Source organism: Massilia endophytica (genome assembly GCF_021165955.1).
Classification (GTDB): Bacteria; Pseudomonadota; Gammaproteobacteria; order Burkholderiales; family Burkholderiaceae_D; genus Rugamonas; species Rugamonas endophytica.
In genome coordinates, this window is sequence record NZ_CP088952.1 from 1,179,255 (window position 1) to 1,233,870 (window position 54,616).

Sequence of the window (54,616 nt, forward strand, 5' to 3'; positions counted from 1 at the left end):
GAATGCGCCACCGTGAAAGCGCTGACGATCTTGAGCACGTCCAGCGCCGCGCTGCGGAAGCCGGGCCGCAGCACCGCCGGCAGCAGCAGGGAGACGAGAAACAGAATGTGGTCGAAGCCGATCCAGATATGCCAGACGCCGTGCCTTGTGTAGTCGGCGAAGCTCGCCAGCAGGCCCGGTCCGGCCAGCGCCACTTCCTGCTCAGGTTTGTCCACGCCGAGGATGGCGGTGCTGGTCCGGCTGCCGTGCTCGATGCGCACCAGTCCCTTGTGCTGCGGGTCCGTCTCCGCAAACAGGCGGTAGGCGATGCGCAGCGTGGCGGCTGCCGGGCAGGCGGCGCGGAAGCGCAGCACGGAGTAGGCCCCGTCGGTATGCCGGTCGATCAGCTGTTCGCCGCCTTCGATCGTGCAGGACGCGGCTCCCGAAGCCAGTTGCAGGCGTTCGAGCGCATACCGTTCGATGGCGGCGTGGCGGCTGCGCACTTCGTCCCACGTGAGCTTTCCGTCGCCATCGCCATCGAGGCCGATGGCATAGTCCAGGTCGCGCAGTGCGATATCCCATTGGCCCTCGATATGGTCCCCTGCGGTGCGAAGGGCGAGGTAGCTGTCGCTGGGTTTGTGGGCGGAAGCGGCGCCACAGGCGAACAGCAGAAGAAGCAGCAAGCGTTTCATGACAGTGCTCCCAGCTGCCGGCGCAGGGAGGCCAGCGTGACATCCTCCACGCCATGCCGGTCGAGCCACTGGAGCACCGGTGCGGCAGCGGCGCGGTTGCGTGCATGAAGGGCGGCTTCGAGCAGGATGCGCATGTCCGCCACCTCCTTCTGCACCTGCCAGTTGCTTTGAGCCAGGGCCAGTGCCTTGCGGCCATCCTGCATCAGTTCCAGCTCGAAGCGCGCGTGCTCGCGTTCGTGGACGCTGTCGCCGCGCTGCACGGCGGCGTCGAAACGCGCGCGCAGCTCGCCTATGCTGGTCCGCAGTCCGGCGGGATCGCTGTTCATGCGTTTCAGCGCAATGGCGTAGCGCAGCAGCAGTGCATCGATGCGGCGGTGCGGCGCAAGCAGGTCCGCTGCTTCCTGCGGCCGCTTCCGGTCCAGCAGGAAGTCTGCATAGGCGCCGAGCAGGTAGCTGTCGCGGGGGCTTGCCGCCAGCGCGCTGCGGAAGCGGGCCTCGGCGGCCGTGGTGTCGCCGCGCCGCACTGCCATTTCCGCCAGCAGGGTGAGAGACCACGGTTTCAGCTCCGCGCTGCTGTCTCCGTTGCGCTCCAGCGTTGTGGCGAGCAGCCGTTCGCTGGTGGCCAGCCTCCCGCTGATGCTCGCGGTATTGGCAAGGCAGGTGACGGCAGCCAGCGTTTCGGCGATGGTGGAAAGCCGTGCGCAGCTGGCAGTGGCTCCCGCGTAGTCGCCGGTCACCGTTTGCACGGTGGCGCGCGTGAGCCAGGCCTGCGCGTTTCGCGGTTCGCTGGCGACAATGGCGTCCAGGTCCTGCAGGGCGGCGCCGAAGCGGTGGGTCGATTGCAGCAGGGTGGCGCGCAGCAGGCGCACCTCCGTTGGCGGCGCCGCGCTGCGCCACCACGGCGACAGGGCCGCCTGGGCGTAGCCGAAGTAGCGCGGGTCCGTTTCGGCGCGCCCGAGGGCGATGTAGCGCTGCGCCAGGCTGGATGCCAGCTCCGCATCGCTGGGGCGCCCGTCGAGCTGGCGGCGCAGGGCCACGAGTTCCAGTTGTCTTGCGTTTGCGCGGGCGGGCAGGGTTTCAAGCACTTCATTGCCTGAGCGCGGAATATAGGGCGCTGCATGAATGCAGGCGGATGACAGCATGACCAGAGCGGCCAATGGAATCCGGTATTTCATCATCATCCCCTTCTTGAGTGTGGGGAAGCGGACCGGCATCGGCCGGTCCGCGTGGCAGGCTGCGCTCAGTTGAGCGCAGCTGGTTCCGTGTCCTCGGGCGAGGTGGCGGCCATCGCATCGACCGATGTGGGTTCGGTATCATCGGACTCCGAGGCGCTCGCCGAAAGAACGGCGCTGAAGAAGCTGTCGGCCATTGTCGTGGCAGACATTGTGGGCGGGCTGGCGGCGGTGCCGCCCGTGTCGCTGCCGCCGCAGGCACTCAGGATCAGAGCGCAGGTCAGGGCCAGGGCTTTCATGTCGGCCTCCTTACTGCTGCGGCGAGCCGGGGATCGGCGTCTTCAGGTAGGGGAAGGCGGCGGTGAAGGCGCTCGCATCCAGGTAGGCGCCATCCGTGAAGCGGATGGTGCCTGCCGGGGCATCGGACGGACGGCAGCCGATGTTCAGGGTGCACAGCTTGCCCATCACCACGCGCAAGGCGATATCCACCACGTCGTCGCCGGGACGGCGTCCGTTCGGGAAACCCGCGTTGTCGCCGTCGATCACGCCGAGCCGTTTCTGCGCACCCATCGGCACGGGAGCGATGGACGTATTCAGGCGCAGCATCTCGGAGGGCGTTACCGTCGCGGGCTGGTTCAGGCCCTTGACGCCGGTGAGAAAGAGCGTCACGAGATCGTTGCGCGGGAAGTTGGTCGGGGCCTTGGCGCCGGCGTTCCCGAACAGGATCTCGATCAGGGCAGGGAAGGTGGGGTTGGTGACGTAGGTGGCGAACTGGGAATCGGTGGAAGGCTTGCTGTGGTTGAAGCGGTCCTTGTCCTTCAGGCCGATCACCAGTTCGTTCACGAGCGGCATTCCAAGGCGCGAGACCTGCGTCCAGGCGCCGCCCGTCTTGGCGGGGCCAAATGGTCCGCCCGGAACGGGGTTCAGCAGGCGGACCTGGCGCAGGCTGGCAGTGGTCCAGCCTCCGATTACCGGCTCGCTGGCCGAGGCCGTGAGGCAGGGAATGGCCACCTCCAGTTCGATGGAGGTGATGTTCTTGTCGTCCAGATCGTCGCGCGCATTGCGCTCGGCGTTCGGATTGAACTCCACGGCCGGGGCCTTGTAGTTGATGAGGTCGAAAGTCTCGCCCAGATTGACCGCGAAGGGGTCCTTGCGCTGGCCGACGAACATGCGGCCCGGTGTGCCGCAGCCGGGAATGTTCACCGTGTACATATGCTTCGCGGCATAGGCGGGGTAGTCCGGAATCGACTTGTTGCCGATGTTGTCGAGCGGCTTGTCGAAGGTGCTGCCGCCGGCGGCATTCGTGACGGCGGCGCGCGAGCCGCCGCGGCGGTCGCCGCGCACCATGGTGACCGTGTAGGTCTCGCGCACGTTCGCCCCATCGGCATTCGGCCCGGCGATGGCGCCGCCGTTGATGACGAGCGGGATCGAAACCTTTTTTTCGCCCACGGTAAATTGCGTGTCCTTGTTCGTGTTGTTGAAGCGGAACTGGAAGGTGATGTCTTCCTTGGCGTCGCCGTTGTTGTCGATATGAATCTCGTACAGGGCATCGGCATCCATCTGGAAGAAGTTGGGGCCGCCGTAGGCATCCTGCAGCGGCACGTAGTTTGCGATCAGCGTCACGAAACCGGCGCGGCCCGTTTCATAGCTGCGGAACATGTAGAAGTCGGTTCCATCCACCTTCGGCGCCTTCGTGATGAAGGGCGCCTCGCGGTGGCTGGAAGCGATTGCCTGTGGCGTCAGGCCAAGCGAGAGAGTATTGCAGACCAGTGCCGCCAGCACGGACTGCTTGAGCAGATGAGACATTTCAATCCTCCAGGACAAGGTGATGTTGGGTGCTGCATCGGCTTATACGCAGGGAGGAGAAAACTGGATTCAGGCGCGAACAGACTCCTTCAAATTTTTTTGAAGGAGAATGCTGCGGAGTAAGAAGCTGGCGGCTAGCCCTTGAACGGATTGCGCTCGTTCAGCTCATCGAGATAGCTGTCGACCCCGCCGCCTTCGCGCGCGAGGAAGCGTTCGATGGCATCGGAGAGGGCCGGATGCGCGAGCCAGTGCGCGGACCAGGTCTTGGTGGGCAGGAAACCGCGCGCCATCTTGTGCTCGCCCTGCGCGCCGCCCTCGAAGGTGGCAATGCCGTTGGCGATGCAGAACTCAAGCGGCTGGTAGTAGGCCGTTTCGAAATGCAGGCAGGGCACGTGCTCGATGGCGCCCCAGTAGCGTCCGTAGAGCGTGTGGCCGTTGTGGACGACGAGCGAGGATGCGATGCGTTCGCCGTTCCGTTCCGCCGTCACCAGCAGCAGATTTTCCGGCATGGTGCGGCCGATGCGGCGGAAGAAATCAAGGTTCAGATAAGGCGAGGAGCGATGCTCGGCATAGGTATTGCTGTAGCAGCGGTGGAAGAAGCGCCAATCCTCATCGCCCGCGTCGGCGCCGCGTATCTGGCGCATCGTCACCCCGGCCTCGCGCACCTTGCGGCGTTCGGCGCGGATATTCTTGCGCTTCTTGTGTTCAAGGGTGGCGAGGAAGGTGTCGAAATCCGGATAGCCCTGGTTCAGCCAATGGAACTGGATACCGCTGCGCAGCAGGAAGCCTGCGTCCTCCAGCTGCTGCACCTGATCCTCGGGCGGGAACAGGATATGCGTGGACGACATGCCTGCCGCCTGCTGCTGCGCGCCCAGGAAGGCGATCAGCGCCGCACGGGCTTCGGCATCGCGTGCCAGCAGGCGCGGGCCGGTGACCGGCGTAAAGGGAATCGCCGACAGCAGCTTGGGGTAGTACTCGATGCCGTTACGGTGATAGGCATCCGCCCAGGCCCAGTCGAAGACGTATTCGCCGTAGGAATGCGACTTCACGTAGAGCGGCATGGCGGCGGCCAGTTCCTCGCCCTGCCAGAGCACCAGATACTGCGGCTGCCAGCCGGTATCCGCGCTGGCGCTGCCCGACTCGTGCAGCGCATGGAGGAAAGCGAAGGAGAGGAAAGGATTCGGCGCGCGATCCGGCTCCTGTTTCGCCAGCAGGGCAGTCCAAGCCGCCTCGCCGGCTTCCTCCAAGGAAGAGATCACCCCAGTGCGATAGTTCATCGCGCCATTGTACTGAGATTTCGCTTTCCCTACAGCGGGAAGCATGGCTGGGATGGCAATGTTAGAATCGTTGTCATTGACCGGGGAATCTGCTTCGTATGGCGCTATCTTTCCATAATCTGTATTCGCATGAGTTTGTACGGCTGAGCGTGGGCGTGCCACGCTGCCGGGTGGCCGATCCGCTGTTTAATGCGGAGCAGACGATCCGGCTGGCCGAGCAGGCCGCCGCCGAGGGGGCGATCCTGATCGCTTTCCCGGAGCTGGGCCTGTCCGCCTATTCGAACGACGATCTGTTCCATCAACGCGCACTGCTGGATGCCACGCTTGCCGCGCTGGGCATGGTGGTGGAGGCGTCGAACCGTATTCCGGTTACCATGATCGTGGGCGCGCCGCTGCGCGTCGATCATCGCCTGTTCAACTGCGCCGTCGTGGTGGCGGACGGGAAGATCCAGGGCGTGGTGCCCAAGATCTATCTGCCCAACTACAACGAGTTCTACGAGGTGCGCCAGTTCAGCACCGCCGACGACGCCATCTCCACCGAGATCGAGCTGCTTGGCCAGCGCGTGCCTTTCGGCGCCCATCTGCTGTTCCAGGCAGCGAACCTGCCTCTCATGAAGTTTCACGCCGAGATCTGCGAGGATGTATGGGTGCCGATTCCGCCGTCGTCCTTCGGCGCCTTGGCCGGGGCCACGGTGCTGGTGAACCTTTCGGCCTCGAACATCGTGGTCGGCAAGGCGGATTACCGCCACCAGCTGGTGGGGCAGCAGTCCGCGCGCTGCATGGCCGCTTACCTGTATTCCTCGGCGGGACGCGGCGAATCGAGCACCGATCTGGCCTGGGACGGCCAGGCGCTCATCTACGAGAACGGCGAGCTGCTGGCCGAGGCGGGCCGCTTCGAGGACGAGTCGCACCTGATCTTCGCGGATGTGGACCTGGAGCGCCTGTCGCGCGACCGCATGCGCACCAATACCTTCGGCCAGTCCATGCGCCGCCATCAGGCCGATATCGCGAAGTTCCGCACCGTGAGCTACGAAATGCGCCTGCCGCGCCAGGACGAGCTGCCGCTGCGCCGCACGGTTGCGCGCTTCCCGTACGTGCCCGCCAATCCGGCCCTGCGCGACAGGCGCTGCAACGAGGTCTATAACATCCAGGTGCAGGCATTGATCCAGCGCCTGTCGTCCACCGGCATGAAGAAGGTGGTGATCGGCATCTCTGGCGGCCTGGATTCAACGCATGCGCTGCTGGTGGCGGCGAAGGCGATGGACCGCCTCGGCCTGCCGCGCACGAACATCCTCGCCTACACCATGCCGGGCTTCGCGACGAGCGAGCGCACCTTGCAGCAGGCGAGGGCGCTGATGCAGTTCGTGGGCTGCACCGCTTCCGAGATCGACATCCGCCCGAGCTGCATCCAGATGCTGGCCGATATCGGCCATCCCTACTCGGAAGGCAAGGAAGAATACGACGTCACCTTCGAAAACGTGCAGGCGGGCGAGCGCACCAGTCATCTGTTCCGCCTCGCGAACCACCACAACGGCATCGTGATCGGCACCGGGGACCTGAGCGAGCTGGCGCTGGGCTGGTGCACCTACGGTGTGGGCGACCATATGTCGCACTACAACGTGAATGCGAGCGTGCCGAAGACGCTGATCGCCCACCTTGTGCGCTGGGTGGCCGAGAGCCGCCAGTTCGGCGAGGCCGATTCGCAGGTGCTGCTGGACGTGGTCAATACCGAGATCAGCCCCGAGCTGGTGCCGGGCAAGAAGGACGACAAGGCGCCCGCGCAAAGCACGCAGAGCATCATCGGTCCCTACGAGCTGCAGGACTTCAACCTGTACTACACGCTGCGCTTCGGCTTCGCGCCAACCAAGATCGCCTTCCTCTCGCTCCATGCGTGGAAGGACCGCAGCGCAGGCGCCTGGCCCGAAGAGGCGCACGTCGCGCGCAACCAGTACACGCTGAAAGAGATCAAGCACAATCTGGGCATCTTCCTGCACCGCTTCTTCAAGACCAGCCAGTTCAAGCGTTCCACCGTGCCGAATGCGCCCAAGGTGGGGTCCGGTGGATCGCTCTCGCCGCGCGGCGACTGGCGCGCGCCGAGCGATTCGGAATCGGTGGTGTGGATGGAAAACCTCAAGTCCGTGCCGGATGCCTGAGCCAGAATTTTCAATAAGGAGAATGCCATGAAACAGATCACCGCCATCATCAAGCCTTTCAAACTGGACGAAGTGCGCGAAGCGCTGGCCGAAGTGAACGTCACCGGCCTGACCGTGACCGAAGTGAAGGGCTTCGGCCGCCAGAAGGGCCACACGGAGCTGTACCGCGGCGCGGAGTACGTGGTCGATTTCCTGCCGAAGGTGAAAGTTGAAGTGGTGGTGGACGACAGCGTGGCCGAAGCCGTGGTGGACGCCGTCATCAAGGCCGCGCGCACGGGCAAGATCGGCGACGGCAAGATCTTCGTGCAGAACGTGGAGCAGGTGGTGCGCATCCGCACCGGCGAAACCGGCGCGGACGCCGTCTGATTACGGACGCCCCAGCCGCAGGTCGAACTTCCAGGTCAGAAGGCGCAGCAGTGTGATCACGGCTGCGCTGGACCACAGCGCCACATCGTCCGGCACGTCTGTGTACTGGAGCAGGATGTACATCCACGCGCCGAAGAAGGCGCAGATCGCGTAAGGCTTCCCGTCGCGGAAGACCATCGGCACCTCGTTGCAGACGATATCGCGCAGCACGCCGCCGAAAATCCCCGTAATCACCCCCATCATCGAGGCGATAAAGACCGGCATGTTCGCCGCCTGCGCCTGCGACACCCCCGCCACCGCGAACAGCCCCAGGCCGACGGCATCGGCCACCACGATCAGGCGTTCGGAAACGATATGGCGCAGCGTGCGGATCAGCGGCGCTGCGATCAGGGCCAGCACGAAGATCAGGATCGCGTATTCCTGGTGCTGCACCCAGAAGAGGGGACGGCGGTCCAGCAGGATATCGCGCAAGGTGCCGCCGCCGAAGGCCGTGATAAAGGCCACGGTGAAGACCCCGACGATATCCATCCGCTTGCGCCGCGCCTCAATAAACCCCGACAGCGCCCCGACCAGAATTGCGATCACCTCGATGATGGCGATCAGGGAGACTTGGGGAATATGCTTCATCGGCGCTCGCGTTAAACATTGGTAACGCTAGCACTCTAGCAAAAGTTTTGCTTAAAGGGGTCTGTCCCCATTAAGAAATATTTCTTAATTGGGGACAGACCCCTTTAAGCAACTTAGCGTTCGATGCGCAGGGCGGCGCGGAGGAGGACGATGAGGGCGCCTTCTCCACCTTCGGCGGAGTGGGCCTGGCTGAAGGCGATGACGCCGTCGGTCTGCACCAGCCAGCTGTGCACCATCGATTTCAGCACAGGCTCCTGCCCGCGCGAGCCGAAGCCGCGGCCGTGGATCACGCACACGCAGCGCTGGCCGCGCTGGTTGGCGCGCTTGAGGAAGGTGTCGAGGGCGTTGCGCGCGTCGTCGCGGCGCAGGCCGTGCAGGTCAAGCTCGTCCTGGATGGGCCAGTAGCCCTTGCGCAGACGCTTCATGACGTCGTTGCCGACGCCGGGCGCAAGGTAGTTCAGCGCCGGGTCGTATTCCATGTAGTGGTCGACCTCGAACTGGTCGGAAAGGAGCGATTCGCGCAGCACCGCCGCATCGTCCTCGGCCTGTTCGGCGGCGGTCATGGGCTTCCTGCGCTTTTCGGGCAGGGGACCGACGGGCTTGGGCGCCTGCGGCACGTAGCGGTTCGATTCGGGCAGCTTGGTGATGCCCTGCATATTGCTGCGGAAGACGTTGGCCTCCGCAGCCGCCTGCTTTTCCTTCCTGATGCGCTCCGCCTCGGCGGCGGCGCGCGCTTCGCCATCGGCCTTGAGCTGCTTGCTCAGGGCCTTCAGGTCGGCGAAGTCCTTCAGTACGGGCATGGCTTATTCCTGTGCTTCCAGGTAGCGCTGCGCGTCCAGGGCTGCCATGCAGCCCGTGCCGGCGCTGGTGATGGCCTGGCGGTAGATGTGGTCCTGCACGTCGCCTGCCGCGAACACGCCGGGAATCGAGGTGGCGGTGGCCATGCCTTCGGTGCCGGAGCGCGTTTTCAGGTAGCCGTTGTGCATCTCCAGCTGGCCTTCGAAGATGCCGGTATTGGGCTTGTGGCCGATAGCCACGAACAGGCCGTGCACCTTGATCTGGCTCTTTTCGCCCTCGTTCGAGAGCAGGGTGAGGCCGGTCACGCCGCTGTCGTCGCCCGTCACTTCGTGCAGGGTGTTGTTCAGCTTCAGCTCGATCTTGCCTTCGGCAACCTTGGCCATCAGGCGGTCCACCAGGATAGGCTCGGCGCGGAATTTGTCGCGGCGGTGGATCAGGGTAACCTTGCTGGCAATGCCCGCCAGGTACAGGGCTTCCTCGACGGCCGTATTGCCGCCGCCGATCACGGCCACTTCCTGGCCACGGTAGAAGAAGCCGTCGCAGGTGGCGCAGGCGGACACGCCGCGGCCCATGAAGGCCTGCTCGGACTCCAGGCCCAGGTACTGGGCCGAGGCGCCGGTGGCAATGATCAGGGCGTCGCAGGTGTATTCATTGGCGTCGCCGATCAGGCGGAAAGGCTTCTCGTTCAGCTTGGCAGTGTGGATGTGGTCGAATACGATGTCGGTATTGAACTTTTCCGCGTGCTGCAGCAGGCGCTGCATCAGTTCCGGACCTTGCACGCCCATCGGGTCGCCCGGCCAGTTTTCCACGTCCGTGGTGGTCATCAGCTGGCCGCCCTGTTCGACGCCGGTCACCAGCATCGGCTTCAGGTTGGCACGGGCCGCATAGACGGCGGCGCTGTAACCGGCCGGACCGGAGCCGAGAATCAGGACGCGAGCGTGTTTGGTAGTGGTCATGGCAAGCTTCTTCTAAAGTGGGTTAACACCGAAAATTGGGTCGTTGCGGTAAAGCACAAGGCATTCACCTGGGCAAAGCGAGATTATAAGCCAAGCCCCGCTTTCCCATGAATTGGGAGGCCGTTTCCCTCCTGTATGGCTTAGAATAGGCGCACAAGATAAAATTCCCTATATGCAACATCCCGCCGGCCTAGAGATCCGCAGCACATGAGCAAATCGAGCCAGCCGACGTCTTCGGCCTATACCCGTTCCACCACCGAGCGCGCGCCCCTGCCGAACCGGCTGGTGCGGCTGCTCTCCGAAGCGCGCTGGTTCGCGCTGGCGGCCCTGTGCCTGTACTTCGTCCTGATCCTGGTCAGCTACGACAAGGCGGACCCCGGCTGGTCCCACGCCAACGCCGTGCCCAAGGTGGCCAACCTGGGCGGGCGCATGGGGGCCTGGCTGTCCGACCTCATGCTGTATATCTTCGGTTTCTCGGCCTGGTGGTGGTGCATTTACCTGATCCGCTTCGTGTGGCGCGGCTACCGCCGCCTGACGAACAAGTTTGTGCTGGAAAAGGAAGAAGACCCCGAGCACAGCCATGAGGGCCTGATCCGCGTGATCGGCTTCGCCTTCCTGCTGGTGGGCAGCATGGGCCTGGAATTCCTGCGCATGTACACCCTGCATGCCGAGCTGCCGCGCGCGCCCGGCGGGGTGCTGGGCCAATTGATCGGCCACGGCCTGCACGTGGGCCTGGGCTTCACCGGCGCCACCCTCATGCTCCTGCTGCTGTTCGGCCTGGGCTTCAGCCTCTTTTTCCATGTGTCCTGGATGGCGGTGGCGGAGCGCATTGGCGAAGCCATCGAAATGGCCATCGACTGGGTGGTGCTGCGCTATGAGGACCGCGAGGACCGCCGCCAGGGCGAAGTGGCCATGGTCAAGCGCGAGGAAGTGGTGGTGAAGGAGCGCGAGAAGCACGTGGAAAAGCACCCCGTGGCCGCGCCGCCGGTGAAGATCGAGCCGCAGGTGGTCACCGTCGTGAAATCCGAGCGCGTGGAGAAGGAGAAGCAGGCGAGCCTGTTCCGCGACATGGAAAACACCGACCTGCCGCCGCTGGCCCTGCTGGACGAGCCGCCGCCCGCCCAGGAAACCGTGGCCGTGGAAACCCTGGAATTCACCAGCCGCCTGATCGAGAAGAAACTGTCCGACTTCGGCGTGGAAGCCAAGGTGGTGGCCGCCTATCCCGGCCCGGTGGTCACGCGCTACGAGATCGAGCCCGCCACGGGCGTGAAGGGCTCGCAGATCGTGAACCTGGCGCGCGACCTGGCCCGCTCCCTGTCCCTGACCTCGATCCGCGTGGTCGAAACCATTCCGGGCAAGAACTATATGGCGCTGGAGCTGCCGAATCCGAAGCGCCAGATCGTGCGCCTGTCGGAAATTGTCGGTTCCAAGGTCTATAACGACAATTCCTCGCCGCTCACAGTGGCCCTGGGCAAGGATATTGCGGGCAAGCCCGTGGTGGCCGACCTGGCCAAGATGCCCCACCTGCTGGTGGCGGGTACGACCGGCTCCGGTAAATCGGTGGGTATCAACGCCACCATCCTCTCGCTGCTGTACAAGGCCGATCCCCAGGATGTGCGCATGATCCTGATCGACCCGAAGATGCTGGAAATGTCCGTCTACGAAGGCATTCCGCACCTGCTGGCGCCGGTGGTGACCGACATGCGCCAGGCGGGCCACGCCCTGAACTGGGCCGTGAACGAGATGGAGCGGCGCTACAAGCTCATGTCCAAGCTCGGCGTGCGTAACCTGGCTGGCTACAACGCCAAGATTGCCGAGGCGGCCAAGAAGGAAGAGCACATCCCGAACCCGTTCAGCATTACGCCGGATGCGCCGGAACCGCTGGAAAAGCTGCCAACGGTCGTCATCATCATCGACGAGCTGGCCGACCTGATGATGGTGGTGGGCAAGAAAGTCGAAGAACTGATCGCCCGTATTGCCCAGAAGGCACGAGCCGCAGGCCTGCACTTGATTCTGGCGACGCAGCGCCCATCTGTAGACGTGATTACCGGCCTGATCAAGGCCAATATTCCGACCCGTATTGCTTTCCAGGTGTCCTCGAAGATCGACTCGCGGACCATTCTGGACCAGATGGGCGCGGAAACCCTGCTCGGCATGGGTGACATGCTGTACATGCCGCCGGGAACCGGCCTGCCGGTTCGCGTACACGGCGCCTTCGTGTCGGACGACGAAGTGCACCGCGTGGTGGCCCACCTGAAGGCACAGGGCGAGCCGAACTATGTTGAAGGCATTCTGGAAGGCGGCACGCTGGAAGAGGGCGGCGGCGATGTGATGGCCGGGGAGGGCGGCGCCAGCGGCGAGGCCGACCCGATGTACGACCAGGCCGTGCAGGTGGTGCTGAAGAACCGCCGCGCATCGATCTCGCTGGTGCAGCGCCACTTGCGCATCGGCTACAACCGCGCGGCCCGCCTGCTGGAACAAATGGAACAGAGCGGGGTGGTGTCGGCCATGCAGTCCAACGGCAACCGGGACATCATCGCACCCACCGCCTCCGCAGAATAGGGAACGATATGAAGCATTGGAAGACGATCGCCGCGCTTGCGGCCAGTTCGCTGTTCTTCTCCGCTGGCGCCCATGCCGCCGCGCTGGAACAGTTCAAGGCCTTTGTGGCGGGCACCAAGGCCGCCAAGGGCGAGTTCACGCAGAAACAGATCAAGATGGTGGACGGCGTGAGCAAGGTGTCGCAGCCCGCCTCCGGCACCTTCCAGTTTGCCCGTCCCGGCAAGTTCATCTGGTCCTACCTGAAGCCTTACGAGCAGGTATTGCAGGCCGACGGCGACAAGCTCTACATCTACGACAAGGACCTGAACCAGGTTACCGTGAAGAAGCTGGGCGATGCGCTCGGCTCCTCGCCTGCCGCCATCCTCTTCGGCAGCAACGACCTGGAAAAGAACTTCACCCTGTCCGAGGCGGGCAGCCGCGACGGCCTGGAGTGGCTGAAAGCGGTGCCGAAGACCAAGGACAGCAGCTTCGAGCAGATTACCATCGGCCTGCGCAATGGCCAGCCCGAGGCCATGGAGCTGAAGGACAACTTTGGCCAGACCTCCGTGCTCGCCTTCCAGAAGTTCGAGAAGAATCCTGCCCTGAATGCGGCCGCTTTTAAATTCGTCATGCCGAAGGGCGCGGACATCCTGAATAATTAAGCATGGCCGACCTCTTTTCCGCAGAGCCCCGCCAGCCGCTGGCCGAGGCGCTGCGCCCCAAGACCTTGGACGAAGTGATCGGCCAGGGCCATCTGCTGGGCGAAGGCAAGCCGCTCCGGCTCGCTTTCCAGGCAGGTAAACCGCACTCGATGATCCTCTGGGGCCCGCCCGGCGTCGGCAAGACCACGCTGGCCCGGCTCACGGCCAACGCCTTCGACGCCGCCTTTATCGCGCTCTCCGCAGTGTTCGCGGGCGTGAAGGATATCCGCGCCGCCATGGAACAGGCGCAGCAGAACCTTGACCAGTACGGCCGCCACACCATCCTGTTCGTCGACGAGATCCACCGGTTCAACAAGGCGCAGCAGGATGCGCTGCTGCCCTTTGTGGAATCCGGTCTCGTGACGTTCATCGGCGCCACCACCGAGAACCCGAGCTTCGAAGTCAACTCCGCACTGCTGTCGCGGGCGCAGGTCTACGTGCTCAAGTCCCTGAGCGACGAGGAAATGCGCCAGCTGCTGGCCAAGGCGCAGAAGGAGGCTTTGCACGACCTGGAGTTCGACGAAGTGGCTGTGGATACCCTGGTTGGCTTTGCCGACGGCGATGCACGCCGCTTTCTGAACCTGCTGGAGCAGGCCGATACGGCGGCGCGTTCGGCGCGCGTGAAGAAGATCGACGCCAAGTTCGTCGAAAACGCGATGACGCTGAACGCGCGGCGCTTCGACAAGGGCGGCGACAATTTCTACGACCAGATATCGGCCCTGCACAAATCCGTGCGCGGCTCGCATCCCGACGCCGCCCTGTACTGGTTCTGCCGCATGATCGACGGCGGCGCCGATCCACGCTACCTTGCGCGGCGCATCGTGCGCATGGCATGGGAAGACATCGGTCTGGCCGACCCGCGCGCGCTCACCATCGTGAACGACGCTGCCGAAACTTATGAGCGCCTTGGTTCTCCCGAGGGCGAGCTGGCGCTGGGCCAGGCCGTGATCTATCTAGCGATAGCCGCCAAGAGCAATGCAGGCTACAACGCCTTCAACGCCGCCATGGCTTTTGTGAAGCGCGACAAATCGCGCGAGGTGCCGGTCCACCTGCGCAATGCGCCGACGAAGCTGATGAAGGAACTGGGCTACGGCCACGAGTACCGCTACGCCCACGACGAGCCCAATGCCTACGCGGCAGGCGAAACCTATCTGCCGGAAGGGATGGCGGAACCAGGCTGGTATCAGCCGGTCCCGCGCGGCGTCGAATCCAAGATCGCCGAAAAACTCGCGTGGCTGCGCGACCTAGACCGCCAGGCGCGCGAAGAATGAGGCACAAGCTCTTTCTCTTCGACCTGGACGACACGCTGCTCGATTTCAAGGCGTCCGAACAACTGTCCTTCGACCGCACGATGTGCGAGCTCGGCCTCGACGCGCTTCCCGAAGGGCTGTTTGCCGAATACCAGTCCATCAACATGGCGCTCTGGAAGGCCTTTGAAACGGGCGGCGTAACGAAGGACTTCCTGAAGGTCGAACGGTTCCGCCGCACCTTTGCTTCCAATGGGCTCGACCTCGATCCGGAAGCGGCCAGCCACCTCTACCTCGAATCGCTGTCGAACACCGTCGTGCTGATCGACGGAGCGCAGGAACTGTGCGAGGAGCTGGCTGGCATCGGCGAAGTGGGCATCATCACAAACGGTGTGGATCACATCCAGCACCGCCGCATCGCGAGTTCGAAACTGCACGCCCACGTCTCCTTCGTGGCGACCTCCGACGCCTGCGGCCACGCCAAGCCGGACAGCCGCTTCTTCGACTTTACGGTGAAGAAGGCGCGCGCCTTCACCCATGCCGAAACCGTGATCATCGGCGACCGCCTCGACGCCGACATCCTCGGAGCCAACCGATTTGGCATTGAGAGCTGCTGGTTCAACCCCAACGGCGCGGCGAACGACACCGAAGCCAGGCCAAGCTGCGAAGTACAACACCTGCGCGACGTCATCCCCACGCTCCGCACAATCTGATACTGTCCGGCCTTTGCGATCCATCAAGGCCGCAGTTCTCGTTTCATCAAGGTAATTGCTGGCGAACTGATCGACCGTTCGAGCTCTGACAAGCAACCCTACTGACAACGCAGATGCATTTTTCGTCATCGAGTAGACCCATATCATTGGATCGGATTGCGGTGGCGCTGTTTTCCTTCGCGCTTTTGAACCAGGCATTGGCTGGACCGGTGCGCTTCGAGTGCCCGCAGGAGCTCCCCGCAGCCTTAGTAAAGGTTGACAGCCCAAGGCTGGGCTGGAAGTCATTTGTGGGCTCCCCAATGTACCTTAGCGGTGCCGCCCCAGCGGATGGTCCGCCGGAGCGTTTGGGAATACTTCGCGGAGAGGACGGACCACGAACCAAAACGTCGTGGACGCAGAAGTATTCGCTGGAGGGGCCGTACCCGGAAGGTAAGTGGTTACGGTGCGACTACGGCGCGATGGGGGAAGTATCGTTGGCAATGCGTCTCCCAGATGAGATCCAGGAATGCACTGTTAAAGGAACAAAGGGATGTAATGACCCAGTGAATTCCTGCTCAGGTGATAATACAGAAAGGACATCACGTGAGCATGGTCATGGAAGAGGAAGTAAAACGTTGGACGGCGAAGCGCAAAGCGGCGCTGGTCACTGAAATCATTCAAGGTAAGACCACCGTGGCAGAGGCCAGCCGGGCCTTTGATATGCCGCCTTCGGAGATCGAAGAGTGGGTGGATGAAGCCAAGCGGGGCATGGAGAACGCCTTGCGGGCAAAACCGCTCGACGTCCGCGAGCAGTACGAACGCCAGATCAAAGAGCTTCAGGAAGCCTACGGTGAGGCGATGCTGGAACTGCGTGCCAGAAAAAAGCTGGCGTCCCTGCTGGGCGAGGAAGAGAAGTGATCGAAACGATCCGCCAGGGACTAGCAGAAGACGGATTCAAAGTTTCGATCAATAAGCTGTGCCAGTGGTTCGACATGCCGCGCCGGACGGTGTACTACAAGTCCGTCAAGGCGGCGCCGAAGGTGCAGCCGCGCTTTGCCGAACCAATCAAGGCCATGATCAACGAGGAGCCATCGTTCGGCTATCGCACCGTGGCGGCCCTGCTGGGCTTCAACAAGAACACCGTGCAACGCATCTTCCAACTACGTGGCTGGCAAGTGAAGAAGCGGCCGATCGGCTTTCGTCCGCGTGTGCAGGCCTTGCCTTCGGTGGCGACGGCTCCGGACCAGCGCTGGGCGACCGACATGTGCCGCGTCTGGGCTGGGCGCGATGGGTGGTCAGTGCTGGCTTTGGTGATCGATTGCCATACCCGTGAACTACTGGGCTGGCATCTTTCCCGCTCCGGCAAGGCTAAAACGGCGGAGGCGGCCTTGGAACAGGCCCTTATTGCCCGCTATGGCACCCTGGGCAAAGTTACAGCGCCATTCTTGTTAAGGTCGGACAACGGCTTGGTTTTCACCAGCCGCAGCTACACCAGATTGGTGCGCAGCTATGGCCTGCGCCAGGAATTCATCACGCCTCACTGCCCCGAGCAGAATGGCATGGTGGAGCGCGTCATCAGGACGCTGAAGGAGCAGTGCGTACATCGGCACCGCTTCGAAAGTTTGCAGAACGCCAGCCGGGTCATCGCCGACTGGATTGGCTTCTACAACAACCGGCGCCCGCATCAGGCGCTGGGCATGAAAACACCCGCTGAGGCGTTTAGATTAGCGGCTTAAGTTGAGCAGGAACCGCTGGGTCATTACAGGGACGCCATGCTGGCGAGAGCATCTTTGAAATAGCGTGCAAATAGCCCGGCTAATGCCGGGCCCGCAACGATCAGTCAATCAGGCTTCCGGCGCCGTCCAGACCAGGTTCCACAGGTGGCCGTCGATATCCTCGAAGCCCTGGTCGTACATGAAGCCATGGTCCTCGGGTGGATGCGGGATGCGGCCGCCAGCGGCAGCCGCCTTGGCGATCAGGCTGTCCACCTCTTCACGGGTATCGCAGTTCAGGCAGATGACGATTTCATTGGCTTCCTTCGCGTCCGCCACAGGCTTGCCGATCAGGGACTTGAAGAACGGTTCGGTCGACAGCATGGCCTGGATGCTGCCATCGACGATGTTCATGAACGCGGCGTTTTCTCCGCTGAACCGCGCGTCGAAAGTGAAGCCGAGGGCTGCAAAGAAGGCCTTGGATTTGTCCAGGTTCTTCACGGGCAGGTTGAGGATGATCTGTTTTTTCATGGCGTTTCCTTGTCAAGATGGAATGATCGGTCGGTGCTTCATTCCTACGACGGGCGAGGGCGCACAGAATCGACACGCTTGCGAAAAATAGTTACTACTCGCTGTCCGTGTCCTCGTCCTTGGCTTTGTCCTCTTTGCTCTTCACCCCGCGCCGGGCGAGGCCTTCCCTCAGCAGGAATTCGATTTCCGCGTTCACGCTGCGCAGGTCGCGCGCGGCGAGGCGCTGCAGGTCTTCCCACAGCGCGGGATCTATCCTTAAAGGGAAGGCTTTTTTACCGGGACTTGCCATGCTTTTCTGCTAGTTGTAGAGGGTGCCCGTATTGACGATCGGCTGGGTTTCCTTGTCCGAACACAGCACCACCAGCAGATTGCTGACCATTGCGGCCTTGCGCTCGTCGTCCAGCTCGACGATACCACGCTCCGACAGGCCCTTCAGCGCCGCCTCCACCATGCTCACGGCGCCATGCACGATCTTGGCACGGGCGCTGATGATCGCCTCGGCCTGCTGGCGGCGCAGCATGACCTGGGCGATCTCGGCAGCGTAGGCCAGGTGAGTAAGCTTGGCATCCAGCACCTCGACGCCCGCCGCTTCGAAGCGCTCCTGGAGCTCGCACTTCAGTGCATCGACGACCACATCCATGCCAGCGCGGAGGGTGGTTTCGCCCTCGGGCAGGTCTTCGCCCTCGTCGTAGGCATATTGCGCTGCCAGATGGCGGAGGGCGGCTTCGGCCTGGATGGAGACATAGCGCTCGAAATCGTCCACTTCGAATACTGCCTGGGCGGTATCGCGCACGCGCCAGACGATGGCCGCGCTGATCTCAACCGGGTTTCCGCGCTTGTCGTTCACCTTCAGCGTGGGCGCATTCAGGTTGCGCGCCCGCAGCGACAGGCGGCGCTTCACATACCAGGGAAACGCCCAGCGCAGGCCTTCGTTGCGGTCGGTGCCGATGTACTTGCCGAACAGGGTCAGTATCGCGCTTTCATTCGGCTGCAGCATGTAGAGGCCGGCCAGGCAAATGACGCCTGCCAGTGCCATCAATACAGCGCCCCCAAAGAACGACAGGCCGTGGGCGCCTTCGACTCCAGTCTTCAGCAGGAATACCGCGCCAAGTATCAGGACGATTCCGGCGCCAGCGGCCAGGTAGCCATTTGTCGAACTAAACGCCAGTTCGCGGCGAATATGTGCTGCGCTCATGCTCGATTCCTCTCAGGTGTGTGACATCAAAGTGATATCACTTTAGGATCACCTGGAACTATTGTCAAGGAATTTCGCCTGGTCAATTTGAAATGTGCTGTCACCACGAGGATTACACTCAGTCGCTTTAAGCAGATCGAGCTCGCCGTTCGGCGGTCCTCGATAGTTTTCCCTCTATCGCGTGAGAGCCCCATTACTTCTAAATATCGGGGAACAATTCTTTCTCGATGCGATCCATCACTTCTGTTGCCTCTGCCGATCTACCCTCTGCATAGTCCTGCCGACTCATGTTTAGCAGACGCAAAAGCGCGAGCGCCTGTCTCGAACTCTCGTAGCGCTCGATAGGGACGCAGACGAACGCTGCAACCCCATTCTGGGTGATTACGATATCGGTCTGATCTGTCCTGAGTTCTTCTGCCAGCTCGGCGGAATTGTTTTTCAGGTACGAGATCGGTTTCATCTTCAAAAGATGCATTTGGCCCGCCTGACAGAATCTAGACAGGATTTAGTCTAGCCTGCGGGTCCCAGTGGTCAATCCACGATAAACAGTTTGGCCCCGGTGGCCGTGGAGGAGCGGTGGGGTTCAGCGTTGTCGGCTACCTGATAGCTCATGCCCGGACGCAGGACGAATGTGCGGCCGTCTTCCAGCTCGGTATGCAGTTCGCCTTCCAGGCAGAGGAGGATGTGGCCCTTCACGCACCAGTGGTCGGCCAGGTAGCCGGGCGTGTACTCCACCATCCGCACCCGCTGGTCGCCGAACTTGCGCGTGCGCCAAAAGGCCTTGCCGGTAACGCCCGGGTGCTCCGTGGTTTCCACTTCCGACCAGTCGGTGGTGCCGAACGGGATGCCGCTCATCTGCATGAATTCTCCTTCACGTTTATTATGGGAATTTTATTGGAGGCCTCATCATGCACTATCTGCTGTCCTATGAACTCGCCGACGACTACCTGGAGCGCCGCGAACTGTACCGCGGCAAGCATCTTGCCCTGGCGTGGGAGTATGCGGACCGGGGCGAGCTGCTGCTGGCTGGCGCCGCTGGCGAGCCCATCGACAGCGCCATGCTGCTGTTCAAGGCCGATTCGCCAGCGCCCGCCGAAGCCTTCGCCAAGGCCGATCCCTATGTGCTGAACGGCATCGTGAAGCGCTGGACGGTGCGCAAATGGCACACCGTGGTGGGCGAAACAGCGAGCAATCCGCTGCGTTAATAGATGCAGTCGCTGCAGGGCGCAGGCTGCAGGCTGTGCCGCGTATGGTCGCGGGCCTGCACCAGCCGCAGCTGGGTGCGGCGCAGGAGCTGCTCCATCTGGCTCTGCGCCTCCGCTTCCGCCACGCGGATGCGGCCGCAGCCCATGGCTTCCACCAGCGTCAGCCCGTCGTTGGGCACCACGAATTCCTGGCCTGGGCGCAGCAGGAAATCCGTGTACTGGCCGTAAGACGTAATCCACGCCACGCCTTCCAGGCATTCCACGACCTGTCCGCCAGCGTGCTCCAGGCGGAGCGGGCGGTTCGGGGCAAGCTGGTATTCCATGGCGTTCTCCTGTGCTTTTCCAATAGCTCCAGAATAGCCACCGCCCGCCAACCATAACAGATGCAGCAAAACGATATTGTGATGGGCACAGTCGCACTTCGGCTACACTGTGCTGGTCGAAAAACAATGCCGCTGTACCTGTTCCGGTAAGCCCTGCGGCAGGAGAATGGCAGGATGCCCACGCCCATCAATCTGTACGAGCAGCTGGCCAACGAGCTGGACGCGCTGATCGCCCAGCGGGTGTTTGCGCCCGGCGACAAGCTGCCGTCCATCCGGCACCTGGCGCAGCAGAAGCGCCTGTCGGTGAGCACGGTCCTGCAGGCCCTGCGGCTGATGGAGGACAGGGGCCTGATCGAAGCCCGTCCCCAGGCGGGCTACTACGTGCGCCACCGCGCGCGCATGCTGGCCGCGCTGCCCACGGAAGCGCAGCCCCTCAAGGAGCCCGCCTATGTGGGCATCAACAACACGCTGATGCGGGTGCTGAAGGCGAACGAGTCGCCGCAGGTGGTGCACCTGGGCTCGGCCTGGCCGCCGGACGAGCTGCTGCCCATGCGCCGCGTGCAGAAGGCCGTCGCGGCCGCGGCGAGGCGCGATCCGGCCCTGCTGAGCAAGGTGAGCTGCTACGAAACCAACGAGCCCGCCTTTACGCGCCAGGTGGTGCGCCGGGCGCTGGACTGGGGCCAGATCGACTCAGCCGAGATCGTGGTCACCAGCTCCTGCACGGAAGCCATCAGCTTGTGCCTGCGCGCCGTGGCGAAGCCGGGCGACACCATCGCCATCGAATCCGCCACGTATTTCGTGCTGCTCCAGCTAATCGAAAGCCTGGGCATGAAGGCGCTGGAGATTCCCACCCATCCGAAAACTGGCGCCTCCATCGATGCGCTGGAGCTGGCGCTGAACGCGGGCCTGGTGCAGGCCTGCCTCTTCATCCCCAATGCGAACAATCCGCTCGGCTGCATCATGCCCGAGGAGAACAAGCGCCGTGTGGCGGCCCTGCTGGCCCAGCACGACGTGCCGCTCATTGAGGACGACGTCTACGGCGACCTGTGCTTCACGCCGGAGCGCCCCTGGCCCATCAAGGCCTACGACACCAGCGGCCACGTGCTCCTGTGCTCATCGTTCTCCAAGGCCGTGACGCCCGCCTCGCGCGTCGGATACGTGGCGGCGGGGCGCTGGGCGCAGGAAGTGGCCCTGCTGAAGATGGTGTCCAGCGGCTCCACCAGCCAGTTCTTCCAGGCCGTGCTGGCCGACTTCCTGAACGGCAGCAGCTACGATATACAGGTGCGCAAGATGCGCCGCGTGCTGGCCCAGCGCATCGCCCGCATGTCGGACGCGGTGTGCGCCCATTTCCCTGCCGCCTGTTCGGTCAGCGAACCGCAGGGCGGCTTCGTGCTGTGGGTGCAGATGCCCGAGCAGGTGGACGCGCTGGCCCTGCACCTGGAAGCGGTGGAGCAGGGCGTGGCCTTCGTTCCCGGCCCGCTCTTCTCTGCCAGCGGCAAATTCGGCAACTACCTGCGCCTCAACTGCGGCAACGCCTGGAGCGACGAGATCGAGCGCGCCATCGCCCGCCTCGGCCAGCTGGTGCACAGCCATGCCGGAGAAGGCCCGCGCAGCGTTGGCCGGGCCGCCTGAACAGCGCCTTCACGCCGCATTTTTGCAGTTCATCCCCTGTTTTTGGCGACCCGTCGCACACCGCTCGCTCGCCATAGGGCCTTTAGGTACAGTGTAACCATGCAAGCAGCACTACACACTGACCTGAAGGAGAACATCATGAACATCACCAAACACATGGAAGCCATCTTTATCGCCGCAGCCCTGATCGGCGCCGTCTTCAGCTTCACCACCGTGAGCCAGAAGCCGCTGGACGTGGCCGCCGACCGCGCCGTGGCAAGCGTGCAGCAGACGCAGATGCCGGTCGTGACCGTGGCCGCGAAACGCCTGACCACTGCCGAAAAAGCGCGCCTGATCTGAGATGGACCGCCGGAGGGCGTAAAACTCGCGGAGTTGCGGTTCTGTCTTGGTACAATTGCGCTTTCGACATAGCGGCAATACCCCATGATAGACATCCAACTGCTCCGTAAAGATATCGATACCGTCGCCGCCAAACTGGCGACCCGCAAGTTCCAGCTGGACGTCGCCGGCTTCAACGCCCTGGAGGGCGAACGCAAGGCGATCCAGATGCGCACCGAGGAACTGCAAAGCAAGCGCAACTCGCTGTCCAAGCAGATCGGCATGATGAAGGGCAAAGGCGAGGACACCAGCGCCGTGATGGCCGAAGTGGCCGGCCTGGGCGATGAGCTGAAGAACAATGAACAGGCGCTGGCCGTGGTGCAGGAGAGGATGAGCGCCTTCCTGCAGGCCGTGCCCAACCTGCCGCACGAATCCGTGCCGGTGGGGACGGACGAAACGGGCAATGTCGAAGTGCGCAAAGTGGGGACCCCGCGCAGCTTCGACTTCGAGATCAAGGACCATGTCGATGTCGGCGCGCCGCTCGGCCTGGACTTCGACACCGCCACCAAGCTGACCGGCTCGCGCTTCTCCGTCATGAAAGGCGGCATCGCCCGCCTGCACCGCGCACTCGCGCAGTTCATGCTCGATACGCACACCGACAAGCATGGCTACACCGAGTGCTACACGCCTTACATGGTGAACGCCGAGTCCCTGCTGGGCACCGGCCAGCTGCCTAAATTCGAAGCCGACCTGTTCTCGGTAAAGAAGGGCGGCGCGGAAGGCGAGGGCGAGACCTTCTACCTGATTCCGACCTCCGAAGTTTCGCTGACCAATATCGTCCGCGATGACATCGTGGCCGCCGATGCGCTGCCCCTGCGCATGACCGCGCACACGCCGTGCTTCCGTTCCGAAGCAGGCAGCTATGGCCGCGACACGCGCGGCATGATCCGCCAGCACCAGTTCGACAAGGTCGAAATGGTGCAGGTGGTGCACCCTGAAAAATCGTACGAAGCACTGGAAGAGATGGTAGGCCACGCCGAAACCATACTGCAGCAGCTTGGGCTGCCGTACCGCGTCATGTCCCTGTGCACAGGCGACATGGGCTTTGGCGCCGCCAAGACCTACGACCTGGAAGTGTGGCTGCCCGCGCAGAACACCTACCGCGAAATCTCCTCGCTCTCGAACTGCGAAGCCTTCCAGGCGCGCCGCATGCAGGCCCGCTTCCGCAACGCCCAGGGCAAGCCGGAACTGCTGCACACCCTGAACGGCTCCGGGCTGGCCGTTGGCCGCACCCTGGTCGCCGTGCTGGAAAACTACCAGCAGGCCGATGGCAGCGTCGAAATCCCTGCCGTGCTCCAGCCATACATGGGCGGCCTGACCAAACTTTCTTAAAGGGGACAGACGGGGACGCCGAGTCCCCTTTAAGAAATAGTGTGCGCAAGTGAACAATAGTTCTTGTTGTTCCTTGCGCATTATGTTTATACTCAACATTACGTAATTACGTAATGGGGTGAGCATGGCAAGGCCAGGGCTGTCGAAACTGCAGGTCAAGGAAGTGCGCGAGCAGATGCTTGCCGAAGGCCGCCATCCGTCCGCCGATGCGGTGCGCGCCGCCTTGGGCAATACCGGCTCCAAATCCACCATCCACAAGTACCTGAAGGAGCTGGCGGGCGAGAGCCCGGCAGCCAGCGCGAGCCGGAACGATACGGTCCGCTCCCTGAATGCCCTGGTCGAACAGCTGGCCGAGAAGCTGCACAGCGACGCCGAAGACCGCATCCGCGCATTGCAGGCCCGGTACGAGATGGCCTTGCGCCAGAAGGATGCCGAAATCGCCGAGCTGCGCGAGCGCGTGGGGACACTGTCCGCCGGTCCTGCCAACCAACCGCTGTCGCGCCTTGGCGCAGGCTTCGGCCGCTTCGAAAGCCTTGTGCAGGCAGGCCGCAGTGGACGCGGAAAGGCCTCAGTCTTCAGCAGCGTTCTTGCCAGCGGCCGCTCCGTGCTCTCCGATCTGGGCGTTATCCGCCCCGCAGGTTTGTCGTTCCCATAGTTGTTCATCCCGCCGCCAGCGGGATTTTTTCGGTAGTTGTGAAATCGTTTTCAATAAAAAGGAAAAGAATGCATACCGCAATGAACACAACGGAGGTCTTCCTCCTGGCCATGCTGATCGTCTTCACGGTTCCCTACCTGATCTGGCGCCTTGGCGATACGAACTACTATGCGCCGTTGGTGGTGGTGCAGATCATCACGGGCATCCTGCTTGGGCCGGGCGTGCTGGGCGCGGCGTATCCCGACTACTACCAGTTCATCTTCACGCCGGCCGTGATCCAGTCGCTGAACGGCATCGCCTGGTGGGCGGTGATGATCTTCGTGATGATCGCGGGGATCGAGCTCGATCTGGGGCAGGCATGGAAGCACCGCCGCGAAAGCGTCATCACCGCGGGCATGGCGCTGGGGACGCCGCTGGTGTTCGGCTGCGTGGCCGCTGCCGGCATGCTGGGCTACAGCGGCTGGATCGGCGTCAATGGGCAGGATTGGCAGTTCGTGCTCGGCGTAGGCATGGCCTGCGCGGTGACGGCGCTGCCAATTCTCATTCTGCTGATGGAGAACCTGGAGATTCTGCGCCACCCGATCGGCCAGCGCATTCTGCGCTACGCGAGCCTGGACGACGTGGCCATTTGGGGCGTGCTGGCGCTGATCCTTCTGGACTGGACGCGTGTGGGCCGGCAGGTTGGCTTCCTCATCATGTTCGCAGTAGTGGCCTGGGGCTTCCGCAAGCTCATGGTGCGCATCCCCGAACGCGACCGCTGGTTTGTCGCCATGATATGGCTGGCCGCTTGCGGCTTCGGCGCCGACTGGGCGGGACTGCATTTCATGGTGGGCGCCTTCCTCGCCGGTGCGGTGATGGACGCGCACTGGTTCAACCAGGAGAAGATGGACCTGATGCGCCACCACGTGCTGCTGGCGCTCATGCCCGTTTTCTTCCTCAGCACAGGCCTGCGCACCAACTGGGGCGTTGGCGGCTCGATGGTCTTCATCGCCGCTGCGGTGCTGCTGGTGGCGTCCGTGGCGGGGAAACTGATTGGCGTGCAGATCGCAGGGAAGATCCTGAAGTGGGAGGAGGGCGAAGCCTCGATCATCGGCTGGCTGCTGCAAACGAAGGCGCTCATCATGATTATCTTCGTGAACATCCTGCTGGACAAAGGCATCATCACCAACGAAACCTTTACCGCGCTGCTGCTGATGGCCGTCGCCAGCACCATGCTCACGGTACCTGTCGTCTATCCCAAACTGCGGCGCATGCACCAGCTGATTTTCCGTACGAGCTGAGGATAAATTTCCCCCTTCCATTTTTCGGAAGGGCTGCTATAATGCTGGTCTTCCGCAGCAGTACGCGGGAAAGAGATAGAGTTCCCGACCAATCTTGTGCCCCTGGCACAGGAGCTCGAACAGAACACCGGAGAGGTGGCAGAGTGGTCGAATGTACCTGACTCGAAATCAGGCGTAGGGTGTCCCCCTACCGTGGGTTCGAATCCCACCCTCTCCGCCATAAATTCAAAGACTTACGTCGCAAACAAGGCCATCCAAATCGGATGGCTTTTTTTGTTTTGCGTGGAGTTGTTTTGACATCCCCGTATCCTCCAAGCGCCGCACTTGGGTATTGGCGAAAGTGGTGTTAGGATGAACTTGTCCAATTGCAAGGGCGTACTTATGAAACCGCATCGCGTTGTCGTGCTTGTCACGCCCCAGGTCGTGCCGTTTGACCTTGCGACTCCGCTGCTTGTCTTTCAGTTAGTCCCTGACGAGCGTTATGTGGTAACCACATGCGCTGTGGAGAAGGGGGCAAGCTTTGCCATTGGCGGGATGTACAGCCAGGTGCTACGCGGCCTCGAGGCTTTTGAAGACGCCGATACGATCGTGATTCCAGGCGTGTTTGACTGGCATGCCGATGTCGATGCCACGATCAAGACGAGCCTTCGGGCCGCCTATAGCCGGAAGGTGAGGATCGCGTCTATTTGCACCGGTGCGTTTACCTTGGCGCATGCCGGCCTGCTCAATCAGCGCCGGGCGACCACGCATTGGGCCGCCGCGCAGGAACTGGCTGACATGTTTCCTGAGATCGAAGTGGACCCCACGGTCCTGTACGTGGATGGCGGGCAGATCCTCACCTCCGCCGGCGTCACTGCGGGAATCGACATGTGTTTGCACATTGTGCGCAGCGATGTCGGTCAACATGTGGCCAATCAAGTCGCCCGGCTGATGGTGGCCAGCCCCCATCGGAGCGGCGGTCAGGCCCAGTTTATCGAGCGTCCGATTCCTCCCGGGAGAAGCCGCCACCTGGATCGAACGCGCGACTGGATCCTGGCCAATCTCGATAAGGATTTGCGTGTCGCGGACATGGCTGAACACGCCGGCTTGGCGCTACGTTCGTTCGCCCGGCGCTTTGAATCCGAGACTGGGGTTTCTCCCATCCAGTGGATTATCGAGCAACGCATCAAGCTTGCGCAGACCTTGCTCGAAACGACCACGCTTCCCGTTGAGATTATCGCGAACCGATGCGGCTTCCCAACCGCACCCGCCTTACGGCAACATTTCAAGCGGATCACCAAGGTGACGCCGACAGCGTACCGCAGGACGTTCTCGGACGCCCATGCCGAGTTCGCGTGAGAGGACGTGCGTATGTCGGACATCGGGCAACCGTGCAGTTCCAATGCGGCGTGGTGTCCCCCTGCACTGGTCTCCGTTCGCGCTCCCTGGGTGCGCTAGCCTGCGGCAGGAGATGTGTAATTCATCCGTAAGCCCCACACCCGTAAACTCGCGCCGCCACTCCAGCCGGACTGGCAAGGCGACATTGCGAGGAACGCATGGGAAAAATAGTTGGCACGGAAGCAGCAGACATTTTGGTGGCTGATTCGGATCTGGGGTCGCAGATTGAGGGGCTCGGGGGGGATGATGTTCTGATCGGCGGTGCCGGCGCAGACCGGCTCATCGGCGGAACCGGAAACGATGAGCTGGTGGGCGGGGCCGGCGGCGACTGGCTGGAGGCAGGCGAAGGCGACGATACCATCGTGTTTTACGCCAAGAGTGAATGGACCGGTGCCGCCGTCGATGGCGGCGCCGGCACCGATACCCTGAAAATTTACCCCGGCGGGGCCGCCTTCTTCATGAATGACGCGATGGACATCGAAGTGGTCGAGATGAAAGGGGGCGGAGCCGTGGACGCGGGCGCGGTGACTCATTTCATTCGCATGACGGCTTATGGTGAAGACAGCTATCTGATCGGTGGTTCCGGTGGTGTCGACCTCAGTGGCGGTGACGGCAATGACTACCTGGAGGGCAAGGCCGGCGGTGGCCGCTACGCCGGCGGTGGCGGCCACGACTGGATTGTGGCGCCAGGCCGGGATAACGTGGTATTCGCTGGCGACGGCAATGACTACCTGATGCTCAACGGCACCGAAGAGAACACCATTGACGCGGGCCCCGGCTACGATATCTTGCATGTGTTTGCTGCGCGCGGGGTGGACTGCCTTGTCAAGCTGACCGATGCCATGCACATTGAAAAACTGAGTTCGCACGATGATGGGCATGGCGCCGACGTATTCGACGCCAGTGCCATGCACAATCCGATCATCATGACTGGAAACAATGCCAGCGATGCTCTGTTCGTGGGCGGGGCTGGCAACGATGTGCTGTTCGGCGGCGGCGGCTGGTCGTCGCTGTCCGGCGGGGCCGGCAATGATGTGCTGGCTGGCGGCTTCGGGTCGAATCTGATGGATGGCGGTGATGGCGCCGACGACTTGTTTGCTGGCGAAGGCGGACAGTCCAATGACCTGATCTTCGGGGGCTCAGGCGCCGATACGTTTCACCTGTTGAGCCGGTTCGGGGAAAAGGTGGTGGCCGACTTCAACATGGCCGAGCACGATCTGCTGCATCTGCGCAGTATTACCGGTGAGGCGCGCTCCGACTTCGACTATGTGATGGCGCATGCGCAGCAAATGGACCAGGATAGCGTGCTCACGCTGGAGGACCTCACGATTGTGCTGCAGGGGGTGGCCCTGCGTGACATGACACTGGATATGTTCCTGTTCGGCTAAACGGCCGGCGGGTTCCGCCGCAGGTTGGTAGCGGTTACAATGGCGACAGCCGGGCGCCGGGTGAGCTGGCGCCCAACAAATGCATACCGATGGGGACACCATGCAGCGTGTGGACGCCGCAGCAGTAATCGGCACACGGATGCCGGATGGACTGGGGCGCCGGCTGCTGCTGGCCATGATCCTGGCTGGAGGCGCCCTTAGCCTGCTATTGACGGCCGTGCAGCTTTATCTTGACTACCGGCAGGAACTGGAGCAGGTCGACAACCGCTACGAGCAGATGGCCGCCACTTCCGTGGATTCCCTGGCCAACAGCCTGTGGACCTTCAATGCCCCGCAAACACAACTGGGGCTCGAGGGGTTGCGGCGGCTTCCGGACGTGGTCTACGCGGCCATTGATACCGTCACCGGCGAGCATTTTGCCGCCGGCGTGCGTCCCGGCCAGCGTTTCATGGTGCGCAAGATTGCGCTCGTCCGTGCCAGCGATCCGGGCGTTGCGCTAGGCGAGCTTACCGTCGCCGTCAGCCTGGACGGCGTGTACCGGAGGCTGTGGGACAGGGCGGTATTCATCTTCCTTGCCCAGGCGGTCAAGGCCACCCTGGTTTCGGCCTTGCTCCTGTTGCTGGTAAGCCGCTGGATCACCCATCCCCTCTACCAAATGGCGGAGTACGCCCGCCGGCTCAGCCTGGAGAACCTGCCGGAACGGCCGATCCTGGGCCTGCGCGGAGCGCGCCGCAACGACGAACTGGCGCAGGTGGCGCATGCGCTCGAAGACATGGTCCGTTGCCTGCGCGCTGAACTGCAGCACCGTGGCAAGCTGGAGCGCGAGCGCGAGGCTCTGGTGGCGGCCCTGCGCGGGCATCGCGACCAATTGGAAGGGGAGGTGGCGGCCCGGACGGCGGAACTGTCCCGGCAGCGTACCTTGGCCGAGCAGCGCGGCGACCAGCTGGCGTTGACGCTCGCCGAGCTTCAGCAGGCGCAACAGAAACTGGTCTTGTCCGAGAAGCTGGCGGCGGTCGGCATTTTGACCGCTGGCGTCGCGCACGAGATCAACAACCCGGTCAATTTCGCGCACGTCGGGGCCCAGTCACTGCTGTCGCATCTTGAGCAATTCCGCAGTTGGCTGCTGAACCTGGCTGCCGACGAGGCCGATACTGAACTGCTGGAAGCGCTCAACGGCCAGGTGGACCAGCTGAAGGAGCAAACACAGACAGTCCTGGAGGGAACCGTCCGGATTCGCGACGTGGTACGTGACTTGCGCTCGTTCTCCCGGCTGGATGAGGCGGAGACCAAGACAGTCGCGATCAGCGAATGTGTGCGCACGACCGTGAACCTGGTGCGCACCCAGTTCGCCGACCGCGTCGATATCGAATGCGTGTTTGCGGATGACCCCATGCTGGCCTGCCGCCCGGCGCAGCTGAACCAGGTGTTCATGAATTTGATCATCAACGCATGCCAGGCGATCACGGCGAGCCAGTCCGCGACCGGACAACCGGCGCGTGGGCACGTGCGGATCGCGAGCGCCAAGGAAGGGGAGGTGCTGCGCGTCGCCGTCGAGGACAATGGGCCCGGCCTGGCGCCCGACGTGGCGGCCCGGGTGTTCGACCCGTTCTTCACTACCAAGCCCGTCGGTGTCGGGATGGGCCTGGGCCTGTCGATCAGCCTGGGCATCGTTGAACAGCATGGCGGCACGCTGGAAGCCGAGTCGCTGTCTGGGCAAGGATGCCGCTTCGTGGTCAGGTTGCCCTTATGACGCCGGGCAGGCAACAGGGGGGGGGCGTGGCACGGCTGTGCTCGTTGCTGGTCCTTGCGGCGGCGGGCCATGCGCTGGCTGCGCCGCCGCGGGAAGTGCAGGTGTTTACCGATTACGATGAGCACTCGCTCGTCATCGACGAGACCGGCAATCCGCAAGGTTGCCTGCTCGATGTAGTGGCGGAACTCATGCGTCGGGCCGGCAACCGGTCCCCGGTGCAAATCCTGCCCTGGTCGCGCGCCCTGCACCTGACCCGGACCACGGCATATGCCGCCCTGTTCCCGGTGACGCGCACCGCTGAGCGAGAAGCCCAGTTCCGGTGGGTGGGGCCGCTGAGTTTCGAGGTGGCTGGGCTGTACCGGCGGCGCGGCCGCCAGCCGCAGGTGAGCGATCTGGAGGCCGCCAAGCACTTGCGGGCGATCGCCGTCACCCATTCGTGGTACCAGCACGAACTGCTGGCCGGCAAGGGCTTTCGCAACCTGGAAGTCTTGACCACGCAGGAGCAGGGAATCCGGATGCTGCTGGCCGGTCGGGTGGACCTGCTGGCGGCCGACAGCTCGACCCTGCTTGGCTCGCTGCGCAATATCGGCCACACGATGGAGGAGCTGGACCTGGCCTTCGTGTTCTGGCGCGGCAGCAATTACCTGGCGTTCGCACCGCAGACTCCCACCGCCGAGGTAGCCCGTTGGCAGGCAGCGCTGGAGCGCATGAAGGCCGACGGAACAATGCGGGCCTTGAGCGCGCGCTGGGAGCAATCGGGACGGGCACCGTGCGGGGCTGCCGGAACGTTGTTCCGGGCCCGGCCCCCCTGAGCGGGGCGGCGGAGCGGCGATCCGTACGTGAACGGTAAGTGGTTCGGCGGTATGGTCCGGTGCCAGGCGCATGGTTGCCTGGCCGGACGTCGGGAGGTCGAACTGGACTCATACCTGGTTTTTGCGGGGGGCACCCCCGTCGTATGCTTTGCCCCGGGTGCTGCGCCACTGCCGGTGGCCGCGAGCGGGCAGCACGACAGCCGATGCCATGTGCTTCGTCTTGTCTGCCGCACCGCAGCGCGGCAGACCGCGCAAGCGTTCAGTCGCGGGAACGCCATGCGGTTCCGCCGGCGTGCGCGCACCTGGGGCCGCGGCATTGTGCTCGCGTGCGCGCTCCAGCTGGCCGGGTGCGCCGCGGCGCCGGCCTGGGCAGCTCAGCCGTGCGTCGGCGCGCCGGCCGGCGTGCCGGGCTGGGTCAGCGTGGTCAGGATCGGCGTTGCCCGGGAGTGGATCGGCGCCCGCTTCTTCCGCGCAGGCGGCAGCAATTCCCATCCCACGCTGCTGTTGCTACATGGCTTTCCCGGGGCCGAACTGAATCTCGATCTCGCGCACGCCGTGCGCCGCGCGGGCTGGAACGTGATCGTCCCGCATTACCGTGGGGCCTGGGGCACGCCTGGCAACTTCACCTGGCGGCACGCGATTGCGGATGCGAAGGCGGTCCTGGCTTGGCTGCGCACGCCTGAGGCTGCGGCCGACTATGGCGTGGACGCGCGCACCCTGGTGGTGGCGGGGCATAGCCTGGGGGGATTCCTGGCGTTGACGGCGGCCGCCGGCGATGCCGATGTGCGGGGCGCGGTGTCCCTGGCCGGCTTCAACTTCGGCGCGGTGACCGCCGGGCCGGGAGCGCGCCCGGGCACCGAACAGCAATTGGCGGCGTTGTGGCAGGAGTCGGCACAATGGCTGAGCGGGGCCAGCGGCGCCGCCTTGGCCCGCGAGGCAGTTCAGGCCGGCGCCCAGTGGGACCTGCGACGCTTGGCGGTGCCGCTGGCCCGGCGTCCGCTGCTCCTGGTGGCGGCCCGGTACGACCAGGTGGCGCCGCCGGTGCTGCACCACGAGCGTTTGCTGCAGTCGTTGCGCGCCGCCCACGCCAGGACGGTGGAGGACGTCGTGCTGGACACCGATCATGGCTTTATCGATGCGCGTACCGGCCTGGCGGAGCGCCTGGTGGGCTGGCTTCAGGCGAAGTTTCCGGGCGACACCCATCGGGGGGGACGGTGCGGCGCCCCCACGCGCGCGCAGGCCGCCGAGCTGCTTCCCCAAGGCTGATGCCCATCTAGGACGGCGGGCGCGACATGGCGGAACAGGACGACAATCGCAGCGAACCGGCTACTCCCCACAAACTGCGCGAGGCGCGCAAGCGCGGGCAGGTGGCCAAAAGCCCGGATGCGGCATTCGTGGTGGTGCTGGCGGCCCTGGTCGCCGTCTGGTTTGCGGCCGCCGCGGGCAGCGGCCGCCGCGCGCTGTCGCTGTCGGCGGCGTTGCTCACCCGGCTTGCCGATCTGGAGTGGACTCCGGCCGGCGCCATGGCGTGGGTAGGCGGGTGGCTGCAGGCCGGCCTCGCGCTGCTGGCCCCGGCCTTGGTGGCGGTGGCGGGGGGGGCGATCCTGGGACAGCTGATGCAGGCAGGACCGGTCCTGAGCGCCCATCCCTTGAAGCCCGACCTGCAGCGCCTGAACCCGGCCAGCGGCTTGAAGCGCTTGATGTCGATGCGGCTGGTGTATGAAGCGGCCAAGAGCGTCGTCAAGCTGTCGGTGCTGGGACTCGTGCTCATCCTCCTGCTGCGCGCGGTGGCGCCGCGCCTGGGAGCGCTGCAGTTTGGGCCGGCGCCTGACGTCGCCCGCCAAGCCCTGGCCGAGGTAGGGCCGCTGCTGTTCAAACTCCTGCTGGCCCTGCTGGCGGTGGCGCTGGCGGACGCGATCTACACCCGGTGGGAGTTCGCGCGCAAGATGCGCATGAGCCGGCGTGACATCACGGACGAGCACAAGCAGCGCGAGGGCGACCCGCGTATCCGTGAACGCTTGCGCGAGGTGCGGCTGGAGCTGCTCAAGCAGACCCGTTCCCTGAGCCAGGTGGCGAAGGCCGATGTGTTGCTCACCAACCCGACCCACTACGCGGTCGCCATTTCCTACCGGCACGGTGAAATGCCGGCGCCCAAATTGTTGGCCAAGGGGGCAGGGGAGCTGGCAGCCAGGATGCGCGAGAGCGCACGGCGCCACCGTATTCCGATTGTCGAAAACCCCCCTCTGGCGCGCGAGCTGCACCGCCGGCTGACCCTGGATGAATATGTGCCCGAGGACCTGTACCCTGCCGTGGCCAAGATCCTGTTGTGGGTCTATGCCTTGCGCGCCAATCGCCGCGCGGGATGAGTGGACAGCGGGGGGCGAGGGCTTGGCCGATGTGGCCGCCTTGCGGCCGCGGCATGGCCTGGGCCGTGATCCGGCACCTTCCATCCTCCGCGCGGGCGCGCACGCCACCCGTTGCCGGCGGCACCGGCACGCAGGACGCGCGCAGCCGCCACGCGGTGCGCTCGATTCCGTCACCAAAGACGGTTACCGATGCGTACATTATTCGTAATCAGGCGTCCCCTATGCTGGCGTCACGGTAATTCGCTCTGGGACGGAAACATGGCTGGGCACACTGATCACCGCTGCGAGATGGCGGCGCCGCACGCGATTCGCGTGCTGGGGCATGTCGCGACGGGCCGTGCCGCTTCGGGGGCGGCGCGGCAGCTGCCAGCCGCCTGCTTGCCCAGCGGCCCGCGCGGGATTGCGTCATGAACGCGTTGCGCAAGGTCTTTGCTGGTCACAGCGATCTGGTGCTGGTAGTCCTGGTGGTCGGAGTGCTGGTGGTGCTGTTCGCGCCCATTCCCGCGGGATTGCTGGATTTCCTGATCCTGACCAACATCAGTTTCGCCCTGCTGATCCTGCTGTTGACTTTCTACATGGACAAGCCGGTCGAGTTCTCGACCTTCCCGTCCGTGCTGCTCGTTGCCACGCTGTTCCGCCTGTCGCTCAACATCGCCGCCACCCGTCTGATTCTGCGCGACGCCCATGCCGGGCGGGTGATCGACGCCATAGGCGCCTACGTCGTGGGCGGCAACTATGTGATCGGGCTGATCGTGTTCCTGATCCTGGTGGTGGTCCAGTACGTCGTCGTGACCAGCGGTGCGCAGCGGGTGTCGGAGGTTGCCGCCCGCTTCACGCTGGACAGCATGCCCGGCCAGCAGATGAGCATCGACGCTGACCTCAACATGGGCTTCATCGACCAGGCGGAGGCGCAGCGCCGGCGCAAGAACCTGGGCAAGGAGGCCGGATTCTACGGTGCGATGGACGGCGCCAGCAAATTCGTCAAGGGCGACGCGATCGCCGGCATCGTCATCATGCTGATCAACGTGGTCGGCGGGCTGGTGATCGGGATGATGCAGATGGGGATGCCATGGGCCGAGGCTCTGCAGCGCTATACCTTGCTCACGATCGGCGACGGCATCGTGACCCAGGTCCCTGCCCTCATCATTTCCGTCGGCACCGGGCTGATCGTGACCCGTTCCGCGGCCGATGCCAACCTGAGCCGTGAAGTCCTGCACCAGTTGACGGCCTTCCCCAAGACCCTGCTGCTGGTGGTGGCGGCCCTGGGGGGGCTGCTGTTTTTGCCGGGACTGCCCGCCATGCCCCTCCTGGCGCTGATCGGGATCTTCGCCACGGTCGGAATCTTGCGGCGCCACGCCGGCGCCAGCGAAGAGGGAGCGGCCGGGGCGGAGCCGGCGGCGGCCGACGAGGATGCCTACGCCGCCCTGGATATCGAGCCGATCGAAGTGCTGCTGGGAGTAAGCCTGGTGCCCGTGATCGGTGCCGATCAGGCAATGTTCAGGCAGCGCCTCGCGACCTTCCGCAAGCAATATGCAATGGAGGCGGGCCTGGTGCTCCCGGGAGTGCGCTTTCATGATGCCGCGCGGCTGGCGCCGGATGCCTACGAGATTTGCGTGTTCGGCGTTGCGGTGGCCCGCGGCGAGATTCATCAGGATCGCACGCTGGCCATCCACCCGGGCGGCGAGGTGAAGAAGCTGCGCGGGATCGAAACGCGCGAGCCGACCTATGGCCTGCCGGCCGTGTGGATTGCGGACGAGGAGCGGGACAAGGCGCGGCTGGCCAAGTTCACGCTGGTCGATCCGGCCACGGTGTTCGTCACCCACCTATGCGAGGTGTTGCGGCAGCAGTCGGCCAACCTGCTGACGCGCAAGGAGACCGAGCAGCTGATCGGCCGCGTGCGCCAGCGCCAGCCGGGTTTGGTCGAGGACGTGGTGCCTGCCGTGCTCAGCGTCAGTGACATCCAGAAAGTCCTGCAGAACCTGCTGAAGGAGAAGGTGTCGGTGCGTAACCTCGAGGCGATCATCGAAACCCTGGCCGACCACGGCAAGGCCACGCGCGATCCGGCTGTACTGACCGAACTGGTCCGCCAGCGGCTGGGGGCGGTGATTTGCCAGTCCCTTCTGGGCGGCCAGGGCGCGTTGCAGGTCCTCACGCTCGATCCGGCCATCGAGCACAGCCTGATGCAGAGCATTCGTGCCGCCGAGGCAGGCGGTCCGCTGGTCATTGAGCCGAAGTTTGCCGAGCAGGTGCTGGCGCGACTGGGCCAGCAGGCGGAGAAGATGATGAAGGGCAATTTGGTGCCCGTGCTGCTGTGTTCCCCCGAGCTGCGGCGCCACGTGCGCGCGCTGGCCGAACGCATGCTGCCGCACCTGCGTGTGGTGGCGCACCACGAAATCCCGGGTGGGTTCGAACTGCGTGCCTTCGGCACCGTGGCCCTGTAGGCGCAGCGGATGAAAGGAGCAAGGACATGGACGATGCATTGACGGTGGCGGCGCTCAGCATGCGCACCAGCATGACCCAGCTGCAGACCGTGAGCCAGAACGTGGCCAACCTGGAGACGCCCGGCTTCAAGGGGGCGGTGCCGGCCAGCGTGCCCTTCGCCACCACCTTGCGCCAGCTGCAGGCGCCGGCCAGCGTGCCCCTGCCGGCGGCCACGGTCGACCTGGCCCCGGGCGCGCTGCGTCCGACCGGCCGCAGCCTGGACGCCGGGCTGGCGGGCGACGGCTTCTTTGTGGTCGAGGCGGCCGACGGCCCGGCCTATACCCGGGCCGGCGCCTTCCGCATCGATCCGGCCGGGCGGCTCGTGACCGCTGCCGGCTTACCCGTCCTGGGCGAGGCCGGGCCGATCGCGCTGAGCGGGCCCGAGGCCAGCATCGATCCCAGCGGCACAGTGTGGCAAGGGGGCAAGGCCATGGGCCGCTTGCGTGTCGTGCGCTTTGCGCCGGGGACGCGGTTCGGCAAGATGGCCGATGGCCTGTTGCGCCCCGCGGCCGCGCAGGCCGTGGCCGCGCCGGCCGCAGCCCAGGTGCGGGGCGGGCACCTGGAGCAGTCGAATGTCGATGCGGGGACCCAGATGGCGCAGGTCATGCAGGTGATGCGCCAGTACCAGTCGGCCCAGAAAGTTTTTCAACTCTACAACGATCAGTTGGGCAGCAGCATCACCCAGCTGGCGCAATGAAGGAACAATGATGAGCAATGCCTTTGCAATTGCCGAAACCGGCATGAAGGCCTTCCAGGCCCATGTGGACACGATCGCCAACAACGTGGCCAACAGCCGCACGCCGGGCTTCAAGTCGGCGCGGGTCGAATTCCACGAGCTGCTCGAGGCGGCGCCTGCCGCCCCGGGCCCGGCGGCGCTGCCGGCCATGCTGGGGGTGGCGGCCCGCACGCGGACGGCCGACTTCAGCGCCGGGCATCTCCTGCCGAGCACGTCCGAACTGGACATCGCGATCGACGGTCCGGGCTTCATTCCGGTGCTGGCGCCCGACGGGACCCGGGCTTACAGCCGCGGCGGGGCGCTGCACGTGACCGACAGCGGCACCCTGGCACTGGCAGGCGGCGAACTGGAGCCGCGCATCTATGTGCCGGCAGGGGGCGGGGCCCTGCACATCAGTGCGGAAGGTGTGGTGGCGGCGCGCACGGCCCAGGGATTGCAGGAAGTCGGCCGCATCAGCCTGGCCCAGTTCCCGGATCCGGGCGCGCTGCGCTTGCTGGGCAACGGCCTGGCCGCTCCGGCCGAGGGGGCCGGGCCGCCGACCATCGGGGCGGCGGGACGCGAGGGGGCCGGGCGTATCGTCCAGCAATCCCTGGAAGACTCGAACGTGGATGTGACCCGCGAACTGGTCAGTCTGATGGCGGCGCAGCGCGCGTACGCGCTCAATGCCAAGGTGCTGCAGGCGGCCGACGGCCTGGTCGCCAGCGCCAACGAATTGATGAAATAAGCCCATGTGCCCGCGTTTGCTGCTCCTCGGCCTGGCCTGTGTGGCCGCTCACGCCGCTGCCGGCCCGGTGCAGCTGCGCCTGCGGGAGCGGACCGTGGTGGTGGCGCGCCAGGTGCGCCTGGCCGATGTGGCCGAGGTCCGAAGCGCCCCGCCCGCGCTGCGCGCCGCCGTGGAGAACCTCGACCTGGGGCCGGCGCCGCGCGCGGGCGAGCGTGTGCGCTGGGGGGCCGCGGCGGTGCAGCGCCGGGTCCGGGGGCTGCGTCCGGAGTGGGCGCTGGCCTGGGACGGGACGGGCGAGGTCGTGGTCGAAGCGGCCAGCCAGACAGTGGCGCCGCCGCTGCTGGTGACGGCGGCCGAGGACGCGGTGCGCCTGGCCTTGGGCGCACTCGGTCCCGCCGCCCAGCTGCGCCAGGAGCGCTTGCCGGCGGTGCCGCCGGTCCCGCGCGGGCGCGTGGGCCTGCTTGCCCGCCCGCTCGACCGTGAACAGGCGCTGCGCCGCCAGGTCGCGGTCGTCGTCGATGTCGCGGTGGACGGGCAGGCCGAGGCATCGGTGGTGGTGCCGCTGGCGGTGGCCGTCCCGCAGGCGGTCCTGGTGGCGCGGCGCGCCTTGTCCAAGCACCATGTGCCCGGCTGTGACGACGTCGAGGTACGGCCGGCCGATCGTGCCGCCCTGGCCGCCGATCCCGCCGTGGCCGACTGCCGGCTGCTGGCCGGCCGGCTGGTCCAGCCGCTCGCACCGGGCGAGGTCCTGCTGTCCCGGCAGTTGGAGGACGTGCCCGCGGTGGCGGCGGGCGACCAGGTGTCCTTGCGCCTGGCGACGGCGGCGGTGGTGGTCGAAGTGCGTGCGCTGGCCCTGGCCGATGGCAGTCCGGGTCAGGCAATCGGAGTCAAGCCGGCGGCCGGCATGGCCGCGGTACAGGCGCGGGTGCTGGCACCCGGACTGGTGAGCTTTCTGGAGAACTGAACATGAACCGCACCATGTGGGCTGCGCTTGCGCTGGCCCTCCACGTTGTGATCCTGCCCGCCCGGGGCGATGACTTGTACGACGAGCGCACGTACCGGCCGCTGGCGGCCGACCAGCGCGCGTACCGCGCCGGCGACGCGCTGACGGTGCTCATTTTCGAGACCTCGAGCGCGGCGGCGCAAGCCGAGGCCGGCAGCCGCCGGCATACGGAAGTGGGCGGCCGCGTGGCCAGCGGCAGCCGTGACCACGCGGGCAGCCTCGGCCTGCAGCAGGAGTTCGACGGGCATGGCAGCGTACAGCGCAGCGGGCGCCTGCTGGGCCAGATCACCGTCACGGTGACCCGGGTGGACCCGAACGGCGACTTGTGGGTGCGCGGCGAACAGCTGGTGGCCATCAACGATGACCAGCAGCAGATCCGGGTCGAAGGGCGCGCCCGGGTGCAGGATATTTCGGCTGCCAACACCGTGCCGTCGAGCCGGCTGGCCGATGCCAGGATCAGCTATGCCGGCGCGGGACCGGTCGAGAACAGCAAGAAGCCCGGTCTGCTGACCCGGCTGTTTTCCTGGCTGGGGGTGTGATGCGCGGCCGCCTTCTGTGTCTGCTCCTGGGATGTGCCATGCTGGCTTCGGTCCAGGCGGCGCCGGTGCGGCTCAAGGATGTGGGCAAGTTCGCCGGCTGGCGCACCAACGCCCTGGTCGGCTATGGCCTGGTCACCGGCCTGGCCGGCACCGGCGACAACCCCGGCAGCCATGCCACGCGCCAGGCGCTGGCCAACCTGCTGACGCAATTTAACCTGTCCGTGACGGGCGAGCAGGTGCTCAGCCGTAACGTCGCCGCGGTCATGGTGACCGCCGCGCTCCCACCCTATGCGACCGTGGGCGACACGCTCGACGTGACGGTGACCTCGATCGGCGACGCGCGCAGCCTGGCCGGCGGCAGCCTGCTGCTGGCGCCGCTGCGCGCAGCCAACCAGCGGGTCTACGCCCTGGCGCAGGGGCCGTTGTCGGTGGGGGGCTACCACTACGACCTGAATGGCAACGCCACGCAGAAGAACCACCCGACCGTGGGCGCGATTCCCGGCGGCGCCACGGTCGAAGTGGGTATCGAAGCGCACCTGCTGAACGGGCAGCAGCGCCTGACCTTCACGCTGGCGCAGCCGGACGCCACCAGCGCGGCGCGCGCTGCGGCGGCCATCAACACCGCCTTCGGCAGCGGCATGGCGCGCGCCCGGGATGCCGAAGCAATCGAGATCAGTGTGCCGGAAGAGCAGCGCTCCCGCCTGGTGGATTTCATGGCCGGGCTGGAGGCGGTGGTGTTCGAGCCCGACTCCCAGGCCCGCGTCGTCATCAACGAGCGCACCGGCACGGTCGTGGCCGGCGCCGGGGTACGGATCGACAAAGTCGTGGTGTCGCACGGCGACCTCAAGATTTCGATCGTCACCGACTACGCGGTGTCGCAGCCGCCATGGGGGCGCCAGGCCGGCGCCGGGGTTCGCACCGCCGAGGTGGCCAACACCCGCATCGACGTGCAGGAGAAGGGCGAGACCGGCCTGGTGGGGGTCAACAGCAACACGGTGGCCGATCTGGTGGGCGCGCTGACGCGCCTGAAGATCGCCACGCGCGACATCATTTCGGTGCTGCGGGCCATCAAGGCCGCCGGGGCACTGCATGCCGACCTGGTCATTCAATAAGGAGGGAACGATGATTCCAGAACTGGAGGGCGTCACCGGCAGCCTGCTCAAGCTGGCGCTGGACGCCGCCGTGCTGACGCAGCGGGTGGCGGCCGACAACATCGCCAACGCCCAGTCGCCCAATTTTGCGCTGGGACGCGTCAGCTTCGAGCACCAGCTCGCGGCCGTGCGCGCCACCTTGGCCGGTGGGGGCCGCGTGGACGCCGGCATGCTGCGCGGGATCGCGCCGCTGGTCGAGCGCAGTGCGCCCAGCGGGGCGCCCAACCATGTCGGACAGCTCGACATGGAAGCCGCGCTGCTCGGTGAAAACAGCGTGCGCTACCAGGCCCTGTTGAAGGCCTGGAGCAAGCACCATTCGCTGCTGGCGCTGGCGATCGGGGAAGGGAAGCACTGATGGACCAGTCGACCTTCGGCAGTTTTGCCATCAGCGCCTCGGGCATGCGGGTTGCGAAGGCCCAGCTCGACATCAGTGCGGTCAACCTGGCCAACCTGCACAGCAGCACCGGCGCCGACGGCAAACCGTACCGTCCGCTACACCTGGTGTCCGGACCGGCGCAGTCCGCCTTTGCGGCCGGCTTCGCGCGCCTGGCCGGGGCCCGCGTGCTGGCCGTCGAGGCGGTCGAAGCCGCGCCGCGCTACACCTATGATCCCGCCAATCCGGCCGCCGGTCCGGAGGGTCTGGTGGCCGCCTCCGGCGTCGACCAGGTCGGCGAGATGGTGAACGTGGCCACGGCCTTGCGGGCCTACCAGGCCAACGTGGCGGCCTTTAACGCGGCCAAGACCATGGCCATGAAAGCCCTTGAGATGGGAGTGGAGAAATGAACGTCGAAGCAATCCTGCCGGCGGCGCCGGCGTGGCCCGCGCCGCCGTCCGCGGCGGCGCCGGCAGCGCCGGGCGCCGGCTTCGGCACCTGGTTTGGGGAGCAGCTGGGCGCGCTCAATGCCCGGCTGAACCAGGCCGACCGGGTGGTCCAGCAGTACGCCGCCGGCGAACCGCTCAGCGTGCACGAGCTGATGCTGCAGCTGGAGGAGGCCAAGCTGTCGCTGCAGCTGGTGCTGGCGGTGCGCGGCAAGGCGCTCGATGCGCTGAACGACATGCTGCGCATGCCGCTGTGACAGGAGCCGCCGATGACTGATTTTCTCGCCTACTGGCGCGCCTTGCCGGCGCGCGCCCGCTGGGGCCTGATGGCCGGCGGACTGGCGGTGCTGGTGGCCGTGGCCGCCCTGGGCCTCTGGAGCCTGCGCACCGAGTACAAAGTGCTGTTCACCGAACTGGCGCCCGCCGATGCGGCGGCCATGGTGGCGGAACTGGACCGGATCAAGGTCCCGTACCGCCTGGAGGACGGCGGTACGACCATTCTGGTGGCCAGCGACGTGGTCCACAAGACCCGGCTGCAGCTGGCCGGGCAGGACATGCCGAAGCACGGTACGGTCGGGCTCGAGCTGTTCAACAATTCCGAGATCGGCATGACGGAGTTCGCCCAGAAGGTGAACTACCAGCGCGCACAGCAGGGTGAACTGACCCGCACCATCCTGGCGGTCGAGGCAATCCAGGCCGCCCGGGTTCATCTGGCGATCCCGGAACAAGGCCTGTTCAGGAAAGGCGCCAGCCAGCCGACGGCGTCGGTGGCGCTGACCCTCAAGCCGGGCAAGGCCCTCGCGCCCGCCCAGGTCAAGGGCATCCAGCGCCTGGTGGCGGCGGCCGTGCCGAACATCCGTCCGGAGGACGTCACCCTGCTTGACCAGCACGGGGTCGCGCTGACCGCGGCCGGCGCGGCCGACCAGGCCGCCGCCGGGGATCTGCTGGAGGAGAAACGGACAGCGGAGCAGTACCTTGCCCGCAAGGTGAACCAGGTGCTGGAGCAGGCCTTCGGTCCTGGCCAGGCATTCGCCAGCGTCGACCTGGTACTCAACCAGGACCGCAGCAAGTGGACCACCGAACGCATCCTGCCGGCGAACGAGGCCGCCGAGGTGCCGAGCGGTGTGGTGGTGCACGAGAAGCAGGCCGGCAAGGAGGGCGCGGCGCCGGACGGTGCGAAGGAGGGCGCGGCCCATGGCAGCTTCAATACCGAAGTGAGCTACCAGGTGGGACGCCGTGTCGAGCAGGTGGTCGCGGCGGTGGGCACGGTGCGCCGGCTGAACGTCGCGGTGGTGCTCAGGATGCCGCTTGACGCGGCGCAGGTGGCGCGGGTGCGCGACATCGTGGGCGTGGCGGCCGGCGTGAGCGCCGAGCGCGGCGATGCCATTGCCGTATATTCCATGGACCAGCTGGCGGCGCAGCCGGCTTCGCCCGCACCGCCGCCCGTTCAGGCGGTGGCGAACACCCCGGCCGCGCCGTCGCAGCCCCATGGTGCGGCGCCGTCCTGGGCCTGGTGGGCCGCTCCGGCAGTGCTGCTGGCCGTGCTGCTGGCGGCGCGCCGGCGCCGCCGTCCCGTGGCGGCGCCGGTGGCCCGCCTGAGTCATGAGGAGCGTGCGGCCCTGCTGCACCAGGTGCGCGCCTGGAGCGAGGCCCGGACCGGCGACGGCCTGGAGAAGACGCCATGAGCCAGGACCGCCAGACTGCACTGATGCTGCACGCAGTGAGCCCGGATGACCGGCGCTGGGTTATGGATCAGCTTCCGGTGCCGGCGCGGCGCGAGCTGGCCGCCCTGCTGGACGAGCTCACCGCACTGGGCATCCCTGCCGAGCCGCTGCCGCCGCTGGACAGCGTGGCGCCCGGCACCGCGCCGGCCCGGCCCGGCGATGCGCTGCGCGGTGCACCGCTGGCGCGGGTCCGCGCGCTGCTCGATTCCGAGCCGCCGTGGCTGGTGGCCACCGTGCTGGCCATGGACGCCTGGCCTTGGCGCGGGGCCTACCTGCATGGCCAGCCGGAGGGCCGGCGAGCGGCCTGCCGTGGGGACGGGCCGCCCGCGCTTGGCCCGCGCCTGGCAGAGGCCCTGCTGGCGGCGCTGGAGGGCAAATTGGCAGCCCTGCCCGCCACACCGGCCGCACCGCCGCCTCTGCGCGAGCGCCTGGCCGGCTGGCTGCGCGGCTGGACCGGGAGGCATGCATGGCCGCGATAATGCACGCCCCGCATCTGAGCGGGCAACGCCGTACCTTGTGGAAGGGCGGGCAGGAGCCCGCGCCCGCCCCCCAGGCCGGCCCGGCAGAGGCGGCGCCGGCACCTGCGCCGGCCATGCCCCAGCCGGCGGCCGCTGCAGGTCCCGCCATCCCGGCGGCGGCGCCCGCGACGCCGTCGGGGGAGGACCTCGCCCGACGGCGCCAGCAGCAAGCCGCGCAGGAAGAACAGGAGCGGACGCGCCGCCAGCAACAGGCGCTCGAGCAGGCTGTCGCCGCCGCGCGCGACGCTGGCTACGGCGAAGGCTTCGCCCGCGGCGACCAGGAGGCGCGCGCCGCGTTGGCGCAGGCGCACCAGCGGCTGGAAGCGCTGGCGGCGGCGCTGGAGCGCCAGCTCGACGCCGGCCTGACGATCCAGGAAGACCTGAGCGTGGCGCTGGCGTTCGAGGTCGCCAGCCAGCTGGTCGGCGAGGCCCTGGTGTCGCGCGAGGCCGTGCTGGCCCGGGTGCGCAGCGTACTGGCCCGCACCCGCGAGCGCGAGCGCTTGGTCATCCGCCTGCACCCCGACGACCTGGCCCTGGTCGAGGAGGCGCCCCTGTCCGCGGCCAGCCCCTCGGGGGCGCGGCTGGACTGGATCGCCGATCCTGCCCTGGGGCCGGGGGATTGCATCGCCGTCGCCGCGGGCGGCCAGCTGGAAGCCCGCATTGCCCGGCAGCTGGCGCAGTTCGGCGCGGCCCTGTGCGCCGCCCGGGCCGCCGGGACGACCGCGTCGGAGGCCTGATGGAGCGCTACCTGGAGGCGTTGCGCGCCATCGATCCGGTCCGGCGCGTCGGCCATGTACGGCAGCTCAGCGGGCTGAGCATCGAGTCCTGCGGGCCGGACGCCCTGGTCGGGGAAGTGTGCGATATCTATCCGGCCGGCGGCGGCCAGCCGCTGCGCGCCGAAGTGGTCGGCCTGCAGGGCGAGCGGCTCCTGCTGATGCCCTATGGCGCGGTAGCGGGCATCGGAGCCCACTGCGAAGTGGTGGCCAGCGGACGCCTGCCGCGGGTGCCGGTCGGTCCAGCCCTGCTGGGCCGCGTGGTCGATGCGTTTGGGGAACCGTTGGACGGGTTGGCGCCGCCGCGCAGCGCGCAATGGCGGGACCTGAAGGCCGCGCCGCTCAACCCGCTGTCACGGCCGCGCGTGAGCGACGTGCTCGAGACCGGCGTGCGCGCCATTGACTGCCTGCTGACCTTGGGACGCGGGCAGCGGGTCGGCATTTTCGCCGGCAGCGGCGTCGGCAAGAGCACCTTGCTGGGCATGATTGCGCGCCACGCCAAGGCCGATGTCAACGTGATCGCCCTGATTGGGGAGCGCGGCCGGGAAGTGCGGGAATTCCTGGAAAAGCAGCTGGGCCCGGAAGGCCTGCGCCGTTCGGTCGTGGTGGTGGCAACCTCGGACCAGCCCGCGCTGGCCCGTTCGCGCGCCGCCTACGCCGCCACTGCCATGGCCGAATATTTCCGCGACCAGGGCTTGCAGGTCATGCTGACCATGGATTCGGTGACCCGGTTCGCGATGGCCCGCCGGGAGATCGGCTTGTCGGCCGGCGAACCGCCCACTGCACGCGGCTATACCCCGTCGGTGTTCGCCGAGGTGCCCGAGCTGTGCGAGCGCTGCGGAACGGCCGCATCGGGCGGCTCCATCACCGCCCTGTACACCGTGCTGGTCGAGGGCGATGACTTCAACGAGCCGATTTCGGACCTGCTGCGCGCCACCCTGGACGGCCATATCGTCCTGTCGCGCCAGCTCGCCCAGCAAGGCCACTACCCGGCGATCGACGTGCTGCAAAGCGCGAGCCGCCTGTTCGGCGACCTGAACCCGGTGGCGCAGCAGGACCTGGTCCATGGGGTGTTCGACGCGATGGCCACCTATCAGCGCAACCGCCAGATGATCGACATGGGCGCCTACCGGGCGGGCAGCAACCCGGCACTGGAACGCGCCATCGACCTGATGCCGCGGCTCGAGCGCTTCTTGCGGCAACGCGAGGACCAGCCGGTACCGCGGCTGCAGGCGGCGCGGGAGCTGGAGGCGCTGCTGGGCGCGCCGGCGGGAGCGCACTGATGGCCGGGCAAGCGCCATTCCTCTATCCGCTCGAACCGTACCGGCGCCGCTGCGAGTGGGACCTCAACGAGGCGCTGTGCGACCTGGCGGCCGCCACGCAGGCGCTGGCCGAGCAGGAAACCCGCTGCGACGCCGCGCAGCGGGAGCTGGCGGCGGCACAGGGCGCGGGCACGCAGCGCCCGGGTAGCTTGCTGCGGCCGGACCTGCACCGGCTGACCCAGGATTACCTGGCCCATCTGCACAGGCAGCTGCGCCGTCAGCAGGAAGAGGCCGCGCGCCTGGCCGCGCAGCGGGAGGAGGCGCTCGGGCGCTCGCACCACCTGCGCAAGCTGACCGACGGGGTGGAAGAGCACCGGCGCGGCGCGCTGCGCGAGCATGAGAAACAGTTGGCGGCCTTGGCCTGCAAGGACGCCGACGACATTTGGCTGCAACGAATCGGCTGGAGAACACGACGATGAACACAATCACCCCTTACTCTTGTTTGCCGGAGCGCACTGCGGACGGCTGCCAGGCCGACGCCAAGGCGCGCGAGCTGGCATGGCGGGCCCAGATGGAACGTGCAGGCTGGCGGCTCGGCATGGCGGACCCGGGCACGCCGGCAGCCCCGCGCGCGGACCCGGGCAGTCCCGCGCGTGCGTGGGCCGATCCGGGGGCGCCCGATGGCTGGCGGTCCAGCCGCGTCGAGCCGGGCCGCGCCGGCGACGAGCAGGCGGCAGGCGCCGCCACGCGGGAGGTCCCCGCCGCGCCGCCGCCAGCCGCCGAGCGCGGCGACGAGCAGGCGGCCGGCCCGGCGCAGCCGCTCGCGCAGCAACGGGCGCTGGCGGCCGCCGCGTCGGCCGAACCCGCCGCGGGCGCGGCGCCGAGCGGCCCGGCGCCCATGCCTGCCGGGGCGGCGCCGCTGCCGCCGGCAGCGGGCCCCGCGCCGGCCCATGGACGGCCGGGCTCGCCGGCGCGGCTCGAGGACGCCGCCGTGCGCCTGCCGGCGGCCCGGCTGGCGCCGGGCGCGGCTGTGGTGGCACGCGCCCCGGCCGCGCGCGGCCTGCCGGAGCGGGCGCCTGCCGCCGAACCCGATGGCGCCGCTTCCGCCGGCCGGTTCTTCGCGGGCGGGGCCCGCCTGGACGAGAGCCTCATGCACCTCGTGAAGTCAGGCACGGGCGTCGAAGTGGTGATCCGCGACGCCCGCCTCGATCCGGCCCAGTTCGGCGCCATCGCGGCCCGGCTGATGGCCGAGCTGGCCGGTGGCGCCGTCCCGGTGCGCGGGGTCACCATCAACGGACACAGCGCATACCGCAGCGGGGATCCGGCGCCGGACCAGGTGGGGCCTTCCCTGCCGGCGGCCCAGGCGGCGCGCGTGGCGGCGCTCGAGGAGAGCCGGCATGGCGACTAATCCCGTCCAGCCGGTGGGCGGCGAGGCGTCGGCGCTGAACCAGGCCCAGTTCATGAAATTGCTGTTGGCCCAGCTGACCCACCAGGACCCGCTGGCCCCGGCCGACAACAACCAGTTCGTGGCCCAGATGGCGCAGTTTTCCGCCCTGGCCCAGGCGCAGAGCACCAACACCAATATCCAGGCCCTGCTGGTGACCCAGCAGGCCAGCCAGGCAATCGGCCTGATCGGCAAGACGGTGCTGGTCACCATGCCCAATGGCACCCAGAAGATCGGCGCCGTGCTGCGTATCACCTTCGACGGCGGCGAGCCGCGCCTGACGATGCGCGACGGTATTTCCTCCAGCGGGCCGGAAGTGCCCGACATTGCGCTCGGCCAGGTGGCGGGCGTGAACCCACCTTAAAGGGCCTACGCCATGCTCAATACGCTCCATACCAATCTGTCCACCATGCAGGCCGCGGCCAAACAGCTGGAGTTCATCAGCTCCAACGTGGCGAACATCAATACGGTCGGCTTCAAGGGAGGCATGACCAAGTTCGAATCGCTGTTTTCGCACGGCCAGGGCGGCGCGGCCAACGGTGGCGGCGTTGTGCTCAGCCATTCGGTCAACTACGCGCCCGGGACCCCACTGGTCACCAACAACGACCTGGACATGGCCGTCGAAGGCCAGGGGATGTTTGTGCTGCGCGATCCGGCAGGCAAGCTGATTTATACCCAGGCCGGCCGTTTCGAATTCGACAGCGAGGGCGTCCTGGTGGCCAGCGGGACCAAGAACAAGGTCCTCGGGCTGGACGCCGGCGGCGCACTCGCCGAGATCACGAAGAGCGGGCTCGCCGCGGCGAATTCGAAAACCAGCGAAAAGATCACTTTTTCCAACACCCTGTTGACCAACACCCGCTTGCTGTCCAAGACGGTCACGGTGTACGACAGCAGCGGCACCTCGCATTCGCTGACGATCGAGCTCACCAGCGCCTTGCGCGATGCCGATGGCGCCGTGATCGTTCCGGCCCCGGCCAATACCTGGTCGGTGGTGGTCAAGGAAGGCTCGACCGTCGTGGCGGCAGCCGACGGCAACGTGATTCGCTTCGGCACCGGCGGCAAGGTGGAACCGAACGGCGGCACCACCGACAAGACCACGCTGACCTTCAATTTCTTGCCGAGCAACGCCAGCCCGGTATCCCTGGTCCTGGATTTCAGCAAGACGACGTCGGGCAGCACCGGCACCAGCCTGGTGGCGGTGGCCGACGGCTATGCCCGCGGGACCGTCACCGGCACCACGGTGTCCGACGACGGCGCCCTCGCCATCCGGTTTTCCAATGGCCAGGAGGACAAGCGGCAGCGCATCGCGCTCGCCCTGGACCGGTCCGGCACGCTGCGCACCCGCGACGGTGTGACGTTCTCGAGCGAGCGCCCGGGCGCCATCGAGTACGGCACCTCGGGCGACAGCTTCGGCGTCGTGAAGGGCGGCACGCTGACCGGGTCGAACACCGACCTGACCACGGCCTTTTCCGACCTGATCGTGGCCCAGCGCATGTATGGGTCCGGCGCCAACGTCAACAAGGTGGTCGGCGAAATGCTGGACGCCCTGATGCAGATGAACCGCTAACGGCCATGGACTACACCGATTTCTATCTGTTCCGCCCGGCCGACGCGGCCGCATGCGTGGCGCGCGGCCAGGCGGCGCTGCGGGCCTGGGAAGCGGCGTGGGCGGCCCTGCCGGGCGCGCACCTGCGGTGCGCCGCGGCCAGCACGCTGGAGCGCCCCGACGGCACCGGCTGGCGGCGCGCGGACCTGGTCCAGGGCGCAGCGGTCTGGGTGCATGTCCCGGCACAGGCCGCGCAGATGCTGGCGGCAGATCTGTTCGGGATGGCCGGCCTGGATGCCGTGGCCGGCCGCCACCTCGCATCACCCCTGGCCACCAGCGCGGCGGAACGGGCGCTCGACGCGCTGCTGGACGAGCTGGTGCGGGGGCTCGCCGGCCCGCCCGTCCGGTGGACTGCGGACGAGGCCGTGCCGCGGGCGCTTTGGCGCTATGGGGGCGGCGCTGCCGGGGTGACCCTGCACGCCGGCGGCGTCGCGCTGCATTGCCTCGTTCCGGCCGCGCTGCTGGGACGCCGACCCCCGGTGCCGGACCGGCGGAGCGGGCTGCCGCCCCTGGGCCAGACGATCCGCCGTGCGCTCGACGGGCGGCCGGTGCGCCTGCGCGTGGAGGTGGGGCAAGCCGAGGTGCCCCTGGGGCAGCTGGGCAGCCTGGCGCCGGGCGACGTGTTGTCGCTGGCGGTAGGCCTGGAGCGGCCGCTGCGCCTGGTAACGGCGGAGGGAACGTTCGTGTGCTCCGCCCATCTGGGCCTGGCCGATGGCCACCGGGCCGTGGAACTGTTGGAACCGAGCCATTAAGGAAAACCTATCATGAGCAAGAACAGCAAAGCGAAAGGCGGCGACGCCGCCCTCGAAATCATCGACCTGGCGCAGCTGCCGGCCCGGGACGGCACGGGAAGCAGCCTGTTTGGCAGCGGCTTCGAAGTGATCCAGAACGTCAAGGCCCGCCTGACGGTGGTCGCCGGCGAAACCGGCATCACCATTGGCGAGTTGTTGGGGCTAAAGACCGAGCAGGTGCTCAAACTGGAGAGCCTGATGGATGCCCCGGTCGACATCCTCCTGGAGGGCCAGCTCGTGGCGCGCGGGCAACTGGTCGCGGTGGACGAGCATTTCGGGGTCCGCATCCTCGAGCTGCCGGGCGGGTCGGCGGCATGAACTCGCGTGCGCGTCTGGGCGGGCTCGTCCTGGCAGCAGCCTGCGCCGCTCCGGGCGTGCCGGCGGCCGCGGGCGACACGCCCGCCCGTCCGGCGCCAGGGCGGCTGCCCGCTCGCGCCGACCACGGGCCGGACGGCCTGCGCGTGGCGGGCGCCCTGCTGCTCGCCAGCGCCGCTGCCGCGGGGATGGTCCTGGGGCTCAAACGGGCCGGCCTGGCGGGGCTCCGGCCAGGCCGGTCCGGCCCGCCCGCCCGGCTGCGCCGGCTCGACCGGCTGCGCCTCGGGCCGCATTGCACCCTGCATCTGGTGGGCTGGAACGAGACCGAAATCCTGCTGGTCGAGCATGAGCACGGGGTGCGCCGCCTGGCCGTGCGCCCAGCCCCGCCTGCCTCCGGAGGCGAGCATGGGCGCGCCTAGTTCCCGCCGCGCCTGGGTGGTGCTGGCGGCGATGGGGGCGCTGGCGGCCGGGCAATGCCTGGCGGGGCCGGCCGCGCTCGCGCCGTTGCCGGGCCTGGACATCCGCTTCGTGGGGGCCGCCGGGCAGCCGGCCGAGCTCTCCGGTTCGCTCAAGGTGCTGCTCGGCTTGACTGTGCTGAGCCTGCTGCCCGCGCTCCTGGTGTCGATGACCTCCTTCATCCGCATCAGCATCGTCCTGTCGATGCTGCGCCATGCGTTCGGGACCCAGGAGACGCCGCCCAACATGGTGTTGATCAGCCTGGCATTATTCCTGACCCTGTTCAGCATGAAGCCGGTCCTGCACGACGCGCACCAGCTGGCGCTGCAGCCTTATCTGGACGGCAAGCTGGCGGCCGCCCCCGCCCTGGCGGCCGGGGTCAAGCCGCTGCGCGAGTTCATGGTGCGCCAGACGCGCGAACAGGACCTGGCATTGATGGCCGAGCTCTCCCGGCGCCCGGAACCGGCGTCGATGGAGGAGGTGGACATGCTCGTGCTGATACCGGCCTTCATGCTGTCGGAGCTGCGGGCGGCGTTCCAGATCGGCTTTGTCCTGTTCCTGCCGTTCCTGCTGATCGACCTGGTGGTGTCGACCTTGCTGATGTCGCTGGGGATGATGATGGTGCCGCCGGCCACCATTTCGCTGCCGGCCAAGCTGCTGATGTTCGTGCTGATCGATGGCTGGAACCTGGTCGCGCGCGCCTTGCTGGGATCGTTCCAGTAATGCAGGCGGTGGGACCGGAGCAGGGCGCGCCGCCGGCTGTGCCGGCCCCAGCCGGGCGTGCGGCCGGGGAAGAGGACGTATGGTGGCAGCGCTGGCTGGGCGGGCGCGACCCGGCCGCCCGCGAGCGCCTGGTATCGGTCCACCTCGAGTTCGCGCGGATGCTCGCAGCCAAGGCGTACCGTGGCCGCTATGGCGACGAAATCGACTTTGCCGACTACCTGCAGTTCGCGACCGTCGGCCTGCTGGAGTGCGTCGACCGCTACGACCCGGCGCTGGGCGTCGGCTTCCGCACCTACAGCGCCAAGCGCATCAGCGGTGCCATCCTGGACGGCATCGGGCTGCTGAGCGAACGCCAGCAGCAGATCGGCGTACGCCAGCGCCTGTTGAAGGAGCGGACGCTGTCGTTGGCGCCGGCCGCGCGCGGACGGGCGGGACCCGGCACCTTCGAGCAGCTGGCCGAGGTCGCGCTGGGCATGGCCCTGGGCTACCTGTTGGACGGGACGGGGCTGTACCTGGATGAGGCGGCGCAATTTCCGGATGGGTGTTATACGCGCCTGGAACTGAGGCAGCTGCAGACCCAGGTCCGCGCACTGGTGGAGGGCTTGCCGCAACGCGAGCGGCTCATCATCAAGTACCACTATTTGAACTGCATGCCGTTCGACATGATCGCCGGCATGCTGTCCTTGAGCAAGGGCCGGGTGTCGCAGCTGCATGCGCGCGCCCTGCGTTTGTTACGTGAAGCGGGGGCGGCCGTCCGCTCCTGCGATGCAACCTGGTAAGGGGAAGACATGCAACTTGAGGACGACCGCGCGGCGCTGGCGCGCCGGCTGGAGCAAACCGAGGCGTTCTTGCGCCACGATCCGGCCAACCTTCACCTGCTGACCCGCATGGTCGACCTGGCCGATGCGTTGGGCGATGCGGCCGCGATGGCACAGTGGCTGGAGCGGGCCCTGGCTGCGCACCCGCTGGCGCCCGGCCTGTTGCACCGGCAGGCCGGCGCCGCCCTGGCGCGCGGGGACCTGGCCGGCGCCGAGCCGCTGCTGCGCACGGTGCTGGGACTGGTGCCAGCAGAGCCGGCGGTCATCTATGACCTGGCCCATGTGTTGCTGGGCATGCGCCGCAGTGGCGAAGCCCTCGCGCTGCTCTCGGCCCACCCCTTACTGGCCGACCAGCTTCCAGCCGCGCGCGGCCTGGCGGCGCGCTGTTTGCATGAGCTGGGCCAGGTGGTCGATGCGCGCGCGATGGTAGCCGTCCAGCTGGCCAAGCACGGCGACGATCCCGAGGCGCTGGGACTGGCCGCGCTGCTGGACCTCGACCTCGGCGACGTGGCCGGTGCCGGGCAGCTGGCCCGGCAGGCATTGGCGCTTGACCCGGCCAACATGGCGGCGCTGGTGACCCTGGGGACGGTCGCGCTGGGCGAGGCCGATGTGGCAGCGGCCGAGCATTGGTTCAGCCGCGCGGCCGCACAGGGCCGGGACGAGGGCCGTGCGTGGCTGGGACTGGCCATGCTGGATTTGCACCGCCAGGATTTGAGCGCGGCCCGGGAGCGGCTGGAACGCGCGGTGGCATGCATGCCGGCCCACGCAGGGAGCTGGGTCGCGCTGGGCTGGACCCGCTTGTTGCAGCAGGATCTGCCTGCGGCGCGGACCAGTTTCGAGCGGGCCCTGGAAGCCAACCACAATTTCGCCGAGGGCCATGGCGGCCTGGCCGTGCTGGAAGCGCTGCAGGGCCGCTCGGCTGAGGCGCGGCGCGGTGCGATCCGCGCGCTGCGGTTGGAGCGGGGCTGCGTGGCCGCCCGCTATGCACTGGCGCTGGTGCGGGGCACCGTACACGACCAGGCCACACTGCAGGCGTTTGTGCAGGAGATGCTCCCCCAGCTGCGCCGCAACAACGATTCCTCAGCCGCTTACCCGGTTGAACCTTCCTCACACACACTGCACTAGGAGAAAAACATGGATTACGCCCACTTCGACGCGGAAGAGCTGCTGCATCTGGCCATCCAGGCGATCGGCGACCAGGACCACGCGGCTGCGATCGGCCGGCTCAAGCGCAGCCTCGAGCTCGATCCTGCCGTGAGCCAGGCCCACTACCTGCTTGGTATCGAGTACGCCCTGATCGGCATGGCCGGGCGGGCGATCGACACTATCGGCCGGGCCCTGGCATTATCCCCGGATATGCCGCTGGCCCGCTTCCAGCTCGGCATGCTGTTGGTGACCAGCGGGCGCATGGACGAAGCGCGGTCGGCGTGGGCCCCGCTCGACGGCCTGGGCGACGGTCATCCGCTGCAACTGTTCAAGGCCGGGGTGTTGCATCTCGTCAGCGAAGAGTTTGACGAGGCCGGCCGCTGCATCGCCGCCGGGATTGCCGCCAATACCGTCAACCAGGCCTTGAACCGCGATATGCAACGCGTGCTGGAACGGCTCGAGCAGGGCGCCGCGCCGGCGCCGCAAGCGCCCGTGGCCGCCGACGCGGCCCCGCACCTGGCGGTGGCCGCATACCATGGGAACGGTTCGCGCTAGACGCGGCGCCATCCCGAGCCACGCCCATGACCGCCCTTAGCAGCGTCCAGCAGATTGTCACGGTCATCCGCGCGGCCATGGTGGGGCGGGCGGCCGCGCCCGGCGGCACCGCGCGGCCGCCCAAGCGCCGTGCGGCGGGGCGGCCGGACTCCGGGCCCGGGCTGGGGGCGCTGATCGCGGCGCGGGTGGCGGCGATCGACCCGGACGATCCCGCGCGCGGCCGGCGCGCTTTTCGCATCTTCCTGGAAGCGGTCCTGCTCAACGAGCTCGGTCAACAGCTCATCAACGACCCGGCGTTTTATGCCCTGGCGGACGCGGTCGAACGCCAGATCGCCGCGGAGCCGGCCCTGGCGCTGCTGGCCGAGGCCGCCAGCGCCGCCTTGCTTTCTGATGAGTCCGCCATGACGACCCGTCCGCACCAGGCCAGTTAGGGCGCGCCCTGGCGGGCGGCTTACGGATCGCTTACGGCGCCGTACATTCCGCTAAACCATCTTCTTTCCGCATGGATAACTTGGGCAGGACGGCGCTCGCATGGCAAGGCGCTGCCACCCTCCACCCATTTTTTTGCATGCTGAAGGAATACTATGGTCGCCATCGTCGCGGGGAATCAACTAGGTTTGCTGTCGGGTTCGCTGTCCAAGCTGGGCGCGGGCGGCGTGCTCGGATCGGCCGTGCACGGGCGCAGTGCCGAGCAGGTGTACGTCAATGCGGCCACCGGCAACCTGGCGATGCAGCAGCGCGACGAGCTGCTGACGGGCGTGGGCCAGGATTTCGCCGCGCTGCGCACCTACAATAGCCAGGGCGAATGGGATGCGGACACTGCCGACCAGTGGAATCTCGGCATGTACCGCCACGTGCGCAGCCTGACCGGCAGCCACGTCAATGGAGCCGACAGCACGATCACCCGGGTGGACGCCGACGGTTCCGCCCTGGTCTACACCTACGACGAAACGCGCGGGCTGTATGTCTCGGCCGGGGACGGTACCCAGACCGATACCCTGAGCTACGACAAGGCGAGCGGCACCTGGTGCTGGACCGATGGCGCCACCCAGGTGCGCGAGACCTATGCCTGGTCCGCCGCGGATGATCATGGCCGCCTGCTGTCGCAGGCTGACCGCGACGGCAATACCACGAGCTTCCATTACGATGCTGGGTCGGGCCTGCTTTCCCATGTGGTGACGGCCAGCGGCGAAACGGTGTACTTCGATTACGAGGGCAACAAGCTGGCATCGATCCACCGCGTCGGCAGCGGCGGAGAAACCCTGGTGCGCACGTCCTACGAGTATGACGACCACAACCGCCTGTGGAAGGTGCACACCGATCTGGGCGAGGCCTCCCTGCACGGCACCTATACGGTCAGCTATGCATACGACGGCGACAGCTCGCGGGTCAGCTGGCTGGAGGCGACCGATGGCAGCAAGCTCGAGTTCAGCTATGTGTTCCAGGAGGGACGCTACCGCATCGAAACGGTGACCGATCACGCGTCCCACCAGACCACGTCCTTCTCTTATGACCTTACGGCGCGGCGCACCAGCGTCACCGACTCGCTCGGCGGCGTCACCCTGCTGGATTATGATGCCGATGGCAACCTGCTGCAGGTCCAGGCGCCGGAGGTCGCGGGCGAGCGCCAGGGGATCAGCTATACCTACTTCGGTGGCCGCGTGCATACGATGACCGATGCCGCCGGCAATACGGTGACGTATGTCTACGACGACAACGGCAACTGCGCGTTGCAGGACGATGGCGCCGGCTCCCGCATCGAGCGCAGCTTCGGTGCGCACAACGAACTGCTGGCCGAAACGGTGTTCGCGCCGGATGACGTTGAAAGCGGCGCGACCACCTACTACGTGTATGACGCCGAAGGCCACCTGCGCTTCTCCGTGAGCCCGCAGGGGCGGGTGGCCGAGCGCCGGATGAACGGCCTGGGCCAGTGTGTGCAGGAGCTGGTCTACCAGCAGGCCACGTATTCCGTGGCCGACCCGAGCGCGGCACCGGACGCGGCCGCGCTGGAAGCCTGGGCGGCCGCCCAGGACATGACCGAGGTCAGCGCCACCGAGTACACCTACGACTTCCGCGGCAATATGGAAAC

61 protein-coding genes and 1 tRNA gene (2 of these 62 only partly in view) are annotated in these 54,616 nt (G+C 66.4%); 48 read left to right on the forward strand and 14 right to left on the reverse strand.

Annotated elements, in window-relative coordinates; translation table 11 throughout:
• The 5 genes from LSQ66_RS24780 to LSQ66_RS05540 form a co-directional block, all read right to left on the reverse strand.
• A protein-coding gene (locus LSQ66_RS24780; RefSeq protein WP_307730244.1) for a HupE/UreJ family protein crosses the window boundary here: on the reverse strand, nt 1-671 show its 5' end (the start). The gene continues 994 nt to the left of window position 1, outside the view; the window shows 671 of its 1,665 coding nt (coding positions 1-671); the start codon lies at nt 669-671; the stop codon falls past the left edge of the window.
• Complete coding sequence (locus tag LSQ66_RS05525) at nt 668-1,852, reverse strand: tetratricopeptide repeat protein (RefSeq protein WP_231768792.1); 1,185 nt, start codon at nt 1,850-1,852, stop codon at nt 668-670. The genes LSQ66_RS24780 and LSQ66_RS05525 overlap by 4 nt, the downstream gene beginning before the upstream one ends.
• A 59-nt stretch (nt 1,853-1,911) precedes the next feature.
• Nucleotides 1,912-2,142 carry a hypothetical protein gene (locus LSQ66_RS05530; protein ID WP_231768793.1) on the reverse strand — a complete coding sequence of 77 codons (231 nt, stop codon included), beginning with the start codon at nt 2,140-2,142 and terminating at the stop codon, nt 1,912-1,914.
• Between the two features lie 10 nt (nt 2,143-2,152).
• A complete protein-coding gene (locus LSQ66_RS05535) occupies nt 2,153-3,649 on the reverse strand; it encodes a DUF4331 domain-containing protein (protein ID WP_231768794.1) in 1,497 nt (498 codons plus the stop codon).
• Nucleotides 3,650-3,783: 134 nt separating this feature from the next.
• Entirely contained in the window at nt 3,784-4,926 is a 1,143-nt protein-coding gene (locus tag LSQ66_RS05540) for a GNAT family N-acetyltransferase (protein WP_231768795.1), read from the reverse strand.
• 98 nt (nt 4,927-5,024) lie between these two features.
• Between LSQ66_RS05540 and LSQ66_RS05545 the strand changes: the two genes are divergently transcribed.
• Both LSQ66_RS05545 and LSQ66_RS05550 read left to right on the forward strand, forming a co-directional pair.
• Nucleotides 5,025-7,079: an NAD(+) synthase gene (locus LSQ66_RS05545; RefSeq protein ID WP_231768796.1), complete on the forward strand. Its 2,055-nt coding sequence runs from the start codon at nt 5,025-5,027 to the stop codon at nt 7,077-7,079.
• A gap of 27 nt (nt 7,080-7,106) precedes the next feature.
• Nucleotides 7,107-7,445: a P-II family nitrogen regulator gene (locus tag LSQ66_RS05550; RefSeq protein WP_231768797.1), complete on the forward strand. Its 339-nt coding sequence runs from the start codon at nt 7,107-7,109 to the stop codon at nt 7,443-7,445.
• Here the strand turns inward: LSQ66_RS05550 and LSQ66_RS05555 are convergent, their stop codons facing one another.
• The 3 genes from LSQ66_RS05555 to trxB form a co-directional block, all read right to left on the reverse strand.
• Complete coding sequence (locus tag LSQ66_RS05555; RefSeq protein ID WP_231768798.1) at nt 7,446-8,072, reverse strand: trimeric intracellular cation channel family protein; 627 nt, start codon at nt 8,070-8,072, stop codon at nt 7,446-7,448.
• A gap of 113 nt (nt 8,073-8,185) precedes the next feature.
• The gene (locus LSQ66_RS05560) at nt 8,186-8,872 is read right to left on the reverse strand and encodes a Smr/MutS family protein (protein WP_231768799.1); all 687 of its coding nucleotides are present in this window, start codon (nt 8,870-8,872) and stop codon (nt 8,186-8,188) included.
• A 3-nt stretch (nt 8,873-8,875) separates the two neighbouring features.
• The gene (gene trxB, locus LSQ66_RS05565; protein ID WP_231768800.1) at nt 8,876-9,826 is read right to left on the reverse strand and encodes a thioredoxin-disulfide reductase; all 951 of its coding nucleotides are present in this window, start codon (nt 9,824-9,826) and stop codon (nt 8,876-8,878) included.
• A gap of 207 nt (nt 9,827-10,033) precedes the next feature.
• Between trxB and LSQ66_RS05570 the strand changes: the two genes are divergently transcribed.
• The 7 genes from LSQ66_RS05570 (at nt 10,034) to LSQ66_RS05595 (ending at nt 16,743) form a co-directional block, all read left to right on the forward strand.
• Nucleotides 10,034-12,388 carry a DNA translocase FtsK gene (locus LSQ66_RS05570; RefSeq protein ID WP_231768801.1) on the forward strand — a complete coding sequence of 785 codons (2,355 nt, stop codon included), beginning with the start codon at nt 10,034-10,036 and terminating at the stop codon, nt 12,386-12,388.
• Between the two features lie 8 nt (nt 12,389-12,396).
• On the forward strand, nt 12,397-13,029 hold the full coding sequence (lolA, locus tag LSQ66_RS05575; protein ID WP_231768802.1) for an outer membrane lipoprotein chaperone LolA: 633 nt from the start codon (nt 12,397-12,399) through the stop codon (nt 13,027-13,029).
• Nucleotides 13,030-13,031: 2 nt separating this feature from the next.
• Nucleotides 13,032-14,339, forward strand: coding sequence for a replication-associated recombination protein A (locus LSQ66_RS05580; protein ID WP_231768803.1), 1,308 nt, complete (start codon nt 13,032-13,034; stop codon nt 14,337-14,339).
• On the forward strand, nt 14,336-15,028 hold the full coding sequence (locus LSQ66_RS05585) for a YjjG family noncanonical pyrimidine nucleotidase (RefSeq protein WP_231768804.1): 693 nt from the start codon (nt 14,336-14,338) through the stop codon (nt 15,026-15,028). The genes LSQ66_RS05580 and LSQ66_RS05585 overlap by 4 nt, the downstream gene beginning before the upstream one ends.
• Nucleotides 15,029-15,141: 113 nt before the next feature.
• Entirely contained in the window at nt 15,142-15,678 is a 537-nt protein-coding gene (locus LSQ66_RS24795; protein WP_407659560.1) for an STY0301 family protein, read from the forward strand.
• Nucleotides 15,593-15,925: a transposase gene (locus tag LSQ66_RS05590; RefSeq protein ID WP_267871889.1), complete on the forward strand. Its 333-nt coding sequence runs from the start codon at nt 15,593-15,595 to the stop codon at nt 15,923-15,925. The genes LSQ66_RS24795 and LSQ66_RS05590 overlap by 86 nt, the downstream gene beginning before the upstream one ends.
• Nucleotides 15,922-16,743 (forward strand): IS3 family transposase, encoded by an 822-nt coding sequence (locus LSQ66_RS05595; RefSeq protein ID WP_231766975.1) that lies wholly within the window; start codon nt 15,922-15,924, stop codon nt 16,741-16,743. The genes LSQ66_RS05590 and LSQ66_RS05595 overlap by 4 nt, the downstream gene beginning before the upstream one ends.
• A gap of 108 nt (nt 16,744-16,851) precedes the next feature.
• Here the strand turns inward: LSQ66_RS05595 and LSQ66_RS05600 are convergent, their stop codons facing one another.
• From LSQ66_RS05600 to LSQ66_RS05620, 5 genes are all read right to left on the reverse strand, one after another.
• Nucleotides 16,852-17,250 (reverse strand): VOC family protein, encoded by a 399-nt coding sequence (locus LSQ66_RS05600; RefSeq protein ID WP_231768805.1) that lies wholly within the window; start codon nt 17,248-17,250, stop codon nt 16,852-16,854.
• Nucleotides 17,251-17,344: 94 nt separating this feature from the next.
• Nucleotides 17,345-17,539: a hypothetical protein gene (locus LSQ66_RS05605; protein WP_231768806.1), complete on the reverse strand. Its 195-nt coding sequence runs from the start codon at nt 17,537-17,539 to the stop codon at nt 17,345-17,347.
• Between the two features lie 9 nt (nt 17,540-17,548).
• Nucleotides 17,549-18,445: an SPFH domain-containing protein gene (locus LSQ66_RS05610; RefSeq protein ID WP_231768807.1), complete on the reverse strand. Its 897-nt coding sequence runs from the start codon at nt 18,443-18,445 to the stop codon at nt 17,549-17,551.
• Nucleotides 18,446-18,644: 199 nt separating this feature from the next.
• On the reverse strand, nt 18,645-18,920 hold the full coding sequence (locus LSQ66_RS05615; RefSeq protein WP_231768808.1) for a type II toxin-antitoxin system Phd/YefM family antitoxin: 276 nt from the start codon (nt 18,918-18,920) through the stop codon (nt 18,645-18,647).
• Nucleotides 18,921-18,976: 56 nt separating this feature from the next.
• Nucleotides 18,977-19,306 (reverse strand): DHCW motif cupin fold protein, encoded by a 330-nt coding sequence (locus LSQ66_RS05620; RefSeq protein ID WP_231768809.1) that lies wholly within the window; start codon nt 19,304-19,306, stop codon nt 18,977-18,979.
• A 47-nt stretch (nt 19,307-19,353) separates the two neighbouring features.
• Here LSQ66_RS05620 and LSQ66_RS05625 point away from each other — a divergent pair, with 47 nt between their 5' ends.
• Nucleotides 19,354-19,650: a YciI-like protein gene (locus LSQ66_RS05625; protein WP_231768810.1), complete on the forward strand. Its 297-nt coding sequence runs from the start codon at nt 19,354-19,356 to the stop codon at nt 19,648-19,650.
• Here LSQ66_RS05625 and LSQ66_RS05630 read toward each other — a convergent pair.
• A complete protein-coding gene (locus LSQ66_RS05630) occupies nt 19,647-19,973 on the reverse strand; it encodes a DUF2917 domain-containing protein (RefSeq protein WP_231768811.1) in 327 nt (108 codons plus the stop codon). The two genes, LSQ66_RS05625 and LSQ66_RS05630, sit on opposite strands and share 4 nt — an antisense overlap.
• Nucleotides 19,974-20,147: 174 nt before the next feature.
• Between LSQ66_RS05630 and LSQ66_RS05635 the strand changes: the two genes are divergently transcribed.
• From LSQ66_RS05635 to LSQ66_RS05820, 38 genes are all read left to right on the forward strand, one after another.
• Nucleotides 20,148-21,605, forward strand: coding sequence for an aminotransferase-like domain-containing protein (locus LSQ66_RS05635; RefSeq protein WP_231768812.1), 1,458 nt, complete (start codon nt 20,148-20,150; stop codon nt 21,603-21,605).
• Between the two features lie 138 nt (nt 21,606-21,743).
• Nucleotides 21,744-21,944, forward strand: a complete 201-nt coding sequence (locus LSQ66_RS05640) for a hypothetical protein (RefSeq protein ID WP_231768813.1) — start codon at nt 21,744-21,746, stop codon at nt 21,942-21,944.
• A gap of 84 nt (nt 21,945-22,028) precedes the next feature.
• The gene (gene serS, locus LSQ66_RS05645) at nt 22,029-23,315 is read left to right on the forward strand and encodes a serine--tRNA ligase (protein WP_231768814.1); all 1,287 of its coding nucleotides are present in this window, start codon (nt 22,029-22,031) and stop codon (nt 23,313-23,315) included.
• A gap of 124 nt (nt 23,316-23,439) precedes the next feature.
• Nucleotides 23,440-23,970 carry a DNA-binding protein gene (locus LSQ66_RS05650; protein ID WP_231768815.1) on the forward strand — a complete coding sequence of 177 codons (531 nt, stop codon included), beginning with the start codon at nt 23,440-23,442 and terminating at the stop codon, nt 23,968-23,970.
• 80 nt (nt 23,971-24,050) lie between these two features.
• A complete protein-coding gene (locus LSQ66_RS05655; protein WP_231768816.1) occupies nt 24,051-25,250 on the forward strand; it encodes a cation:proton antiporter in 1,200 nt (399 codons plus the stop codon).
• A 129-nt stretch (nt 25,251-25,379) separates the two neighbouring features.
• A tRNA-Ser gene (locus LSQ66_RS05660) sits at nt 25,380-25,470 on the forward strand.
• Between the two features lie 161 nt (nt 25,471-25,631).
• Nucleotides 25,632-26,588, forward strand: coding sequence for a GlxA family transcriptional regulator (locus LSQ66_RS05665; protein WP_231768817.1), 957 nt, complete (start codon nt 25,632-25,634; stop codon nt 26,586-26,588).
• Nucleotides 26,589-26,785: 197 nt separating this feature from the next.
• Nucleotides 26,786-28,015 (forward strand): calcium-binding protein, encoded by a 1,230-nt coding sequence (locus tag LSQ66_RS05670; RefSeq protein WP_231768818.1) that lies wholly within the window; start codon nt 26,786-26,788, stop codon nt 28,013-28,015.
• A 100-nt stretch (nt 28,016-28,115) separates the two neighbouring features.
• On the forward strand, nt 28,116-29,765 hold the full coding sequence (locus LSQ66_RS05675; RefSeq protein WP_231768819.1) for a sensor histidine kinase: 1,650 nt from the start codon (nt 28,116-28,118) through the stop codon (nt 29,763-29,765).
• 26 nt (nt 29,766-29,791) lie between these two features.
• Entirely contained in the window at nt 29,792-30,577 is a 786-nt protein-coding gene (locus LSQ66_RS05680; protein WP_231768820.1) for a substrate-binding periplasmic protein, read from the forward strand.
• A gap of 276 nt (nt 30,578-30,853) precedes the next feature.
• The gene (locus LSQ66_RS05685; RefSeq protein WP_231768821.1) at nt 30,854-31,843 is read left to right on the forward strand and encodes an alpha/beta hydrolase family protein; all 990 of its coding nucleotides are present in this window, start codon (nt 30,854-30,856) and stop codon (nt 31,841-31,843) included.
• A gap of 26 nt (nt 31,844-31,869) precedes the next feature.
• A complete protein-coding gene (locus tag LSQ66_RS05690; RefSeq protein ID WP_231768822.1) occupies nt 31,870-32,943 on the forward strand; it encodes an EscU/YscU/HrcU family type III secretion system export apparatus switch protein in 1,074 nt (357 codons plus the stop codon).
• A gap of 407 nt (nt 32,944-33,350) precedes the next feature.
• Nucleotides 33,351-35,384: a flagellar biosynthesis protein FlhA gene (flhA, locus tag LSQ66_RS05695; RefSeq protein ID WP_231768823.1), complete on the forward strand. Its 2,034-nt coding sequence runs from the start codon at nt 33,351-33,353 to the stop codon at nt 35,382-35,384.
• Nucleotides 35,385-35,410: 26 nt separating this feature from the next.
• Nucleotides 35,411-36,121 (forward strand): flagellar hook-basal body protein, encoded by a 711-nt coding sequence (locus LSQ66_RS05700; RefSeq protein ID WP_231768824.1) that lies wholly within the window; start codon nt 35,411-35,413, stop codon nt 36,119-36,121.
• A gap of 7 nt (nt 36,122-36,128) precedes the next feature.
• Nucleotides 36,129-36,884 carry a flagellar hook-basal body protein gene (locus tag LSQ66_RS05705; RefSeq protein ID WP_231768825.1) on the forward strand — a complete coding sequence of 252 codons (756 nt, stop codon included), beginning with the start codon at nt 36,129-36,131 and terminating at the stop codon, nt 36,882-36,884.
• A 4-nt stretch (nt 36,885-36,888) separates the two neighbouring features.
• A complete protein-coding gene (gene flgA / locus LSQ66_RS05710) occupies nt 36,889-37,848 on the forward strand; it encodes a flagellar basal body P-ring formation chaperone FlgA (protein WP_231768826.1) in 960 nt (319 codons plus the stop codon).
• 2 nt (nt 37,849-37,850) lie between these two features.
• Entirely contained in the window at nt 37,851-38,426 is a 576-nt protein-coding gene (locus LSQ66_RS05715; protein ID WP_231768827.1) for a flagellar basal body L-ring protein FlgH, read from the forward strand.
• Nucleotides 38,427-38,464: 38 nt separating this feature from the next.
• A complete protein-coding gene (flgI, locus tag LSQ66_RS05720) occupies nt 38,465-39,538 on the forward strand; it encodes a flagellar basal body P-ring protein FlgI (protein WP_231768828.1) in 1,074 nt (357 codons plus the stop codon).
• A gap of 10 nt (nt 39,539-39,548) precedes the next feature.
• Entirely contained in the window at nt 39,549-39,932 is a 384-nt protein-coding gene (locus LSQ66_RS05725; RefSeq protein WP_231768829.1) for a flagellar basal body rod protein FlgB, read from the forward strand.
• A complete protein-coding gene (gene flgC, locus LSQ66_RS05730; RefSeq protein ID WP_231768830.1) occupies nt 39,932-40,360 on the forward strand; it encodes a flagellar basal body rod protein FlgC in 429 nt (142 codons plus the stop codon). The genes LSQ66_RS05725 and flgC overlap by 1 nt, the downstream gene beginning before the upstream one ends.
• Complete coding sequence (locus LSQ66_RS05735) at nt 40,357-40,653, forward strand: flagellar hook-basal body complex protein FliE (RefSeq protein WP_231768831.1); 297 nt, start codon at nt 40,357-40,359, stop codon at nt 40,651-40,653. Before flgC ends, LSQ66_RS05735 begins: the two co-directional genes overlap by 4 nt.
• A gap of 12 nt (nt 40,654-40,665) precedes the next feature.
• Nucleotides 40,666-42,081 (forward strand): flagellar basal-body MS-ring/collar protein FliF, encoded by a 1,416-nt coding sequence (fliF, locus tag LSQ66_RS05740; RefSeq protein WP_231768832.1) that lies wholly within the window; start codon nt 40,666-40,668, stop codon nt 42,079-42,081.
• Nucleotides 42,078-42,599: a hypothetical protein gene (locus LSQ66_RS05745; protein WP_231768833.1), complete on the forward strand. Its 522-nt coding sequence runs from the start codon at nt 42,078-42,080 to the stop codon at nt 42,597-42,599. Before fliF ends, LSQ66_RS05745 begins: the two co-directional genes overlap by 4 nt.
• Nucleotides 42,587-43,375 carry a FliH/SctL family protein gene (locus LSQ66_RS05750; protein WP_231768834.1) on the forward strand — a complete coding sequence of 263 codons (789 nt, stop codon included), beginning with the start codon at nt 42,587-42,589 and terminating at the stop codon, nt 43,373-43,375. Before LSQ66_RS05745 ends, LSQ66_RS05750 begins: the two co-directional genes overlap by 13 nt.
• The gene (locus LSQ66_RS05755) at nt 43,375-44,694 is read left to right on the forward strand and encodes a FliI/YscN family ATPase (protein ID WP_231768835.1); all 1,320 of its coding nucleotides are present in this window, start codon (nt 43,375-43,377) and stop codon (nt 44,692-44,694) included. Before LSQ66_RS05750 ends, LSQ66_RS05755 begins: the two co-directional genes overlap by 1 nt.
• Complete coding sequence (locus LSQ66_RS05760) at nt 44,694-45,152, forward strand: hypothetical protein (RefSeq protein ID WP_231768836.1); 459 nt, start codon at nt 44,694-44,696, stop codon at nt 45,150-45,152. Before LSQ66_RS05755 ends, LSQ66_RS05760 begins: the two co-directional genes overlap by 1 nt.
• On the forward strand, nt 45,149-46,081 hold the full coding sequence (locus tag LSQ66_RS05765; RefSeq protein WP_231768837.1) for a hypothetical protein: 933 nt from the start codon (nt 45,149-45,151) through the stop codon (nt 46,079-46,081). The genes LSQ66_RS05760 and LSQ66_RS05765 overlap by 4 nt, the downstream gene beginning before the upstream one ends.
• Nucleotides 46,071-46,481, forward strand: a complete 411-nt coding sequence (locus LSQ66_RS05770; protein WP_231768838.1) for a flagellar hook assembly protein FlgD — start codon at nt 46,071-46,073, stop codon at nt 46,479-46,481. The genes LSQ66_RS05765 and LSQ66_RS05770 overlap by 11 nt, the downstream gene beginning before the upstream one ends.
• A gap of 12 nt (nt 46,482-46,493) precedes the next feature.
• The gene (locus LSQ66_RS05775; RefSeq protein ID WP_231768839.1) at nt 46,494-47,684 is read left to right on the forward strand and encodes a flagellar hook-basal body complex protein; all 1,191 of its coding nucleotides are present in this window, start codon (nt 46,494-46,496) and stop codon (nt 47,682-47,684) included.
• Between the two features lie 5 nt (nt 47,685-47,689).
• A complete protein-coding gene (locus tag LSQ66_RS05780) occupies nt 47,690-48,475 on the forward strand; it encodes a FliM/FliN family flagellar motor switch protein (protein WP_231768840.1) in 786 nt (261 codons plus the stop codon).
• Nucleotides 48,476-48,487: 12 nt separating this feature from the next.
• Complete coding sequence (locus LSQ66_RS05785) at nt 48,488-48,832, forward strand: FliM/FliN family flagellar motor switch protein (RefSeq protein ID WP_231768841.1); 345 nt, start codon at nt 48,488-48,490, stop codon at nt 48,830-48,832.
• Nucleotides 48,829-49,248, forward strand: coding sequence for a hypothetical protein (locus LSQ66_RS05790; protein WP_231768842.1), 420 nt, complete (start codon nt 48,829-48,831; stop codon nt 49,246-49,248). Before LSQ66_RS05785 ends, LSQ66_RS05790 begins: the two co-directional genes overlap by 4 nt.
• Nucleotides 49,235-50,008, forward strand: coding sequence for a flagellar type III secretion system pore protein FliP (gene fliP, locus LSQ66_RS05795; protein ID WP_269449146.1), 774 nt, complete (start codon nt 49,235-49,237; stop codon nt 50,006-50,008). The genes LSQ66_RS05790 and fliP overlap by 14 nt, the downstream gene beginning before the upstream one ends.
• Entirely contained in the window at nt 50,008-50,787 is a 780-nt protein-coding gene (locus LSQ66_RS05800) for a sigma-70 family RNA polymerase sigma factor (protein ID WP_231768843.1), read from the forward strand. Before fliP ends, LSQ66_RS05800 begins: the two co-directional genes overlap by 1 nt.
• A gap of 9 nt (nt 50,788-50,796) precedes the next feature.
• On the forward strand, nt 50,797-51,951 hold the full coding sequence (locus tag LSQ66_RS05805; RefSeq protein WP_231768844.1) for a tetratricopeptide repeat protein: 1,155 nt from the start codon (nt 50,797-50,799) through the stop codon (nt 51,949-51,951).
• 9 nt (nt 51,952-51,960) lie between these two features.
• Complete coding sequence (locus LSQ66_RS05810) at nt 51,961-52,527, forward strand: hypothetical protein (RefSeq protein ID WP_231768845.1); 567 nt, start codon at nt 51,961-51,963, stop codon at nt 52,525-52,527.
• Nucleotides 52,528-52,553: 26 nt separating this feature from the next.
• Entirely contained in the window at nt 52,554-52,958 is a 405-nt protein-coding gene (locus LSQ66_RS05815; RefSeq protein WP_231768846.1) for a hypothetical protein, read from the forward strand.
• 153 nt (nt 52,959-53,111) lie between these two features.
• On the forward strand, nt 53,112-54,616 hold the beginning of the coding sequence (locus LSQ66_RS05820) for a hypothetical protein (protein ID WP_231768847.1). The gene runs 24,112 nt beyond the window's last position; 1,505 of the gene's 25,617 nt are visible here — the first part of the coding sequence; its start codon is at nt 53,112-53,114; its stop codon lies off the right edge, out of view.

Coding starts and splice junctions, on each gene's coding strand:
- LSQ66_RS05525 (WP_231768792.1), bottom strand. CDS start 1,852: ATGATGATGAAATACCGGATTCCATTGGCCGCTCTGGTCATGCTGTCA.
- LSQ66_RS05530 (WP_231768793.1), bottom strand. CDS start 2,142: ATGAAAGCCCTGGCCCTGACCTGCGCTCTGATCCTGAGTGCCTGCGGC.
- LSQ66_RS05535 (WP_231768794.1), bottom strand. CDS start 3,649: ATGTCTCATCTGCTCAAGCAGTCCGTGCTGGCGGCACTGGTCTGCAAT.
- LSQ66_RS05540 (WP_231768795.1), bottom strand. CDS start 4,926: ATGAACTATCGCACTGGGGTGATCTCTTCCTTGGAGGAAGCCGGCGAG.
- LSQ66_RS05545 (WP_231768796.1), top strand. CDS start 5,025: ATGGCGCTATCTTTCCATAATCTGTATTCGCATGAGTTTGTACGGCTG.
- LSQ66_RS05550 (WP_231768797.1), top strand. CDS start 7,107: ATGAAACAGATCACCGCCATCATCAAGCCTTTCAAACTGGACGAAGTG.
- LSQ66_RS05555 (WP_231768798.1), bottom strand. CDS start 8,072: ATGAAGCATATTCCCCAAGTCTCCCTGATCGCCATCATCGAGGTGATC.
- LSQ66_RS05560 (WP_231768799.1), bottom strand. CDS start 8,872: ATGCCCGTACTGAAGGACTTCGCCGACCTGAAGGCCCTGAGCAAGCAG.
- trxB (WP_231768800.1), bottom strand. CDS start 9,826: ATGACCACTACCAAACACGCTCGCGTCCTGATTCTCGGCTCCGGTCCG.
- LSQ66_RS05570 (WP_231768801.1), top strand. CDS start 10,034: ATGAGCAAATCGAGCCAGCCGACGTCTTCGGCCTATACCCGTTCCACC.
- lolA (WP_231768802.1), top strand. CDS start 12,397: ATGAAGCATTGGAAGACGATCGCCGCGCTTGCGGCCAGTTCGCTGTTC.
- LSQ66_RS05580 (WP_231768803.1), top strand. CDS start 13,032: ATGGCCGACCTCTTTTCCGCAGAGCCCCGCCAGCCGCTGGCCGAGGCG.
- LSQ66_RS05585 (WP_231768804.1), top strand. CDS start 14,336: ATGAGGCACAAGCTCTTTCTCTTCGACCTGGACGACACGCTGCTCGAT.
- LSQ66_RS24795 (WP_407659560.1), top strand. CDS start 15,142: ATGCATTTTTCGTCATCGAGTAGACCCATATCATTGGATCGGATTGCG.
- LSQ66_RS05600 (WP_231768805.1), bottom strand. CDS start 17,250: ATGAAAAAACAGATCATCCTCAACCTGCCCGTGAAGAACCTGGACAAA.
- LSQ66_RS05605 (WP_231768806.1), bottom strand. CDS start 17,539: ATGGCAAGTCCCGGTAAAAAAGCCTTCCCTTTAAGGATAGATCCCGCG.
- LSQ66_RS05610 (WP_231768807.1), bottom strand. CDS start 18,445: ATGAGCGCAGCACATATTCGCCGCGAACTGGCGTTTAGTTCGACAAAT.
- LSQ66_RS05615 (WP_231768808.1), bottom strand. CDS start 18,920: ATGCATCTTTTGAAGATGAAACCGATCTCGTACCTGAAAAACAATTCC.
- LSQ66_RS05620 (WP_231768809.1), bottom strand. CDS start 19,306: ATGCAGATGAGCGGCATCCCGTTCGGCACCACCGACTGGTCGGAAGTG.
- LSQ66_RS05625 (WP_231768810.1), top strand. CDS start 19,354: ATGCACTATCTGCTGTCCTATGAACTCGCCGACGACTACCTGGAGCGC.
- LSQ66_RS05630 (WP_231768811.1), bottom strand. CDS start 19,973: ATGGAATACCAGCTTGCCCCGAACCGCCCGCTCCGCCTGGAGCACGCT.
- LSQ66_RS05635 (WP_231768812.1), top strand. CDS start 20,148: ATGCCCACGCCCATCAATCTGTACGAGCAGCTGGCCAACGAGCTGGAC.
- LSQ66_RS05640 (WP_231768813.1), top strand. CDS start 21,744: ATGAACATCACCAAACACATGGAAGCCATCTTTATCGCCGCAGCCCTG.
- serS (WP_231768814.1), top strand. CDS start 22,029: ATGATAGACATCCAACTGCTCCGTAAAGATATCGATACCGTCGCCGCC.
- LSQ66_RS05650 (WP_231768815.1), top strand. CDS start 23,440: ATGGCAAGGCCAGGGCTGTCGAAACTGCAGGTCAAGGAAGTGCGCGAG.
- LSQ66_RS05655 (WP_231768816.1), top strand. CDS start 24,051: ATGAACACAACGGAGGTCTTCCTCCTGGCCATGCTGATCGTCTTCACG.
- LSQ66_RS05665 (WP_231768817.1), top strand. CDS start 25,632: ATGAAACCGCATCGCGTTGTCGTGCTTGTCACGCCCCAGGTCGTGCCG.
- LSQ66_RS05670 (WP_231768818.1), top strand. CDS start 26,786: ATGGGAAAAATAGTTGGCACGGAAGCAGCAGACATTTTGGTGGCTGAT.
- LSQ66_RS05675 (WP_231768819.1), top strand. CDS start 28,116: ATGCAGCGTGTGGACGCCGCAGCAGTAATCGGCACACGGATGCCGGAT.
- LSQ66_RS05685 (WP_231768821.1), top strand. CDS start 30,854: ATGCGGTTCCGCCGGCGTGCGCGCACCTGGGGCCGCGGCATTGTGCTC.
- LSQ66_RS05690 (WP_231768822.1), top strand. CDS start 31,870: ATGGCGGAACAGGACGACAATCGCAGCGAACCGGCTACTCCCCACAAA.
- flhA (WP_231768823.1), top strand. CDS start 33,351: ATGAACGCGTTGCGCAAGGTCTTTGCTGGTCACAGCGATCTGGTGCTG.
- LSQ66_RS05700 (WP_231768824.1), top strand. CDS start 35,411: ATGGACGATGCATTGACGGTGGCGGCGCTCAGCATGCGCACCAGCATG.
- LSQ66_RS05705 (WP_231768825.1), top strand. CDS start 36,129: ATGATGAGCAATGCCTTTGCAATTGCCGAAACCGGCATGAAGGCCTTC.
- flgA (WP_231768826.1), top strand. CDS start 36,889: ATGTGCCCGCGTTTGCTGCTCCTCGGCCTGGCCTGTGTGGCCGCTCAC.
- LSQ66_RS05715 (WP_231768827.1), top strand. CDS start 37,851: ATGAACCGCACCATGTGGGCTGCGCTTGCGCTGGCCCTCCACGTTGTG.
- flgI (WP_231768828.1), top strand. CDS start 38,465: ATGCTGGCTTCGGTCCAGGCGGCGCCGGTGCGGCTCAAGGATGTGGGC.
- LSQ66_RS05725 (WP_231768829.1), top strand. CDS start 39,549: ATGATTCCAGAACTGGAGGGCGTCACCGGCAGCCTGCTCAAGCTGGCG.
- flgC (WP_231768830.1), top strand. CDS start 39,932: ATGGACCAGTCGACCTTCGGCAGTTTTGCCATCAGCGCCTCGGGCATG.
- LSQ66_RS05735 (WP_231768831.1), top strand. CDS start 40,357: ATGAACGTCGAAGCAATCCTGCCGGCGGCGCCGGCGTGGCCCGCGCCG.
- fliF (WP_231768832.1), top strand. CDS start 40,666: ATGACTGATTTTCTCGCCTACTGGCGCGCCTTGCCGGCGCGCGCCCGC.
- LSQ66_RS05745 (WP_231768833.1), top strand. CDS start 42,078: ATGAGCCAGGACCGCCAGACTGCACTGATGCTGCACGCAGTGAGCCCG.
- LSQ66_RS05750 (WP_231768834.1), top strand. CDS start 42,587: ATGGCCGCGATAATGCACGCCCCGCATCTGAGCGGGCAACGCCGTACC.
- LSQ66_RS05755 (WP_231768835.1), top strand. CDS start 43,375: ATGGAGCGCTACCTGGAGGCGTTGCGCGCCATCGATCCGGTCCGGCGC.
- LSQ66_RS05760 (WP_231768836.1), top strand. CDS start 44,694: ATGGCCGGGCAAGCGCCATTCCTCTATCCGCTCGAACCGTACCGGCGC.
- LSQ66_RS05765 (WP_231768837.1), top strand. CDS start 45,149: ATGAACACAATCACCCCTTACTCTTGTTTGCCGGAGCGCACTGCGGAC.
- LSQ66_RS05770 (WP_231768838.1), top strand. CDS start 46,071: ATGGCGACTAATCCCGTCCAGCCGGTGGGCGGCGAGGCGTCGGCGCTG.
- LSQ66_RS05775 (WP_231768839.1), top strand. CDS start 46,494: ATGCTCAATACGCTCCATACCAATCTGTCCACCATGCAGGCCGCGGCC.
- LSQ66_RS05780 (WP_231768840.1), top strand. CDS start 47,690: ATGGACTACACCGATTTCTATCTGTTCCGCCCGGCCGACGCGGCCGCA.
- LSQ66_RS05785 (WP_231768841.1), top strand. CDS start 48,488: ATGAGCAAGAACAGCAAAGCGAAAGGCGGCGACGCCGCCCTCGAAATC.
- LSQ66_RS05790 (WP_231768842.1), top strand. CDS start 48,829: ATGAACTCGCGTGCGCGTCTGGGCGGGCTCGTCCTGGCAGCAGCCTGC.
- fliP (WP_269449146.1), top strand. CDS start 49,235: ATGGGCGCGCCTAGTTCCCGCCGCGCCTGGGTGGTGCTGGCGGCGATG.
- LSQ66_RS05800 (WP_231768843.1), top strand. CDS start 50,008: ATGCAGGCGGTGGGACCGGAGCAGGGCGCGCCGCCGGCTGTGCCGGCC.
- LSQ66_RS05805 (WP_231768844.1), top strand. CDS start 50,797: ATGCAACTTGAGGACGACCGCGCGGCGCTGGCGCGCCGGCTGGAGCAA.
- LSQ66_RS05810 (WP_231768845.1), top strand. CDS start 51,961: ATGGATTACGCCCACTTCGACGCGGAAGAGCTGCTGCATCTGGCCATC.
- LSQ66_RS05815 (WP_231768846.1), top strand. CDS start 52,554: ATGACCGCCCTTAGCAGCGTCCAGCAGATTGTCACGGTCATCCGCGCG.